This is a genomic window from Pseudomonas sp. rhizo66 (genome assembly GCF_031931925.1).
Lineage (GTDB): Bacteria > Pseudomonadota > Gammaproteobacteria > Pseudomonadales > Pseudomonadaceae > Aquipseudomonas.
Genome location: NZ_JAUJWZ010000001.1, coordinates 173,015 through 230,685, shown reverse-complemented (window position 1 = coordinate 230,685; position 57,671 = coordinate 173,015). Strand labels below are relative to the sequence as shown.

Genomic DNA, 57,671 nt, shown 5'->3' with positions numbered 1-57,671 from the left:
ACGACGTTCGTTCTATCGTCAAATACGTTTTCGGCACCGACTCGGACGAAGCCATCAACTACGTGAGCAAGAACCTGCTGGCCATGCGCAAGGATCTCGGAGTATTGGGGCAGCACCACATGTCTTTCCGCCAACGTGGAACCGATACCCTCGCTGCATTAAAAACCACAACCTATAAACACTGGAAAGCCAGTGTCGACGCGGGTACACACCTGGATGACGGCGCAACGAAATTCCTTGCGATCTATCCTGACAACCTGGATGAGTGGTACCAGGTGGCCAAGTACGACGATGCCCGGATTGGCGATGTTCTTGTCCACGAAATGTCGCATGGCGCGCCAGGCACACTTGATTTCTACTACGGAGAAGTTTTGGCCGGTATTACCCCGGCAGAATACGATGCGGCAGGCCTGATGGAATTCGCTCGAAATGCTCGCAAGGCGCACCCGAAGAATCTGGCCAACCCTCACCACACTTTTGCGAATCTCAAAGACTTCGAAGAATTTGAGGCGACCCTCGGCAACTGGCCGAAACTCGTGCAGGACCATCCGGCATTGATCAATGCCGAATCCTATTCAGTGGCGGTCTCGCTGATCGATCAGTACCGCACCCATCCGGACATCTTTGTGTCTAACCTGGCCACCCTCCGGCATGCCATAGACGGTACCGACGCGGGGAAATTTCTGAAGGGGCCGCTCTTGCTGAATCTGACACACCCACCGGTCTGAAGGCGGTTTGCGCAGGATGCCAAGCGGCGGTATTGAGGGATATTTTTGACAATCGGGCGCATACCCCACCCCTGTGGTTTAATTGCGCCCTTTTTTTACCCCCTCGTTCGCCGTGAAGGAAAGTTGTCCATGATTCAAGCCGCCGCTACCAAAGTCCTGGTCATCGGTTACGTCTGGCCAGAGCCGCGCTCCTCAGCGGCGAGCGGGCACGTCATGCAGATCCTCGAAACATTCCTGCAGCAAGGCTGGGACATCACCTTCAGCAGTCCGGCCGGGCCTGGCGAGCACAAAGCAGATCTGGCCGCACTGGGCATCCGCGAAGTCGCCATCGAACTCAACAACAGCAGTTTTGATCACTTCATCAGTGAACTGGCACCGGACATTGTGTTGTTCGACCAGTTCATGATGGAGGAACAGTTCGGCTGGCGAGTTGAAAAACACTGCCCTCAGGCACTGCGCGTGCTGGAGACTTCCGACCTGCAAAGTCTGCGGCATGCGCGTCACCAGCGGCTCAAGTCTCGCCTCAAGGTCAATCCGGACCAGAATGATTTCAGTGATGTATTTGCTCCGGCACTGCGCGACGAGTTCGCGTTGATGGCCGAGACCGATCTGGCCAAACGCGAAATCGCCGCGCTGTATCGCTGTGATCTGAACCTGATGATCTCCGAAGTGGAAATTGAACTGCTGATCGAGCAGTTCGGCCTGCCCCGGCAATTGCTGCACTGGTGTCCGTTGATGATCGACCCGCCTGCGGCCACACCTGCAATATTTGCAGAACGGGCACACTTCCTGAGCATCGGCAACTTCCGCCATGCGCCCAACTGGGATGCCGTGCTGTGGATGAAGAGCACGATCTGGCCGCTGATTCGCCAACAGTTGCCCCAAGCCCAATTGCACATCTACGGCGCTTATACGCCGCCCAAAGCCACGGCGCTGCATAACGCCAGCGAAGGTTTCCACATCATGAACTGGGCCGAAGATGCCTTGCAGGTCATGTCTGCCGCACGGGTTTGTCTGGCGCCCCTGCGCTTTGGTGCCGGGATCAAGGGCAAACTGGTCGACGCCATGCTCTGTGGCACTCCCAGCGTCACGACTCCGGTGGGCGCCGAGGGCATGCAGGGCGATCATGCCTGGCCCGGCACCGTCACGAGCAGCGCTGTTGAGTTGGCCAACAGTGCCGTGGCGTTATACAAGGACGAGAAGCTTTGGCAGGAGGCCAGTCACGCGGGATACACGCTGCTCAATGAACGCTATTCGCAATCCGTACACGGTTTGGCGCTGATCGAAAAACTGCGTTATTGCCAACAGAACTTGCATGACCTGAGAGCCAGCAACTTCACAGGAAGTATGCTTCGCCATCACTCGCATAAAAGCACGCAATACATGTCGCAATGGATCGAAGCAAAAAACCGCCATATCGGACAAGACAAAGACTCTTGATAAAACCAACAACAGCATGCAGACAACAACACCAAACAAACCGCATCAATTTCCAGATTGCCTATAACTAACATCCCCCTTATAAAAACCTGCAAGCGCTACTTATATAAACCCTTTCGGTAGCGCCCTTCCCTAAAACAAGTTAATGCAGGTTTAAACAATGGACATTCAATACAGTAATCATCAATGGATGACTGCGACCCCCGCTATCGACAGCCTGTCGCTTTTCGAACTGACACTGCCCGGCACACACAACGCCGGCAGCGACTGGCAAGCCTCTTACCCCTTTTTCGGCCCGCCGCGCCATTGGCTGGCGTGTCAGCACAATACGTTCTACCACCAGCTCCAGCACGGCTCCAGAGTACTTGACATACGTTTGACCTACGAGCCAAAAGCCGAAGGTCTTGGAAAGTTCCCAATGCATCACAATGGTCACCGCAACTCCAGGACGCTGGGACATCTGGTGACCGACATCAATGACTTTCTCGCCAGAAACCCCAACGAGTTCATTATCGTGGACTTTCATGAGCTGACCGGCGACAACTTCGATTACAAGTTCTTCAACGACATGATCATTCATCTATTGGGTCATCGACTGATTCCACGAAACAACCGAACGCTTAATCTGGAACAACTAAAGCGTATCAGCCCTGTTCAGCGAGTCTTGGTCGCAGCACGCTCTCACCAGCAACTTCACAGCGGTATATTTATCGATTCGATCAAGCACGAGTGGTCGGGCAACGGAATTACCAGTGCGAGTGAGTTACAGCAATTCATTGGCAATTTAATGAAGAACTCGTTCAACGTCTGGGCTCCTTGGTCGCTGTCTGCCACCAGTTACAGCGCGGTCGGTGGCCCGGTAGATATTCATGCCGAGCTCGACGCCTGGTTTGATCCAGCCAAAAGTGACTGGGCGCGGAAGTGCAATATCATCAATGTCGATTTCATCGAAGAGTCGCGAATCGTTGAGTTTTGCCGCACAGCCAACCTGCTCAAGGTGCGTCAGCCTAACGCCTGACCGGCACGTTTTCAGGCACTGGCACACAAGAACCGGAAGAGGCATGATCGGCCGGGAGAACAACAAAAAAGTGCCCCGCCATGACCCGAACCGCCCGCGTGACCGACCCTTCGTACGAGTTGATGGATGACCACAACGGCCTGTCCATCATCTATCGCCAGCACGGTTTTCCATGCCCGCTGGTGCGCTGGCACTTTCACAAGGAATACGAACTGCACCTGATCGTTGCCAGTTCCGGCAAGGTGTTCATTGGCGACTACATCGGCAACTTTTATCCCGAAACCCTGTTCCTCACCGGCCCCAACCTGCCGCATAACTGGATCAGTCAAGTCGCCGAGGACGAGGTCGTGGAAAAGCGCGACATGCTGGTCAACTTCACCGACGAGTTGTTCGAGAGTGGCCACCAGGTGTTTGCCGAATTGAAAACCCTGGCGCCCTTGCTGGAGCGCGCGCAGTACGGCATCGAGTTTCGCTGCAAGCGCACCATTCGCCAGGCCATGACGCTGATGCAGCGTATCGCCGACAGCAAGGGCATCACCCGCCTCGGGCACTTCTTCATCCTGATGGAGTTGCTCGCGGCGAGCGATGATTTCCAATTGCTGTCCGGTGCGACCACGCCGCAACTGGCCGATGAACACAATATCGACCGCACGAACCGCGCGGTCGATTACATCTTCAGCCACTACGCCCGCGACATTTCGCTGGAGGAAGTGGCCGAGCATCTGGGCATGACGCCGACCTATTTCAGCCGCGTGTTCAAACAGGCCACCGGGCGCAATTTCATCGAGTTCGTCAATCGGCTGCGTATCAGTAAATCCTGCGAGTTGCTGGCCGACGGTGATAAACCGGTGACCGAGGTGTGTTTTGAATCGGGCTTCAACAATATTTCCAATTTCAATCGACGCTTTCAGCAGCTCAAGGGGATGACGCCGTCGCACTATCGCCGACTCGCGGTGCAGCGCCTGACTGAACAGAACCACCACTGACACTCCGGACTAATGTGGGAGCTGGCTTGCCAGCGATGGGGCCCTCACTGCCGACATCTTCATTGACTGCCCCACCGCTATCGCTGGCAATCCAGCTCCCACAGGTTTGCGCATTTGCTGTTTAAACCAATACGCTATCGAAAGCCACACCGCTCTGAAAACCCCTTCCTTGCGTTTTCTCCGCCAAACCCCAGTGCAAAAAAGTATCGATCAAAGTGCTAGGGATGATTTGTCAGCCCTGCGATTGAAGGCTGTAATCAGCGCACATTCTTCCTGCACAGGAAGACACAAAAACAATAACTGTCCTTCTGTAACCCGCCGGGTGCAGAAAAGGAGTGCACGATGCAACCCACTGCAAAAGCTCTGCTTGCCCTCACCTGCATGACCCTCAGCAGCGTCAGCCTTGGCGCCCAGACCCTGACCATCGCCACCGTCAACAACAGCGACATGATCCGCATGCAAAAGCTCTCGAAAACCTTCGAGACCGAGCATCCGGACATCAAGCTCAATTGGGTCGTGCTCGAAGAAAACGTCCTGCGCCAACGCCTGACCACCGACATCGCCACTCAGGGCGGTCAGTTCGACGTGTTGACCATCGGCATGTACGAAGCGGCACTGTGGGGCGCCAAAGGCTGGCTGGAACCGATGAAGGATCTACCGGCCAGTTACGCCCTCGACGACGTATTCCCGTCGGTGCGTGAAGGCCTGTCGGTCAAGGGTTCGCTGTACGCCCTGCCGTTCTACGCGGAAAGCTCGATCACCTATTACCGCACCGACCTGTTCAAGGATGCGGGCCTGAGCATGCCCGAGCGTCCGACCTGGGAACAGATTGCCGGTTTCGCCGAAAAACTCACGAATAAGGATAAGGAACAGTACGGCATCTGCCTGCGCGGCAAGGCCGGCTGGGGTGAGAACATGGCGCTGATCACCACGGTTGCCAACGCCTACGGCGCGCGCTGGTTCGATGAGAAATGGCAGCCGGAATTCACCGGGCCGGAATGGAAAAACGCACTGAATTTCTATGTCGACACCATGAAGAAATCCGGCCCGCCGGGCGCTTCCAGCAACGGTTTCAACGAAAACCTCGCACTGTTCAACAGCGGCAAATGCGCGATCTGGGTCGATGCCAGCGTCGCCGGCTCGTTCGTCACCGACAAGACCCAGAGCAAAGTCGCCGATCACGTCGGCTTCACCTTCGCCCCGCATCAAGTCACCGATAAAGGTTCGGCCTGGCTGTATTCATGGGCGCTGGCGATCCCGACCAGCTCCAAAGCCAAAGACGCCGCGAAACAATTCAGCGCCTGGGCGACCTCCAAAGAATACGGCGAGCTGGTGGCCAAAACCGACGGCATCGCCAACGTACCGCCCGGCACCCGCGCTTCGACCTACAGCGACGCTTACATGAGCGCCGCACCGTTCGCCAAGGTCACGCTGGAATCGCTGAAAGCGGCTGACCCAAGCAAGCCAACGCTGAAACCAGTGCCGTACATCGGCATACAACTGGTGACCATTCCTGAGTTCCAGGCGGTGGGCACCCAGGTCGGCAAGCTGTTCTCGGCGGCGCTGATCGGCCAGACCACGGTGGATCAAGCCCTGACTGCAGCTCAGCAAACCACTGAACGCGAGATGAAGCGCGCCGGTTATCCCAAGTAATCGCCACTAAACCTGTGGGAGCTGGCTTGCCAGCGATGAGGTCGGCACATTCAACATTGCTGTCGGCTGAACTGTCGCTATCGCTGGCAAGCCAGCTCCCACAGGGTCCGCGCCGATGTCAGGAATGTTGTCTTTCCTGAACATGTTTCTGCACCCAATTGGTTGTGATCACCATGAATACTTCAACTGCCAAAGCCCACCTCGACCTGTCGCAACCTGCGCGCAAGGTCCGCGTACGCAATCCCGGCTGGTTTCTGGTCAGCCCTTCGGTGGCCCTGTTGCTGCTGTGGATGATCGTGCCGCTGGGCATGACCATCTACTTCTCGATGATCCGCTACAACCTGCTCTACCCCGGTGAAAACCAGTTCGTGGGGCTTGAGAACTTCACCTATTTCCTGACCGATTCGGGCTTCATGCCCGGCGCCACCAACACGCTGTTGCTGGTCGGTAGCGTGCTGTTGATCAGCGTGGTCTTCGGCGTGCTGATCAGTGCCTTGCTGGAGGCCAGTGAGTTCCTCGGTCGCGGCATCGTCCGGGTCATGCTGATTTCGCCGTTTTTCATCATGCCCACCGTCGGGGCGCTGATCTGGAAGAACCTGATTTTCCATCCGGTCTCGGGGATCCTCGCCTACATCTGGAAGCTGTTCGGGGCGCAACCGGTGGACTGGCTGGCGCACTACCCGCTGCTGTCGATCATCATCATTGTCTCGTGGCAATGGCTGCCCTTCGCCATTCTGATTCTGATGACCGCCATGCAGTCCCTCGATCAAGAACAGAAAGAAGCCGCGCGCCTCGACGGTGCCGGGCCGATCGCGATCTTCTGGCACCTGACCCTGCCGCACCTGGCGCGGCCGATTGCCGTGGTGGTGATGATCGAAACGATCTTCCTGCTGTCGGTGTTCGCCGAGATTTTCACCACCACCAACGGCGGCCCCGGCTACGCCTCGACCAACCTCGCCTACCTGATCTACAACCAGGCGCTGGTGCAGTTCGACGTCGGCATGGCTTCGGCGGGCGGCCTGATTGCCGTGGTCATCGCCAATATCGCCGCGATCATTCTGGTGCGGATGATCGGCAAAAACCTGACTGACAAAGCCTGAGGCCTGCCATGACTCTCCAACAATCCCGCCGGCTGCAAAGCCTGCTGCTCGGCACCTTGGCCTGGGCCATCGCGATCGTGATTTTCTTCCCGATCTTCTGGATGGTGATGACCAGTTTCAAAACCGAAATCGACGCCTTCGCCACACCTCCGCAGTTTATCTTCACGCCGACGCTGGAGAACTACCTGCACATCAATGAGCGCAGCGACTACTTCAGCTTCGCCTGGAACTCCGTGGTGATCTCGTTCAGCGCCACGGCCCTGTGCCTGTTGATCGCGGTGCCAGCGGCGTACTCGATGGCGTTCTACGAAACCCAGCGCACCAAAGGCACGCTCCTGTGGATGCTCTCGACCAAGATGCTGCCGCCGGTGGGCGTGCTGATGCCGATCTACCTGCTGGCGAAGAGCTTCGGCCTGCTCGACACGCGCATCGCGCTGATCGTGATCTACACGCTGATCAACCTGCCGATTGTGGTCTGGATGGTTTACACCTACTTCAAGGACATCCCCAAAGACATCCTCGAAGCCGCCCGCCTCGACGGCGCCACGCTGTGGCAGGAAATGGTCCGCGTGCTGCTGCCGATCGCCAAGGGTGGCCTCGCCTCGACCGTGCTGCTGTCGCTGATCCTGTGCTGGAACGAGGCCTTCTGGTCGCTGAACCTGACCTCCTCAAAAGCCGCGCCGCTGACCGCGCTGATTGCCTCGTATTCAAGCCCGGAAGGCTTGTTCTGGGCCAAGTTATCGGCGGTCTCGACGCTGGCCTGTGCGCCGATCCTGATCTTCGGCTGGATCAGCCAGAAGCAATTGGTGCGCGGCCTCTCGTTCGGCGCCGTGAAATGAAGATTGAAAAGCAAAAGATCGCAGCCTTCGGCAGCTCCTACTCGGAATGTCGTATCGGCATAACTCTCCTGTAGGAGCTGCCGCAGGCTGCGATCTTTTGATCTTAAAAAAACAACAATGCGGAGGCCCATCCTCATGGCCAACCTGAAAATCAAGAATCTGCAAAAAGGCTTCGAAGGTTTTTCCATCATCAAAGGCATCGACCTGGAAGTGAACGACAAAGAATTCGTGGTCTTCGTTGGCCCTTCGGGCTGCGGCAAATCCACCCTGCTGCGGCTGATCGCCGGTCTGGAAGAGGTCAGCGACGGCACCATCGAACTCGATGGCCGCGACATCACCGAAGTCAGCCCGGCCAAGCGCGATCTGGCGATGGTGTTCCAGACCTACGCGCTGTACCCGCACATGACCGTGAAAAAGAACATGTCCTTCGCCCTCGATCTGGCCGGCGTGCCGAAAGCCGAAGTCGAGAAGAAAGTCGGCGAAGCGGCGCGCATTCTTGAACTCGGGCCGATGCTTGAGCGCAAACCGAAACAGCTCTCCGGTGGTCAGCGCCAGCGCGTGGCGATTGGTCGCGCCATCGTGCGCAATCCGAAGATTTTTCTGTTCGACGAACCACTGTCCAACCTCGACGCCGCGCTGCGCGTGCAGATGCGTCTGGAACTGCTGCGCCTGCACAAAGACCTGCAAGCGACGATGATCTACGTGACCCACGATCAGGTCGAAGCGATGACCATGGCCGACAAAGTCGTGGTGCTCAATGGCGGCAAAATCGAACAGGTCGGCTCGCCACTGGATCTGTATCACAACCCGGCGAACCTCTTCGTCGCCGGGTTCCTTGGCACGCCGAAAATGGGCTTCCTCAAAGGCAAGATCGCCCGCGTCGACGGCCAGAGCTGCGAAGTATCGCTGGACGCCGGCACGCGCATCACCCTGCCCTTCAACGCCGCCAATCTGAGTCTCGGCAGCGCCGTGACCCTGGGCATTCGTCCGGAACATCTGGAGCTGGCGCAACCGGGCGATTGCACGCTGCAAGTCACCGCCGACGTCAGCGAACGCCTGGGCAGCGATACCTTCTGCCACGTCAAAACCAGTGCCGGCGAAGCCCTGACCATGCGCGCGCGCGGTGATCTGGCCAGCCGTTACGGCGAACAACTGAATCTGCACCTCGACCCGGCGCACTGCCATTTATTCGATGCCGAAGGTGTCGCGTTGACCCGTCCGCTGCGCGCTGCGGCCTGATTTCGAGAATTCCCGATGAAACTCAACCAACAGAACCTCCATCGTCTGGCCGCTGAAGTACAACTGCCGACCTATAGCCTCAGCGACACGCGCCAAGGCATCGCCCACATTGGCGTCGGCGGTTTCCATCGCGCGCATCAGGCGTATTACACCGATGCCTTGATGAACACCGGCGAAGCGCTCGACTGGGCGATTTGCGGTGTCGGCCTGCGCGCCGAAGACCGCCGCGCCCGCGACGACCTCAAGGAGCAGGATTACCTGTTCACCCTGTTCGAACTCGGCGACAGCGACGACACCGAAGTCCGCGTCATCGGCGCGATTCGCGACATGTTGCTGGCCGAGGACAGCGCTCAGGCCTTGATCGACAAACTTGCCGACCCGCAGATCCGCATCGTCTCGCTGACCATCACCGAGGGCGGTTATTGCATCGATGACAGCAACGGCGAATTCATGGCCCACCTGCCGCAGATCCAGCATGACCTGGCCCATCCCGAGGCACCGAAAACCGTGTTCGGCTTCTTGTGTGCCGCCCTGGAAAAACGCCGTGCGGCGGGCATTCCGGCGTTTACCGTGATGTCTTGCGATAACCTGCCGCACAATGGCGCCGTGACGCGCAAGGCGCTGCTGGCGTTTGCCACATTGCGCGATAGCAATCTGTGCAGCTGGATCGACGCCAACGTCAGTTTCCCCAACGCCATGGTGGATCGCATCACACCGATGACCAGCACTGCCCATCGCCTGCAACTGGCCGACAAACACGGCATCGACGATGCCTGGCCGGTGGTCTGCGAGCCATTCGTGCAATGGGTGCTGGAGGACAAATTTGTTAACGGCCGTCCGGCCTGGGAAAAGGTCGGCGTGCAGTTCACCGACGATGTTTCGCCCTATGAAGAAATGAAGATCAAACTGCTCAACGGCAGCCACCTGGCGCTGACGTATCTGGGCTTTTTGAAGGGTTATCGGTTTGTTCACGAAACCATGAACGACCCGCTGTTCGTGCGTTACATGCGCGCTTATATGGATCTGGACGTGACCCCGCAGTTGGCGCCGGTGCCGGGCATCGACCTGACGGATTACAAAAACACGCTGGTGGCGCGCTTCTCCAATCAGGCGATTGCCGATCAACTGGAGCGGGTCTGCTCAGACGGCTCGTCGAAGTTTCCCAAGTTCACCATTCCGACGATCAACCGGTTGATTGCCGATGGGCAGGAAACCAAGCGCGCGGCGTTGGTGGTGGCGGCCTGGGCGTTGTATTTGAAAGGTGTGGACGAGAATGGTGATACCTATTCGATCCCCGATCCGCGTGCAGCGTTTTGTCAGGCATTGGTGGCAGACGATGCTTTAATGACCCAGCGGTTGTTGGCGGTCGAGGAGATTTTCGGCACGGCGATCCCGCGTTCGGCGGAGTTTGTCGCGGCGTTTGAGTGGTGCTGCAACAGCTTGCGTGAAGAGGGTGTGACGCGGACTTTGCAGCGGATTCTGGATTGAAAAGCCCCTCACCCTAGCCCTCTCCCGGAGGGAGAGGGAACTGACCGAGTGTTTTGTACAAGTTACATCGACCTGAAAGTCCGGAGTCGAACTCAGGTTTTGAACAGCCCGGATTGAGAGAACTGGAGTCAAACTCAGGTTTTGAATAGCCCGGATTGAGAGAACTGGAGTCAAACTCAGGTTTTGAACAGCCCCCGATCGGCTCCCTTTCCCCCTCGCCCCCTTGGGGGAGAGGGCTGGGGTGAGGGGGTAAGCTCTTGATCTTCACCACACCCGAGTGGTTCACACATGACAACACAACAACTGTTCCTCGGCATCGACTGCGGCACCCAAGGCACCAAAGCCATCATCCTCGACGCCGCCAGCGGTCAAGTTCTTGGCCAAGGCGCCGCCGCCCACACAATGATCAGCGGCGCCAACGGCCGCCGCGAACAAGACACCCAGCAATGGCTGGAAGCCTTCGCCCTCGCCACCCGCCGCGCATTGCTGGCGGCGAATGTCGACGGTCAGTCGATCCTCGCCATCGGCGTCTCCGGCCAGCAACACGGCCTGGTCCTGCTCGATGATCAAGGTGAAGTCCTGCGCCCGGCCAAGCTCTGGTGCGACACCGAGACCAGCGCCGAAAACGACCGCCTGCTGGTTCATCTGGGCGGCGAAAAAGGCTCGCTGGAACGCCTCGGCGTGGTCATCGCGCCGGGCTACACCGTGTCGAAACTGCTCTGGACCAAAGAACAACACCCCGTGGTGTTCTCGCGCATCGCACGCATCCTGCTGCCGCACGACTATCTGAATTTCTGGCTCACCGGCCGCGCCTGCAGCGAATACGGCGACGCCTCGGGCACTGGCTATTTCAACGTGCGCACCCGCCAGTGGGACTTGCAACTGCTGCGCGACATCGACGCCAGCGGGCGCCTGCAAGCGGCACTGCCTGAGTTGATCGATGCGCACCAAGCCGTCGGCACCATCCTTCCGGCCATCGCCAAACACCTCGGCATCAACCCCGACGCGCTGGTATCGAGCGGCGGCGGCGACAACATGATGGGCGCCATCGGCACCGGCAATATTCAGCCCGGCGCGATCACCATGAGCCTCGGCTCTTCCGGCACTGTTTACGCCTATTCCGAAGTACCAAAAGTCAGCCCGGACGCCTCGGTCGCGACGTTCTGCTCGTCGAGTGGCGGCTGGCTGCCGCTGATCTGCACCATGAACCTGACCAACGCCACCGGCGCGATTCGCGAACTGTTCGACCTCAATCTGCAGCAGTTCAACGACCTCGTCGCCCAAGCCTCCATCGGCGCCGACGGCGTGAGTATGTTGCCGTTCCTCAATGGCGAACGGGTGCCCGCCCTGCCCCACGCCACCGGCAGTCTGCACGGTTTGACGCTGGACAACCTGACCCAGGCCAATCTGTGCCGCGCCGCCGTCGAAGGCACGACCTTCGGGCTGCGTTACGGACTGGATTTGCTCCGCCAGAATGGTTTACAAAGCCGCAGCATTTGCCTGATCGGCGGCGGTTCGAAAAGCGCGGTGTGGCGGCAGATCGTCGCCGACATCATGAACACCCCGGTGATCTGCACCGAACAAAGCGAAGCCGCCGCCCTCGGCGCAGCGATTCAGGCGGCGTGGTGCAAATCCTGGTCGAACGGCCACGAAGACACCCTCGCCGACCTGTGTCAGCGCTGCGTGAAACTCGATTCAAGCAGTGAAACCCTGCCGATCGCCGCCAACGTCGCGGCGTTCCAGCAGGCCTATGAACGCTATCAACAGCATGTCGCAACCCTATAAAGAGCAAACAACTATGTATTTGGTGTGTGGCGAAGCCCTGTTTGATTTTTTCAGTGAAGACGACGCCAGCGGTCTGGCCTCGAAAGTGAATTTCAAGGCGATTGCCGGCGGCTCGCCGTTCAACGTCGCCGTGGGTTTGCGCCGCCTGGGCGTGGACTCGGCCTTGTTTGGGGGAATTTCCACCGACTACCTCGGCCGCCGCTTGCAGCGAGTGCTGCAGGAGGAAGGTGTGCGCCCGGACTATCTGGTGGATTTCGCCGCACCGACCACGCTGGCCATGGTTGCTGTCGGTGCCAATGGCTCGCCGCACTACAGCTTTCGTGGTGAAGGCTGCGCGGACCGGCAGTTGAGTCTGGCGCATCTGCCGGCGCTGGGACCGGATGTTCGCGGCTTGCACATCGGCTCGTTCTCGCTGGTGGTGCAGCCGATCGCCGATACCTTGCTCGCACTGGTGCAGCGTGAAAGCGGCAAACGCCTGATCACCCTCGACCCGAACGTACGCCTCAACCCTGAGCCGAACATCGACCTGTGGCGCGAACGCATCGCGACGCTGGTGCCACTGGCCGATCTGATCAAGGTCAGCGACGAAGACCTGAGCCTGCTTTACCCCGAACAGGACCCGCAACGCGTAATCGAAGGCTGGCTCGAACACCGCTGCCAGATCGTCTTCCTCACCCGGGGCGGCGACGGTGCCAGCGTGTTCAGCCGCCGCCATGGCAGCTGGTCGGTACCGGCGGCCTCGGTGAAGATCGCCGACACCGTTGGCGCGGGCGATACCTTCCAGGCCGCGCTGATCACCTGGCTGACCGAGCACGGTCTGGATTCAGTCGAAGGCGTTCAGCAACTCGCTCGCGAGCAGATCGACGCCATGCTCAAGTTCGCCGTGCAAGCCGCCGCGCTGACCTGCAGCAAGACCGGTCCGGATCTGCCCTATCGTCACCAATTGAGCTGAGCGCGTAGACTGTCGGCCTTTTTGCGCACGACGGGATAACGGCTTTTGAATTACAGGCAGACGCTTGGACTACTGACACTGGCAACGCTACTGAGCGGGTGCGGCACCTCGCCGCCCCGCTCGCCGGAAGACATCTGCGAAATCTTCCGCGAAAAAAGCGACTGGTACGACGCTGCGCAAGTCACGCAAAAACGCTGGGGCGTGCCGATTCAAGTGCCCTTCGCGATCATGTATCAGGAATCCGGCTACCGCTACGACGCCAAGACCCCGCGCAAATACTTGCTCTGGGTGATCCCGTGGGGCCGCGTCTCGACCGCCTCGGGTTATGCGCAAGCCAAAGATGAAGTCTGGGCCGACTACCAGAAAAGCACCGGCCGCAACTGGGCCGACCGCGAAGACTTCGACGACGCCATCGACTTTGTCGGCTGGTACATGGACAAGACCACCTCGATCAACGGCGTCTACAAGTACGACGCCTATAACCAGTACCTCAACTACCACGAAGGCTGGGGCGGGTTCCGCAACAAGACCTACGCGAGCAAAGCCTGGCTGATGCCAACGGCGCGCAAAGTGCAGAACCGCTCGGATGTGTATGCGCGGCAATATGCCGGGTGCAAAGAGGATCTGAATCGGGGGTTCTGGAGCCGGTTCTGGCATTGGTTGTAGTCGTTCCGGGATCCCGTGCAGGAGCTGCCGAAGGCTGCGATCTTTTGATTCTGATCTTGATGCAAGCTCCAAAGATCGCAGCCTTCGGTACCTCCTGCATCGACGACATTGGTGGCTCTCTATACGAAAAAAACTCCCCTGCCTAGCTGTCAACTCTGACAGCTAGGCAGGGGAGTTTTTTGTTTGTCTACTGGATGCAGGAGAGTGCTGGCGCTCCTTCATTACTCATGGAAGAAAATCTTATGAACGCGTTCGTGAAACCACTTATCGCCGTCGCCTCATTGCTACCCATGTTCACCTTGATAAACAACGTACAGGCCAGCCAACCGGTACCTGTTGGTCCTGACACAGGAGAGTGCCGGGCGTCTGGCGTGTTGGAAACAACCCGAGCTTTGGGCTTTTGCGTCGAAAACGGAGTGAAAAAGGCCTGGTTCAGAAATGCAAATCCGACCAAGCTGATTAACCTCAAACCTTTGCAGGCCAATCGGTCCTGCGACAGTAGCTTTCTGACACAGAACATCATGACAGGAACCTGTGATCAGCTTCTGGGACCTGTCTTGGGCAAGGTACCAGTGTTCTGGCCCGTTGCCTTCCCCAACGAGGAGCCCAAACGTCTGCAACCCTTGCCGCTTGATACCGGAGCAGAACTACGCGCCGCGACGCTCTTTGGCAATGTGGCGGGCCAAAGTATTACCCTTTTGGGTAACACCGCCGTGGTGTGGCCCTTTGAAAAAAGAGGTGAACCGGTCCAGGTCTCAGTCCGAAATGACAATTGTCGGGTCGCCGCTATTATTGATTCCAATGTCGATAGCTCCACGCTCGTGGCACTCAATTGTCCACACCTGTTGGGAAACCCGAAGGCCACAATCGCCACGTTCAACGGCACAAAGTACGTCATGAAAGCGCTGAAACTCCCCCCAGCGGCGACGTATTGCGAAGTGGTGGGCATCAATAGCCAGAGTCAGGCTGCAGGCACTTGCCATTACGCCAACAACTTTACCGCTGCAACCTACTGGTCAGGACCTGATGCAGAGGCGAAAACACTGGTGTCCACCCAAAACTATCCGGTGGAAGTCGTACATTTCAATAACAACGGCTCCGCCATCGTTAAAGTCCTCCCAGCACAGAACCAAGAAATCCCGGCCTTCTGGCGCACTTCAACAGACGATGCAGACCCGCTGCCAACGCCGCAAAACTTCAATAACTGCCGTGTTGACGCCTTGGCCGTGAGTGTTGATACAGCACTCATGACTTGCGCCTCCGAGCACCTCTCCATACCCAATACTGTCTTTACCTGGAGCCCGAATGGTGGCTTGAACAGTATTCAACCTGCCGCGGGCACTGACGAATACGTGGGAGAAGCGATATCAAGCTCGGCACTGGAAGCGGTCGGCTCGTTTCAGGCAGGCTCGAAAATCAGAGCCTTCATAAGCACACTGCCCTGACCTGATAATGGGCCAGGGCAGCATCGCCCCTCGCCCTTTTACAAGACCGAAAAGCTATAACTCACAATCAACCGGGTCTCATCCACATCCCGGGCAAACTTCTCGTAGTTGGTGCGATACGTTGCATTGCGCAAACGCAGACTCACATCCTTGAACGTGCCCGTCTGAATCACATACTTCAACTCGCTGTCGCGTTCCCACTCCTTGCCTTCCTGATCACTGCCCAACACCTTGATGTGATCACCGTTCACATAACGGGTCAGGAAGCTCAAGCCATTAATGCCAATGGCTTTGAAGTCATAGTCATAACGCAACTGCCAGGAACGTTCCTGCGCGGCGGCGAAGTCGTTGACCTGCACGTAGTTGACCAGGTACGGGTTGCTGCCATCGAGGTACGGCATCGAGTTGTCGCCGTTCATGCGCTGCCAACCGGCGCTGACCGTGTGACCGCTGTGCGCGTAAGAGAGCATGCCGCTCAACGCACGGTTATCGATGGAACCGGCCTTGGCATCGCCGCTGTCGGCACTTTTCAGCACACGCAGATCCGCTTTAAGCACACCGCCCCCTAACGGTTGATTAGCCAACAGCCCGACAAAGTGCTGACGATAAATGTCTTCCAGTTCGGCGTAGTGATACTGCGCGGTCAGGCGATCATTGATCTTGTAATCGAAGCCGTACATGTCGAAATGGTCGGCGGTGGTGTTGCACGCATAACGCTTGTTCTTGCAGTGCACGCGGATGTCTTGCGAATCGGTGGAATCGCGCGCGGTGTACTTGTCCAGGCGCGCGGCCATGAAGGTCAGGTCTTTGACCTCTTTAGAGGTGAGCATGACGCCGTTGAACATCGTCGGCAGCAAACGGCCGTCGTTGTATTTCAGCAGCGGCAGATCCGGCAGCAGTGCGCCGTACTTCAGCACCGTGTCCGAGACCTTGACCTTGGCGGTCAGGCCCATTTTCGCGTACTGACCTTTCGAGCCGCGCGGGTCGTTGCCGCTCGAGGGCAGCAAGCCGCTGTTGCTGCGGTCCGGGCTGGAATCGAGTTGCAAGCCGAGCATGCCCAGCGCATCAATACCAAAACCCACGGTACCTTCGGTGTAGCCCGATTGCAGATTGAGAATAAAGCCCTGTGCCGACTCTTCACGCTTGGACGCGCCCTGAGCGTTCGAGGTGCTCCCATCACGGAAATCGCGGTTGAAGTACACCGTGCGCGATTCGATTTTCGCCGTGGCGTCTTCAAAAAATCCGCTGGCCTGAACCTGTGCGGTAAAACCTGCGCACAGCACAAAGGCTCCGAAGCCAAACGACTGGCGCGGGGTGATGAGGGGAAATGGGGGACGCATGAAAAACTCCAACAATGCAGCGTTTGCGCAAGCGCGCAACAAGCCAGAAAATAGCTCCCGTCCCAGGTCGGAATGAGCCGGGAGGAAGTGGACACGCAAGGGTGAACGGCAATGATGGCAGATGGCTTTGACGTGCTACAGGCGACTTTAGTCTGTATCTGACTGATGATTCTTCAACCCGGGGTCGTGGGAAAAGTCGCCGGCAATGAGTGCCAATTCGTGACAAACGGCCGATTTCATTGGACGAAACACCTCACCTAAGGGTTTTCCCTATACCGCAAACCTGCCAGACCTACGGCTTTTGCGCCTTGAACGAGGCTGCTTAATCCTCCATCATCCGTCTCCTGCTTATTCAATGGACGGAATTCAAGGCATGCTGGACGCCAACGCAACCCACATTACCCTCACGCTTGAAGGCGCCAACGCCGACCTGCAAGTCCTCAGCTTCACCGGTCGCGAAGCCCTCAACGAACCGTTCCGTTTCGACCTCGAACTCGTCTGCGCCCGCCCCGACCTCAAACTCGAAGAGCTGCTGCACAAACCCGGCGTCCTGACCTTCGGCCCGACCGGCGAAGGCAAGATCCACGGCTTGGTGTATCGCATCGAGCAAGGCGACTCCGGCAAGACTCTGACCCGTTACAGCCTCAGCCTGGTGCCGCAACTGGCCTACCTGCGGCACAACCACGATCAGCAGATTTTCCAGCAACTGACCGTGCCGAAGATCATCGCTCAGGTCCTTGAAGATCGCGGCATTCTCGCCGACGCCTACAGCTTCCAGCTCGGTGCCGAGTACCCGCAGCGCGAATACTGCGTGCAGTACGACGAATCCGACCTGCATTTCATCCAGCGGCTGTGCGAAGAGGAAGGCATTCACTTCCACTTCCAGCACAGCAGCAGCGGCCACAAACTGGTGTTCGGCGACGACCAGACCGTGTTCCGCAAACTCAAAGCCGTGAGCTACCAGCAAGACTCCGGCATGGCCGCCGAAAAACCGGTGATCAAACGCTTCAACCTGCGCCTGGAAACCCGCACCACCCGCGTCAGCCGCCGCGATTACGACTTCGAAAAACCGAAAATCCTCCCCGAAGGCGCGGTCAAAACCGAGTTCGCCCCGGACCTCGAAGACTACGACTACCCCGGCCGCTTCACCACCCGCGAGCGCGGCAAATTCCTCTCCACCCGCGCCCTCGAGCGTCATCGCAGCGACTACAAACTCGCCGAAGGCAAAGGTGACGAACCGACCCTCACCAGCGGCCATTTCCTCACCCTCGCCGAACACCCGCGCGCCGAATGGAACGACCTGTGGCTGCTGCTGGAAGTCTTCCACGAAGGCAAACAACCGCAAGTGCTCGGCGAAAACGTCACCAGTGACGTCACCGACAACAAAAGCGATTTCCACCAGGGCTACCGCAACAGCTTCCTCGCCACCCCATGGGACGCGCACTACCGCCCTGCCCTTGAACACCCGAAACCAAAAGTCCTCGGCAGCCAGACCGCCGTCGTCACCGGCCCCGCAGGCGAAGAGATCCATTGCGACCAGTACGGCCGCATCAAGGTGCAATTCCACTGGGACCGCGACGGTCAGTCCAACGACAAAACCACCTGCTGGATGCGCGTCGCCAGCGGCTGGGCCGGTGCGGCGTACGGCGGCATCGCCATCCCGCGCATCGGCATGGAAGTCCTCGTCACCTTCCTCGAAGGCGACCCCGATCAGCCACTGGTCACCGGTTGCCTGTACCACAAGGAAAACGTCGTCCCTTACGACCTGCCGGCCAATAAAACCCGCAGCACCTTCAAAACCCTGAGTTCACCGGGCGGCAAGGGCTACAACGAATTCCGCATCGAAGACAAGAAAGGCGTTGAACAGATCTACATCCACGCCCAGCGCGATTGGGATGAGAACATTGAGCACGACCAGAAGATTCGCGTCGGCAACGAACGGCATGACACCGTTGAAGCCAATACGCTGAGTGAGTTCAAGGTTGAAGAGCACCGGATTACGCATCTGGATCGCATCAGCGAGATGCGGGCGGATGATCACCTGACCGTGGGTGTGACGCAGCATTTGAAGGTGGGGACTGCGCAGTTTGTCGAGGCTGGGTCAGAAATCCATTACTACGCCGGCCAGAAGGTTGTGGTCGAAGGCGCAATGGAGCTCACGGCCAAGGCTGGCGGGAGTTTCGTCAAGGTCGATGCGGGTGGCGTGACCATCAGCGGTGCCGAAGTGAAGGTCAACACTGGCGGCTCGCCTGGGGTTGGGACGCCTGCGGCACCATTGCTGCCGGGACCGATGAAAGTGGCGGATGCGGACAAGGCTGGTAAAGCACCACTCCCCGCCCGTCTGAATGAGTCTGGCATCACACCGTTGTGCGGAAAACAGAGTAACGGCGCTTGCAGCCGTAAGGATTGCACATGCATGTAAAAGCGCTGAGCGCTCTGCTCGCAGAGCCTCGCTACAACTTCTCGGACCTGCCGGCTGCGAGCGAATCGCTCTGCTTCATCATTGACCAGGGACTCCAGCCAGAAGCCTTGAGTCAACTCTACCGAGTAGGCGAACCGGTGGTTTCCCAAGGGCTGTTTTTCGGCACTGACTTCGCAGAGATTCCTGATGGCCCGTTGTGGCTGGTGGCTCCTCGGGGCAGCAAAGTGGCAAACGTAGCGGCAAAACTTTGTGAGGAACGCTTTTCGGGAATTGCAATCTCAACACCTGATCCTGAACAAGCATTGGCTCATGCGCGCTGGTTGCTCAGAGCCAATGACGGTTCCGGTGGGCAGAGCTTGTTGAGCTTTCACAAACCGAGTCTGTGGGCAGCGCTGACTTATACAGCTGGGAAAACCTTCGACCAGTTGCTTGGTTGCTGGAACGCCGTCTACTGCCCTGCGCCGATACATTTCGGTCAGCAGCGCGGTCCATGGTTGGCCTGGAAAGCCAACGAGGAATCGACGTGGCTTGGTGACAAAGCGGCGTTCAACCTTCCCGAGGCAGCCGCGCAAGTTCAAGCGCGCCTGGGATGGGTTTATTGGATTGATGAGGAATACGCAGCGTTTGAAGAACCAGACGATGAGCGCCTGAACGATATCGCTGACAACCTCGACCTGCTGCTCAAAAGCAATATTTATGACGGTGATCACCTGCTCAAGCTTGGCCACGCCGTGAACGGTCCGCTATTTGAGACACAGCCTGAGATCATGGCGATCCTGCAATCTAAGGACGAGTCGTTTATCAAAGTAGATCGGCTCCTGGAATCAGCCGCCGTCGCCCAACGTTAGGGCGACGCGACAACAGAACGGAATCACCATGGAAATCACGAATCACGCCGTCATGCCCGGCGAAACCCTGGGCCAGATCGCTTCGCGCTACAACAGCAGCGTGGCGCAACTTCGCCAGCTCAACCCCTTCATCACAAATGCGGATAACGTCAAAGTCGGCTGGAACCTGAGCGTGCCAAAAAGCGCTCAAGCGACCGCCGCGCCTGCCGCTCAATCGCCCGCAGCGCCTCAAGCGCCTGCGCAGGCAACCCCGGAAGCCGCCACTCAGTGTTCCGCTGAGGATCTGGTTGAACTGGATCCGGTCAAGGACGCTCCTGATCAGAGTTCAAAGAACTTCAAACCCCACGCACCTCCGTGTTCTAAAAAGTTTGCCAGCGCGATTTATGCCACTGAGGAGCAAGAGTTCTGGCTGCTCCCTGAGCGGGCAAAGTCTGCCATCAAAGAATCGATGTTCGCGCTGGATAAAATGATTGCCCCCAGCAAACCACGTGATGCACGCCTAAATGGGCTGCAGGAATCGGGTTTGCTGGAATACTTCCTTGAACCCAAGTTGAGCAACTTCCTCACGGGCGCGAAGCGTACACGTATGGAAGAATTTGAAGCGATGGGGGATGAGATCGAAATCGATCCCGCCACCGCCAAAAAGAGGCAAAACGAAGCTAACGGAAACAAACCGGCAGCAGCTCCTGCACAGTCTCCACAAGAGGACACCGCGCAATCGCGCATGGACCGTCTAACGGCAGACCTGGCTACTGACCAGGACGTCCACAAAGCCTATGCCGACTTTTACAAGCGGAGGGCCGAATGGCATGCGCTGAAAAAAGAAGCAGTAGCGGCTGCGAAGTTGGAAGGCTACACCTACGAAAGCGGCTCGCTTTACTCCAAAGAGGCGATTGAAGCGCGCGCACGGGTGCAAGCCTATCTGGAAGCCCGCAAGAAACTCCTCGGCAACAAAGACTTCAAGCAAGTCCCGCTGGAAGACGTTGCGAAAGCCTTGGCGGAAAAGAAAAAAAGCTACGAAAACATCTGCAGCGGCATGAATGACTGCACCGCCGATCTGGTCGGGTATGTCTTGACGCTCTACAAAAACGCCGAGGCGCTTGATTACCATGCTTACACTGAATCCATTATCAAAGCGTCTGAATATGGCATTGCACTTCCAGAATTCGCGCTGATCAGTGACGGCCTTCCTTCCGGCATTGAGCAGTTCAAACTGTATCTGGATACCGAGAAAGAGCAGGCGGAAGTTACAGCGCAGCTTCAGGAAAAATACAAACGCTGGATCGAGGCAACAGGCCAGAATGCCCAAGCGCCGGCGGGCCTGGTTGATGTGGAACGGACCAAATGGGATAGCCTGCAAAAGATCAAAGACGACCTTCAAGCAAAAGCCCAAAGCAATGTCAGCAACAGCAAGCCTGCGCGTTATCTGATTTGGGACCCGGAAGAGTTCCAGCCAAAACCGGTCGACCGCATGGTGAAACCGGGCTTTCCGCTGCGTGAAGTCAGTCTTTCGGATGCCAAAGGCACGCCTTTGGGCTGGTTCAGCATGGCGAACCTGAAAGACGCAAAAAAGATCATGAAAGAGGATTTCGAAAAAGCAGCCGGCGCGATAAAAAAGGTAGGTAAAAGTTTGCCTGCGGACGCTACCGAAGGCTCCGATAAAAACAGTGAAATCAACTCGTTCCGCCAATGGCTTCTAGATCAGGGCGCCATCAAGTTCAGCGATCAGGTCGGCGACTGTTTCGATGAAAAAGGCTGGTTCAAAGCCAAAGACTTTTATGCTTACTTGAAAAAGCAAGGCTATGAGGTCACTGAACTGGAAGACGACGCGACCCTTACCAACTGGGGCGAACACCTTCAGCAACTGGTTTTCAAGAAAAGTGTGCGCGGCAAAGTAAGACTGTTTGATGCCAGCCCTCAGGCGCAATTGGTCCGCTGCCTGACACCGCCCCAGCCAAGCATTCACGGTGAAGTAAAGCTCGAAGGCCCGAAAATGTCCGCCGCCGAGGGCTTCCAGATATCGGGCGAGATGGGCTTGAGCCTGGACCTGGCCCGTGGCGAAGTTCAGTTGATGAAAGTCGACATGCCTGCCAAAACCAGTGCTCAAGAAATCACGCTTGATTACTTGCTGGACGGCAGCCCGCAAAAAATGAATTTCGGCCGCTTCTCCTTCCACTTTGGTGTGAAGGCATGGGGTTACGCCGGCGCATCGTTGCTGTTAGCCGGCAGCGTCGAGTTGAGCCCGATCTTCGGTAACGTCAAGTATGGGGCGTCACTGAGCCCGGTAAAACGCGCACAGCGTGAAGATGCTTCGGCAAAAGAAGAACGCTCCGATCACGCCGCCGCCAAGCAAGCCAAAGCCGACAGCGGTGACGACAGCCCTACTCCCGATCTTGAACACAAGTCGAAATCCGGCACCTACGCCGATTCCAAGAGCACAGATCAACTGCGAGGCGGACGCTTCGCCAAAGTGCAAGTCGAAAACGGCGCAAAAGCCAGTTTCAACGTGTTTGGAGGCTTGCAAGCCGCCATCGAACTCACTGGAGTACTGAACTGGGCACCGCCAAAAGAACGCGTCGCCCTGCGCACCGCGCCAACGATGGGCATTGGCAGCGCTAAAGACGCGAAAAGCGCGAATCCATGGCTGACACTGGCCAAGCTGAGCGGCTCCGTTGGGGTGGCGTTAGGTGCGGGCTTTCAGGGAACGGCGCAGGTGTCTCTGGATAAGGGGCGGTTTATTTTGAACTTGAAAGCGGCGGTAGTGCTGGGTCCTGGTGCTAACGGTAGCTTTAAATTCGAAGTTGGTTATGAGGCAGTAGTTGACCTCATCAACCTGTATCGCAAAGAGTTGCATAAGACTAAAGGCCGTAAAGTCGAGTGGATGGAGCCTGAGGCGGGTGAATATGCATCTGCGCTAAACGCATTGGGCGCTGCCGGGTTGAGTGTGACGATGGCGTATATGCTGCGTTGGGATGTTGTGATGAATCTTTATCAGGCTTTGACTCGTAGTGGCAAGGGTGGTCCGATTGCACACACGATCATGAATTACAGAAACCAAAGTGAACTCGAAGAGTGGATCGTTAATGCAATCCCTAGCGCACTGGGTCCACTACTCAGAACGCTTATAAGCCAACCTGAAGCATTTAAAATTACGGTAGCCTCCTCTGAGGACAATGGAATATCTGATAAGGGACGCGTATATAGCCAACCCCAAGCTCACGTTCTTCAGCAAAAAGCTATAGAAAGAATTTCACGCTGGATAGTCGACAACGCAAAGAAAACCAACACTATTGACAAAGCCCAAAGTCAATTTGAACTCGCCTGCATGTCCATGAATGAATTTGGTATAAAAGAGCAGGCGGGAGAACAAGAGTACTGCAAAAACCGGACAATACTGGATAGCTTTATGGCTGAGAGTGTACTTGGCCTATTTGATGATACGGGTGTTGAAGCGCGCGAAAACTACAAATCCCATGTAAAGTTACTTGGCGCAAACCTGGTCGAATACTGCAAAACAAATTACATCCCTGAACCAAACTACTCCCCTAGCGGAGCGACTCCCTATTTGAAAGGCTACCAATGAACAGAATTGCAAAAATAAAGCTAAATCAAATCGCTCTACTGTTTAGCTTGAGCTTAACCTCAATATTACCGTGCAGCGTTAATTTTGCCAGTGCATCTTCGGTCACGCTGAATAGTGAACAACGCGGAATTGTTCTTTATAATCAGATGAAAATAGACGCTGCCATTCCGCAATTAAAGGAAGAAGCGAAAAAAGGCGAAATTGAATCGCAATATTATCTTGCCGAGTCTCTTCGAAAGAAAAATGGATATATGACTCCAGAGGCACAATTATGGTACGAGTCGGCAGCAGAGAAAAAAAACGTATACGCAATGATTCAGTTGGGCAGAGCAAAAAACGATCTTTGCGCAATAATGGAAAACTGCCCACCGGCTAAAAAAACTCAAGCCGAGTGGTTCGTGGAAGCCAAGAAGATCACTTTGCCGAAGGCAAATGACGGCGATCCAGAATCTCTGTATTTAATGTATGAAATCACCTTGGATCATAAGTGGTTAGAGAAATCTGCAAATGCAGGATATCCACTCGCGCAATATTGGATGGCTGTAAGTGAAAGACAAGGTGAAGGTTACTTCTTCATTCCTGGAGGACGCGATGCATCAGTAAGAAGATGGCTACTACTCTCTTCCGAGGGTGGCAATCCAAAAGCAATGATGGAATATCTAGAAACACTGTATGCAAAAGGAGAAATGGAGAGCACTCGGCATTGGCTTGAAGTGGCCGCAGCAACTGGCGAACAATCAGCTCTGAGCAACTATGGAGCGTACATTTCACATACTCCTGACAAAGTTGGCTACCCACTGGACTTAGTTAAAGGCTACGCTATTTTTTCTTTGTTAAAGGAACTCGGCGACAGCGGTGGAGTGCAAGATTATGTTGATCGTAAAATTGAAAAAATTGCTGAAAAAATGACACCACAACAAATTGAACAGTCAAAAATCGTTGCGCAAGAGTGGAAAGCCACCCATCCACCGATTTCTTTTTTCCCCGAAAAACTTAGCGACTGACTCCGATTTCTTGGTATTTCTTTAGGGAGGTGCGGCCCGCCGAATATTAATCGAAGACTAACCGCCGCCCTTTCTTTCGCGGAGAAGAAACAACCACCCATGAGTTCGATAAAGACACCAATGAAACTGATGACTGCAGCGTTAACGTTGTTAACTATAATAGCAACTGAGTCATCTGCTCTTACGCACGAACAGTTTCAGGCAAAAATCCAGGGCATTGAACTCTACAATCAATACAAAGCCATTTCTGCGATCGATTTTTTGAAAACCGCCGCTGACGGCGGAGATGATGAGGCGCTTTACTATCTGGGCGAAGCGTTAAGAAAAAATAACCGCCACATGACTCCGGAAGCTAAAAAAGCATACGAAAGCTCCGCAAAAAAGGGGAATATCTACTCTATGATTCGCCTTGGGAGAATTGAAGACGACTTGTGTTCAACCATGAATAACTGTCCACCAGGTGAAGACTCTCCTAGCAGTTGGGTAATTAAAGCTAAAAGCCTTGCAATTCAACGAGCAACGCAGGGAGATAGCGAATCAATGTATCTGTTATATGAAATGACAGGCAACGATGACTGGTTGGAGAAATCAGCAGAGAACGGATTCGCACTTGCGCAGTTCCGTTTGGCGACGAAGTACCAAGAAGGAAGTGGTTCATTTTTACTACCCTCGAGACGCAACCAAGCTATCGAACGATGGATGAAGGCGTCTGCTGAAAATGGATATCCACTTGCAATGATGGGGTTAGCCGCAATCATGATCGAAAAAAATGATTTAGCCTCGTTCAGAAACTGGAACGAAAAAGCAGCTGACTCGAGCTACGTAGAAGGTGTATTTGGATATGCATCCTACATAGGCGAAGAAAACTCAAAATACGGTTTCGCATTCGACCCAATAAAATCATATGCTTTACTTTCAAACCTGCTGGCACTTAATGGTGGAGGCAATGTAGTACGAGACGTCAATGACACATTACCTGGCATAGAAAAAAACATGTCAAAAGAGCAAATAGAAAAAGCAAAAGAGCTCGTAAAAACGTGGAAGGCCAACCACCCGCCTCTCTCGTTTTACCCTGACAAGCTAGGTTATTAACAGCAGTGCGAGCATTTAGAATTATTTTAGCAATGCTGATTGCCGCTCTTTCTGCAAACAGCTCAGCACATTCGCAAACAAATGAATCAACCCTGGGAGTGGTGTTATACAACCAGCTAAAGTTAGGCTTGGCGATTCCCGAGCTAAAAAAGGAGGCCGATTCGGGAAATCTTGATTCCCAGTACTACCTTGCCGAGGCACTTCGAAAGCGAAGCCGGTACATGACTGCTGAAGCGCAGCAATGGTACGAAGCTGCTGCAAAGCAAGGGAACTACTACGCAATGATTCAGTTAGGGCGTAGTGGTGATGATCTATGTAAAAGGATGAACAACTGCCCAAACCCTATTAAAGCTCCAGTCGATTGGCTTCGTAATGCACGTGATCTAGCGCAGCCTAGGGCTGAACACGGTGACGCTGAGGCGATGTATGTTATGTATGAAATAACGTTAGATCGTAGCTGGTTGGAAAAATCAGCGCTTGCTGGAAATGCAACAGCGCAATATTGGATGGCTATTGGCGATAGACAAGGCGAAGGTTTCTTCCTTCCGGGCAGGCGCAACGCATCCGTCGGTAATTGGTTGAAAGCATCGGCCGAAGGTGGAAATCCCCGCGCAATGATGGAGTATGCGGCCTATCTACATGAAAATAGTGGTGATCTTGAAACCGCTCGCCATTGGATTAGAACCGCCGCCGAACGCGGATATGAGAGCGGCGTCACCAGTTACGGCGCGTACTTAGCACATGCTCCTGAAAGGTTCGGATTCGAATTTGATGTGGTAAAAGGATATGCGATAACCTCACTTCTGAAGGAACTAGACGAAGGTGGAGGGATGCAATCTTATGTAGATGAAGTACTTCCAGAGATTGCAGAGAAAATGACTCCAGCACAACTTGTGCGCGCCGAGAAATTTGCTTCAGAATGGAAAGCGGCACATCCTCCACTTTCCTTTTTCCCGGAAAAACTAGGCAGGCAATAGTAGTGTCTAAATTTTCTATGCGGCCTTTATTAATTGTTATATTTTTTTGGGTAGATCTAAGCCTAGCGGCAGAGAGCGAACCCGAAAAAGCTTCAGGACTGGTCTTATACAATCAACTTAGAATAAACGCAGCGACTCAACAACTCCAAATTGAAAGCAACGATGGAAATTCCGACTCTCAATACTACTTAGCAGAAATCATTCGAAAAAAAGTCGCTACATGGCGCCAGAAGCGCAACATTGGTATGAAAAGGCAGCAGAAAAAGACAATATTTATGCAATTATTCAACTGGGCCGACACAAAAATGACTTTTGTCAGAAGATTGGCAACTGCCCTCCATTCAAGAAAACCCAAGCGGAATGGTTTGCACAAGCTAAAGGATTAGTTCTACCAAAGGCGCAGGAAGGCGATCCCGAGTCCTTGTATCTAATGTATGAAATCACTCTGAATCGTGAGTGGTTAGAGAAATCCGCAACCGCGGGATACCCGCTCGCGCAGTACTGGATGGCGGTCAGCGAGCGTCAGGGTGAAGGCTTTTTCTTGATCCGAGGAAAACGTGATGCGTCTGTAAAAAAATGGCTTTTGCTCTCGTCGGAGGGTGGATATCCGAAAGCTATGATGGATTATCTACAAATTTTATTCGAAGAAGGGGATATGGAGGGCCTTCGTCATTGGCTTAAAATTGCAGCAGAAACCGGTGACCAGGCAGCAATAAGTAATTACGGCGCTTACATAGCACATACACCGGACAAAATTGGTTACCCGTTAGACTTAGTTAAAGGCTACGCTCTATTTACATTGCTTAAAGAACTTGATGACAGCGGTGGAATCGGAAGATATGTTGAGCGAAAATGTGAAGAAATTCGTGAAAAAATGACACAAACTCAAATTGAAGAGTCAGAAAAAGCTGCTAAAGATTGGAAAGCCACTCACCCGCCGCTTTCGTTCTTCCCCGACAAACTGAGTAACTGATTCGATTTTCTCGTGTTTTCAGGGTGTCGCACTTCGGATTTCATCGTGGTGGGCTGCCACCCTTTAACATCCCGGACGAAGCAACCACCTTCCGTAATCTCGGCAGAAACACCAATGAAACTGATGACCACTGCGATGATGTTGTTAGCCCTAGGGTCAACTCAGTCATTCGCGCTTACGCATGAACAATCTCGGGCAAAAATAAAGGGCATCGAGCTATACAATCAATACAAAGCCATTTCTGCGATTGATTTTTTGAAGATCGCCGCTGATGGTGGCGATGATGAGGCACTCTATTACCTAGGCGAATCAATAAGAAAAAATAACAGATACATGACTCAGGAAGCACAAAAAGCTTACGAGGAGTCAGCAAAAAAAGGCAATATTTATTCTATGATCCGGCTCGGAAGAGAGGACCAAGACTTATGCGTAACCATGAAGAATTGTTCCCCCTCTGAGCAATCGCCTGAAGGCTGGATGAATGAAGCTAAGAAGCTTGCAACTGATCAGGCATCTCATGGAAATGCTGAGTCTATGTACTTGTTATGGGAAATAACAGGGAACGATGAATGGTTAGAAAAATCTGCAGAAAAAGGTTTCGCATTGGCGCAATTTCGTTTAGCGACTAAATATCAAGAAGGTGGCGGAGTATTCCTACTGCCCTCCAGAAGATCAGATGAAATCGAAAAGTGGATGAAAGCGTCTGCAGAGAATGGCTATCCTCCAGCTATGATGGGATTTGCCGCTGCCAGGATTGAAAAAGCCGACTTTTCATCGTTTAGAACTTGGAATGAAAAAGCTGCAGATTCAGGCTACGTATCAGCGGTTTTTGGTTATGCGTCTTATATAGGCGAAGTTGAACCAAAATACGGATTCACCTCAGACCCAGTGACGTCATATGCGCTACTATCAAATCTACTAGAGCTTGATGGTGGTGGAAACGTAATAAACAATGTCAACGATGTTTTGCCAGAAGTGGAAAAAAACCTGTCAACAGAGCAGATAGGGAAAGCAAAAGAGCTCGCAAAAACGTGGAAGGCCAACCACCCGCCTCTCTCGTTCTTCCCTGATAAGCTAGGATATTAACGCCAGTGAGGCTATTCAGGCAAATGACATCAAGGAAATAGCATGGATATAAAAAAGCTTATCGCCCAGGCAGCGTCGAAGTACGGCAACACTTCGAACGTCGTATTGAAAGCCAGCGAGAGCACCGGACAACCTCCATGCGAACTATTTATCACCGATGAACATACAGAGAATTACTTAACGTTACAGATGGCAGGAGATGCAGATAGAGGAGGTATAACAGGTATAGCGGCAGGCGTAGGATCTCTCGCAAGTATTGCATTGGCATTTATGATGATCATAAAAGGCCGTTGGGATCTTGTAGGCCTTTGTATTTTCCTTGCCGCGACCATGTTCCTTATTCCGTTTTATTTTGAAACGCGAAAACCACTGCCTTTACCTGTATTATTTAATCGCAGAACAAAAGAAGTTTATTTTGATCAAAATGGTGATTTGTATCATACGCCATGGGACAACATTCAAGCTATCGCGTGTGAATTTCAAATGACAAGCATTTATACGGGCGGTATAAATAACGCTTCTCTCGAAATACTAGTAAAACGTCTAGGCGACCCTGAAAATGCTCTTATGGTTAGTTTGGGCTCCCCAATGGGCAAGACACTTGATATGCAAAAAGGGTTTTGGGAATACATTCGCAGCTACATGAATAATGGCCCATGGCTTGATGAAAATGGCAACCACGCAGAATCCGATGAATTCATAAAGAAAACGCTTTCGAGCAATATTAGACCGTCAGACTTTTTGGGATACTGGAAAAAAACGATCACAGATAAAAAAGTCAAATCCGGACACTCTAACTACTTAACTGCATCTGACGCTTTTATGTTTATTGGACATTTAATTTTTTTTCCAACCAATGCCATACAAGACTTCACATACAATTATGCACAGAGAAAAACACGAAACTTATGGCCAGAAATAGTTACAGAACGCTTACATCAAGACGGCCCCACACTTAGACTCATAGACTTAGAACGCGAGCGCGGTTTTTCTGTTTGACTTATGATCACGAAACCGAAAGGTAATAGCTTACTACTCCTTACTTGAAGGCACGCACTACCGCCCATCGAAGTCAAGGAAATGGCATGGCTTTAAGAACGGCAATGAAAAAATTATGGCGAAATATGGTGATGCTCCTACCGCAGTTCTTAGTGACGACGAGTCTACGGGGGAGCACCCTCTTGAGCTTTTTATAACTGATGAACACACAGAACACTATCTTTCACTAAAAGTTGGCAGTGATCGAAACCGCGGCTTGCTTAGCGGACTTCTCGGGGGAGTTTCAGCTCTGATTGCACTCATCATTGGCGTTTGGATGGCTTTACTGGGCAAGTGGGACGGAGTGGGCTGGATGTTACTTTTCGGGATACCGTTGTTCATTGTTCCAATCATCATCGAAACAAGACGCTCTTTACCGCTTCCCATAATTTTCAATCGACGAACACAGGAAGTCTATTTCGACAACGAAGGAGAGCTCTATCATACTCCTTGGAAGGGAATAGAGGCTGTAGCTTGCGAGTTCGACATGGCTGGCCTTTATTCTGGGAGCATCCGAAACGCCTCGCTTGAAGTATTAATGAAGCGCCTGGGAGAACCTGAAAACGAAATTATGGTGAGCATTGGTACGCCGGCGGGAAAGTCTTTAGAAATGCAGAAAGGATTTTGGGAATACATTCGCTCTTATATGAACAACGGCCCATGGTTCGACCACACTGGAGCTCATAGCGAATCGGATGACTTTGTAAAAAGCCAGTTAGACCTAAACTTAAAACAATCTGAATACTTAGGTGCATGGAGAAAAATCATTCGTGAAAAAAAAGAAGCTGGAGATGGAAGCAATTACTTAACTGGCACTGATCTTTTAATGCTACTAAACAATATAGTCTTCTATCCATCAAACAAGATTCAAGACTTTATTTATGAAAGAGCAAAGCGTCGTTCGCGTAACCGTTGGCCCACTGTCGTGACTGAACGACTGGAAGCGGATGGTCCAACGACAAGATTGATTGATTTGGAACGCGAGCGTGGTCTCGCTGTTTGATTAAATGTTGGAGATCCTCAGCTTGGTAGCGGCATGTGCAGCCTCCTCATAAGCTTACTATATCCAAGTTAAAGCAACCCTCTTGATTCTAATCCAGGAAAAATTGAAGTGTGACTCATCGGTTCGCGATCGGTAAAGTCCTCTCCAGGCATAAAGCCGGAATGTAACCTATTACCTTGGAATTTTAGTCATTTGATAGATATTGCTGCGGACGCACGTCGAAAACGAATATGGCGACGAAGACGAATAGCCCTAGCTGTACTGGTATTGCTGCTTAGCTACGCCACCCCCCAAATCCTCGCACTGTTCCGCACGCCAGGTGCAATGGTGACTTCGGAAAACCATATGGAGCGACCGATTTTCAGTTTCTGGGTCAATGGATTTTGGGGTGGGAACCTTTTTGCCAACGGCGGCGGTGGGATTATGTGCTGCTCCAAATTTGAGGGAGACACAGCCAAAGTCACCTGGATATTGGACATGACCAAACAGCAGCAAATACAGGGCGCGGTAGAAGAGCACCATGAAGTTCAGCTTTTGCTTCCCCAGCGTGGCCCACACGATCAGTACCTGCATGTGCGCTTTGATCCGGGTAATAAAGTACGGCTCGGATGGAGTCCTGACTTGTTTAGCCCATTTGAACCCCGACCAACCAAAGCTGTTTCGGAAACCAGTGAGGCGCAGTAAGAATATGCGATTCAGTCAGACGCCCATGTCCAGTCGCTCGAAGATATTGATCTGCGCGACAGTGCTGCTAGCCGCTTTTGTGACTTCTCTTATTCATGACCGTGTTCGTACGCCCGGTGCTGCCCTTACATCCCACAACTACACTGATCGTCCCATCGGCAGCTATTGGGTAAATGGTCACTGGGGCGGTAACGGAGGCGTGACCTGCTGTTGGAGCATCGATGGCAACACCGCTAAAGTTGCGTGGATTCTGAGCATGTCTAAAGCTCAAGAGGATCAGGGGATGAAGATCGAAAGACACGAAGTGCAAGTGCACTTGCCTTCACGCAACCGTGGCGATGACACGTTGCATGTCTATTTTCTGCCGAACAATCGTATCGAGTTGGTGTGGGCATCGACGGTGCTGGATCCGCGTCCTCACTCAACGGAATCCTTACCGCGCTGAAACACGGGTCGTTTCTCACTCCGTCCCGTGGCTGCGTCATATCAATTTCTCATCAAACCGGCGCCTTCCAACTCAACATCTCCTGCTGCGCCACCTGCAGCAGATCATTGCCATCCTGCGTCAGCAGGTAAAGCGCATGGGTGATGTGTGGAATGTCTTGCACGTCGGCGTGCTTGAAGCACAGGCAATGCAGGGTTTCGAGCAGGTCGGCGGCGGCGCGGATTCGCTGGACGGCGGCTTCGAGGATGTCCTTCGGGTTGGCTTGGGTGTCGATGAGCAGTGTCGGGGTTTCGGTGACGTTGCTGCTGAGGGGGAGATAGCGGTTTTGAAGCGGTTTAATTATTGGCATTTTGATTACTCAACTGTATTAGAGGGTAACCGCCATAGCCGTGACCAAACGGTGGGAGGCGGCCGTGTACAGGCTTGGTCAACCGAGAACAGTTCAAAACTCAGCTCGCCCGAAGGCGTCCTGCACACAGCCGCCACTGCAATGCACTCCACGGATTAGGTAATCCGAGCGGTGCAAATGATGGCACATATGCAATGAACTTTTCTCAGGTGACCAAACCCGAACCACTGATTTTGCAGCGGCAACCGACAATAACCGCCCCGCTCCAACCGCCGAAAGCAGACAAGGCACCAGCCTTTGTAGGAATTCGCCAAACATCCCTAAGAAAACCACCCACTCCCTGACAGCCGGCGTTCAGCCCGGTTAACCATCCCTTAACGCCGTGGTCAAAAACTCTACTGAACCGCACGCCCTCAGCCATTTTGGCTGTTGCCCGGTGCGGCAGGTTCGGGTGAATCACGCCGAACGCTAGAACCGTCACTCGGGAGTCCTTCCATGAACATTCGTCCTTTATTGCTCACTGCCGCCCTCGTCTGCACCGCGTTTGCCGGGCTGGCCCAGGCCAATGACACCTCTGCCACGTCCAAAGCCGTACCGTATGAGTACGGCATGCCACTGCATGTGGCCAAAGTGGTGTCGTTGACCGAGCCACCAACGCAACTGTGCAAAGTGGTCACGGCCGACATGAAGTACATCGACAACGCTGGTAGACCTGAGGAAATCAGCTACCGGAAATTGTCTGACGCGTGCAACTTCCAGAACTGACAGAAACGTCTGATTTGCGGGTTGGCGGTAGGCGTGGGGAGTTTCGGCGGTTATGCTCGGAGCCCTCCTCACTGCCGCAAGGATTGGCCATGCAGTTGTCGTTTCGCACGTTGTCGGGCTTCACATGTTCGTTGTGTTTTTTGCTGGCGCTGGCCTGGGGCGTTTTCCCGGAGAGGCTGTTGGCGATCTGGAGTATCGAGTATTCCGACGCTGCAGGATTTGTCGCGCGGCGCAGTGCGGTGCTGTTTGCGGCGTTGGGGGTGATGTTTTATCTGGTGCGCAATGCACCGCCGTCGCTGGGGCGCAATGCGCTGAGCAACGGGTTTATCGTCGGATGTTTTGGTTTGGCAGTGCTGGGCTTTGCGGAATGGCTCAACGGTCATGCCGGCCCCGGGATTTTGCTCGCGGTGCTGGTCGAGTTCGCGCTGGGCCTTGGTTTTGTGCAGGCCCGGCGCGTGACGGTCGAACTGGGTGAAACGGTGCGTTAGACGACTCTGGAGCGTGGGCTGTAGTGATGTTGCACAGTTTGCTGGTTCAGATCCGATCGCAGCCCGGCGATCAGTTCGTTGATTTCACGACAGCCATTGAGGTGACTGGCGTCGATGCCACTGACCAGCAGATCGACCTGATCGGTCTGGTGATCGCCGAAAACCTTGACGGTCATCGACAAGTCCGGCGACAGCGTGCACTGGCAGCGTTTCGGCAAAAAACTGCTTTCAATGATGTTGCGTAGTTCCAAGGCAGACAGAAACATGGCGAAACCCTCTCCTTACTGTGAGATGCCAATCAAGTATTCACGCTGACCGTTGCTGACCCTGCACGGGTGTGTCCCCGCTGTTTCCCTGGTGCGACAAGCGGTGGTACTGCGAAATGCCCATTGGAGTGTAGGCGCCCAAGTCCGGTGCGCCGCACTGAAAGGACGCATAAAGCGTGCCTTTCATCGGCTGGTTTTCACCCTCATAAAATCAAGCACTTGGCGGCGGTGCCAGTATTTGGCTATTTGCAAATTGCAAGAATCGCCCCTGCCAGCACTGCAATTTGCAACTCGACGCTGGTTTGCAATCACGGCCCATGACGGTAAGAATGCCCGTCATCTACCCTACACCCGCACGGAGGCTTCCATGGGTTCTTTACGCGTCTACGCGACCACCGGTTTGTTCATCGCCAGCCTGTCCACCCTCGCCCACGCCGCCAAGCTTGAAGACGTCGCGCCGTACCCGAAGGCTGAAGCAGGGTTCACCCGCCAAGTCATTCACTTGCCCAAGCAAGAGCAGGAAGAGAACTTTCAGGTGGAAATTCTCGCCGGCAAAACTCTTGAAGTGGACTGCAACCGCCAGCGCTTGGGCGGCGTTCTCGATGAGAAGAATCTTGAAGGCTGGGGTTATCCGTTCTATCGCCTGGAAAAAGTCATCGGGCCGATGAGCACGATGATGGCCTGCCCGCCCGGCAGCCAGAAGAAACGCGCCTTCGTGCCTGTCGTCGGTGACGGCTTCATGCTGCGTTACAACAGCAAGTTGCCGGTCGTGGTGTATGCGCCGTCGGACGTCGAGGTGCGTTACCGCATCTGGTCGGCCTCGGACAAAGTCGGTACAGCCCTGCAGGAATAACCCGAACAAGGAGTGCGTCGTTTGATTACCTGCCACGTCCGATATGTCATTGATCCCTACCAATTGCCTGAGTTCGAGGCCTACGCCAAGGCCTGGCTCGGCATCGTCGAGCGCTTGGGCGGCACCCATCACGGCTATTTTTTGCCGTCCGAAGGCGCGAGCAATATCGCTTATTGCCTGTTCAGTTTTCCGTCGCTGGCGGATTACGAAAGCTATCGGCACATCGCCATGACCGACCCGGAAAGCACGGCACTGGTTGCCAGTCTGGTCGAGAAGAAGTTCATCGTCAGCTACGAGCGCAGCTTTCTGCGCCCTTTGCTGCCGTAAGCCCCTTCACGCCGAGACGCCGCACACCGCGGCGCGCTCGGCGACATGGCGCAGGCTGTCGAAGTTGATATTGGCGCCCGAGTCGATCGCCACGAATGTCTGCTCGCGCACCCCGGTTCGCGCTACGTATTGCTTGATCCCGGCCACGGCCAGGGCGCCGGAGGGTTCGGTGATCGAGCGGGTATCGTCGTAGATATTCTTGATCGCTGCGCAGAGGTCGTCGTTGCTGACGGTGATCACCTCGTCGACGCAAAAACGGCAGACCTCAAATCCGAACGCGCCGACCTGCGCTACCGCCACGCCATCGGCAAAGGTGCCGACATTGGGCAGCACGACGCGCTGATCGGCTTCGAGCGCAGCCTTCAGGCACGCTGAGTGTTCGGATTCGACGCCGATGATCCGCACCTCCGGGCGCAGATATTTGACGTACGCCGCGATGCCCGCGATCAGACCACCACCGCCTACCGGCACAAAGATCGCATCCAGCGAACCTTGATGCTGACGAAGGATTTCCATCGCCACGGTGCCCTGCCCGGCGATCACCTCCGGGTCATCGAACGGCGACACGAATGTGCGTCCGCTCTGTTCTGCCAGTTGCAGCGCATGGGCCAGTGCGAACGGGAAACTCTCGCCATGCAACAGCGCTTCAGCGCCACGACTGCGCACACCCAGCACTTTCAGTTCCGGCGTCGTCGCTGGCATGACGATGGTCGCTGCGATGCCCAGCTCGCGCGCTGCCAGCGCCACGCCTTGCGCGTGATTGCCAGCCGATGCCGTGATTACCCCCCGCGCCTTTTGCTCATCACTGAGTTGCACCAGTTTGTTGTAGGCGCCACGGATCTTGAAGGAGAACGTTGGTTGCAGGTCTTCACGCTTGAGCAGAATCCGGTTGCCCAGCGCCTCCGACAGCGCCGGCGCCGCTTGCAAAGGCGTGCGCACCGCGAGGTCGTACACCGGCGCGGCGAGGATCTTTTTCACGTAATGCTCAAGCAGGGTTTGCTGATCGTATGTGTAACTCATGAACATCTCCTTGGCAGAATTCACACGGTCCCTGTAGGAGCTGCCGAAGGCTGCGATCTTTTGATTTTGTTTTAGAAAAATCAAAGTCAAAAGATCGCAGCCTTCGGCAGCTCCTACATGAGCCACATTTCAAAAACCCCGGAGACAGAAAGTAAAAACCCGCCTCTAGGGCGGGTTGGGTGCTGCAGTCGTGAGCTAGCCCGCCAAATGAGGAATGGCGGTAATAATAATTGGCTGGCAGCGCAATACGGTGGAAGTCATGGGCTGGAAATTAGCCTGTGCGCAACGGGCAAGTCAATGACAAATATTTAGCGTCGACGTTAGTCTGGCGACGCTCTCATCACACCAGGGAAGGCTGCTCGCGATAGCGGAGGTCAGCCAAAGATGAGGTGACTGACACTCCGCTATCGCGAGCAGGCTCACTCCTACACTGGAATGTCGTGGGATTCAGCCCTTTTTTACGGCGAAAAACGCGGCGGTTTCGTAAGGCACCGTCACCACATCCCTGCCGCGCAGTTCAGGCTCTGCGGCGATCAACGCACGAATCTGCTCATCGACCTTCGCCCGCTGCGCTTCCGGATGCGCGGCGATGAAACTGGTGGAGCGCACCCGATTGAAAATCACGTCTTCCGGTGAGCCGGTGTGTCCATGGTGAAACCGCTCGACCTGCAGTGGCGCAAATGCCGGGTGCGGAAACGCTGTGCGCCAAGCACCGGTGTAAAAGCGCGGCGTGTCACCTTCCAGTGCGTTTACGATGGCATCCAGTTTCGGCACCCAACTGACTTTGGTGTCACGCAGGTTCCAGATCAACCCTAACTTGCCACCGGGCTTGAGCACCCGGGCGATTTCGCTCAGCGCCTCGGCGCTGGCGAACCAGTGAAACGCCTGCGCGCAAATCACCACATCCACTGAGGCGTCCGGCAACGGCAGATCGGTCGCGGTGCCGCTTACGGCCAGCACATCGGGCCAGGCGTCAGACAGCTTTTCGAGCATCTGCGCCACCGGTTCAACGGCGATCACTTGCGCGCCGGTCGCCACCAGACGCCCGGTGAACTTGCCGGTGCCGGCGCCCAGATCGATCACGGTTTTATGCCTGTCCAGCCCCAGCGTCGCGCTTAACCATTGACTGACCTGCGGCGGATAGTCCGGCCGCCCTTTCACATAGGTGTCGGCAGCCGTTTTGTAACCGGCAGCGGCTGAGTGATGGACGTGATCGGTCATGGCAACGCTCCTTACGGCAAAACATCGGATCGACGGCAGACGCTCCCGAGCATAGCGCTTGAATTTACGCTTACCTTGAACAGTCACTGACAATGCAATGAATAAAAATTCACCCTGTGGTGTTCAAAGTGAAACATAACCTTCTGTGGAGCCTTGCCCATGACTATCCGTTCCGTTATGTTCGCCGCCCCGTTGCTGCTGGTCGCGGCGATGTCCAGCCAATTGGCCCTGGCCAATGGTGACGAAGAAGACCCCGTCCAGAAACCCGAATGCCCGAAAGGCCAGGTCTGGGACAGCAAAACCCAGAAGTGTGTGCTGCAAACCAGTCGCTTGCTGCCGGACGCTGACCGTACTGGTTACGCCTATCGCCTCGCCAAGGCCGGTCGCTACGAAGAAGCACTGGCGCTGCTCGACACGCTGAAGCAGCCGAACACCGCCAAGGCCCTCAACTATCGCGGTTACGCCACGCGCAAGCTGGGGCGCACCGACGAAGGCATCGGTTATTACCTGCAATCGGTGAAACTCGATCCGCAGTACGCGCAAGTGCGCGAATACCTCGGCGAGGCCTATGTGATCAAGGGCCGCGTCGACCTGGCGCAGGAACAGTTGCAGCAGATCCAATCGATTTGCGGCACCTCTTGCGAGGAATACCAGGACCTGGCTGAGGCCATCAACGATTCATCGAAAACCTGAGCACTTATAAGGGCCGCCATCATCTTCAACGATCAGGCATTCAGAGCAGAACTCGGACAGCACCTGGCGCGACTGTGGCGCTACGGTCTGTTGCTGTCGCGCAATCGGCACGTGGCCGAGGATCTGGTGCAAGCCACCTGTGTGCGAGCGCTGGAGCGCGCCAGTCAGTACATCGCCGGCACGCGCATGGATCGCTGGTTGCTGAGTATTCTGCATTCGATCTGGCTCAACGAAGTGCGCGCTCGGCGCGTGCGTCAAGGCGCGGGTCAGGTCGATGCCGATGGTCAACTGGCGTTCGATGGTGAATACGCGGCGCAAACGCACGTGATGGCGGCGCAAGTGATTCGCCGCGTCGACGCCTTGCCGGAAACCCAGCGCGAAACGGTTTATCTGGCCTATGTCGAAGGCTTGTCCTATCGCGAAGTCGCTGAAATCCTGCAAGTACCGATCGGCACCGTCATGAGCCGTCTGGCCACCGCCCGCCTCAAACTCGCCGAATACCCGCCACTGCAGGCAGTGCCGAAACCCACCGAAGGAGACCGCTCATGAACACACCTTCGGATGAGCAACTGGTCGCCTACCTGGATGGCGAACTCGACGGCGACGATCGCCAACAACTCGACAATGCCATTGCCGAAGACTCGTTGCTCAGTCTGCGCGTGCAATGGCTCAGCCGCAGCAATCTGCCGTACAAGAACGCCTATGACGAGCTCGCGCAACAGGCACCGCTCGATCGTCTGCAAGCGCGGCTGGATGCCATTCCTTCGCCAGAAAAGCCTGGGCTGAGTCGCCGCTGGTTTATCGGTGGCGCTGCCGCTGCGCTGTTGGCCGGTGGCGTTTTGGCCGACCGGTTATTCCTTGGCTGGCACGCCGCGCAATCGAACAACTGGCGCGCACTGGTGGGCGATTACATGGCGCTGTATGTGCCGCAGACGCTTGATCATCTGCCCACCGACGAAGCTGCCCAACGGGCGCAACTGCGCACGATCGATGCGCGTCTGGGCCTGAACCTTGCACCAGCCACTTTGAAGCTGCCTGATGCCGAATTCAAACGGGCGCAGATGCTTGAGTACGACGGCGTACCGATTGCGCAGATCGTTTATCTGGATGCGAAACATGGGCCACTGGCGCTGTGTGTCACGCGCTCAAACAGCGGCAGTCAGCCGTTGGCCCATGAACGTCGGCGTGAGATGAACGTGGTGTATTGGACTGAACGGCAGCATTCATGGATGTTGATCGGACACGACGCCCCGGTTGCGCTGGAAGACAAGGCAAAACTGTTAAAAAGTCGCTTAAGTACCGGATAGATCCTGCACTATGCTGAGCGAGTGTTTTTCCAGGGACGACTCCACAATGCCTGATTCATCTCGTTCTGCCTTACTGGTGATCGACGTTCAAAACGACTTCACCCCCGGCGGCCAATTAGCGGTACCGGAAGGTGACCTGATTGTGCCGCTGATCAACCGGCTTTCCCGCCAGTTCACCCAGGTTGTCGTCGCACAGGACTGGCACCCGGCCGGTCACGCCTCATTCGCGTCCAGCCATCCCGGTCACCAGCCCTACGATGTCATTCAGTTGGCTTACGGCGAGCAGACACTCTGGCCCGACCATTGTGTGCAATCGACAGCGGGGGCCGAGTTTCACCGGGAACTTGACCTGCCTCATGCCCAACTGATCATACGCAAGGGCTGTAACCCTGATATCGACAGCTATTCAGCCTTTCTGGAAGCCGATCGCCGCACCACCACGGGGCTGGCCGGCTACTTGAGAGAGCGCGGGATCGATACGGTTTACATGGTGGGGCTGGCACTGGATTTCTGCGTGATGTTTTCGGCGCTGGATGCGCGGGCAGCGGGGTTCAATGCCTACGTGGTGCTGGATGCGTGCCGGGCGATCGATCTGAATGGCTCACTGGCGGCAGCGATTGAGCGGATGCAAAGTGCCGGGGTCGGGTTGATTCAATCCACAGAGCTGGTCTGAACAACCACTGCCCCCTGTAGGAGCGAGCCTGCTCGCGAAGGCGCCAGGCCAGTCAACGCATACTTGGCTGACAGATCGCCTTCGCGAGCAGGCTCGCTCCCACAGGTATATTTTCAGCGTCATGAAGCTCAGGCGTTAGTGGGTAACCACAACCGGAACCGTGCCCCGCCCAACGGCGAGGACTCCACGGTCAACGTGCCACCCTGCGCTTCCAGTGCGCGGCGACTGATCGCCAGGCCCAGGCCAAAACCGCCAGTGGCGCGATCACGGCTGCGGTCGAGTCGATAGAACGGCTCGAAAATCCGCTCACGCTCGTCATCGGGGATACCGATGCCGTCATCATCGACCCAGATCTCACAGCCCTCGGCATTGACCTGCACGCCTATCTGAATGCGCTTTTCGCAATAGCGCATGGCGTTGCGCAGCAGATTCTGGATCGCCCGCGCGGTCAGGCGCGGATCGAGGGAAAAGCGTTCCAGTTGACCGTGCAGCAGCACGTCGATGACGATCTCCGGCGACTCCAGCTCATCATCGACACTGCCCAGAATGCTGTCGATGAACTCATCCAGCGACACCTCGACCTGCTCCGGCAGTTGCGCCGGGTTCTGCAAACGGCTGTAGGAAAGCAACTCCAGCACCAGTTCATCCAGCTCACGAATATGCGCGACCAGTCCCAGCAGGCGCTCGCGGCTGGCGGCCGGCAAGTCATCGGACAGGGCCAGGGCTAGGCCGAAATCCAGGCGCGTCAACGGTGTGCGCAGTTCATGGGACACGGCGTTGAGCAGGTCACGTTGCTGATTGAGCAGGTTTTCGATATCGCCGGCCATGGTGTCGAAGACGTTGGCGAGGCTGCCGATGTTGGAACTCGGGGCGATTTTCGTGCGCTCGCTCAGGTGGCCTTTACCGAAGCGTTCGGCGGTGCCCTTGAGGCGTTCCAGATCACGCCAATGCGGGCGCAGCCACATCAACAGGCAGGCCAGCAACGTCGCACCGATCAGCACGTTGATGCTCCAGTACAACAGATCGACGTCCATCGGATCCGGCGGCACGACCATTTGCACGGCAGTGGTGTCATCCAGCGGCGTCACCGCCAGCGTGCGCCAGCCCCAATCGCCAATGCGCACAACGTTTTCACCGCGACGCAGGCGTTCCTGCTCGATGGCGGTGAACTTGGCATCGTCGATCCGCGCGAGAACGATGTGCAACGGCTGGAAATCCTTGTCCATCGTTGCCGCCAGCGCTGGCCACTGCTCATGCGGCACCGCATGAAACTGGCGGGTAATCAGCGATTGCAGGCCGCGCGAATAGTCGAGGTTGTAAGTGACAAAGCGATCGCGGAAGGCCATGACCACCAGATCCGGCACCAGATAGATCGCCGCGCTGTAGGAGACGATCGTCACCAGATACAGGCGAAACAGGATGCGAAACATCAGTTCAGCATTCCCACTCGGAGCGGCTGAACAGATAGCCCTTGCCCCACACGGTCTTGATCTTGCGCGCCTCGCCTGCGTGGTCGTCGAACTTGCGGCGCAGCTTGGAAATCGCCACGTCCACCGAGCGGTCGGTGCCGTTGAATTCGATACCGCGCAGGCGTTGCAGGATCTGGTCGCGGCTCAACACTTCGCCGGCATGACGAGCCAGCACTACGAGCAAGTTGTACTCACCGCTGGACAACTCGACCGGCTGATCGCGCCAGGTGACGGTGCGCTCGGACAGGTCGATGCACAGATTGCCCATGAGAATGCGGTCATTGGCGGTCAGCGGTTCGCCAAGGCTACTGCGGCGCAACAAGGTGCGCACCCGCGCCAGCAACACGCGTGGTTCGCAAGGTTTGGTGACGTAATCGTCGGCGCCCATTTCCAGGCCCAAAACCTGATCGTGGCTGTCGTCGCGGGCCGTCAGCATCAGGATCGGCAGCGTCGCCGAATCGGCGCGCAGCAAACGGCAGACTTGCAGGCCGTCGAGGCCGGGCAGCATCAGGTCGAGGATCACCAGATCCGGCGGATTGATTCGCGCCCGCTCGCGCACATGGTCGCCACGGCCGATCACGCTGACGGAATAACCGTTGCGTTCCAGGTAGCTGGAAATCAGTTCGGCGAGGGCGGTGTCGTCTTCGACCAGGAGGATGTTGGGCATGGGGTGATCCAGAAAGTGCTGTGGCGAACGATGAGGCACATTCGCGAGCAGGCTCGCTCCCACACTTGGAATGCGATCCCATGTGGAAGCGAGCCTGCTCGCGAAAGCTATCTATCTGTCGCAATAAATTTCAAGACCTGAAGGATATACGCCCTCGCCCATCCCTGAGCAAAACCCTTACACAATTTCACACAGCGCCTACAAAGCTTCACCGCTAATCTCGGCGTCTGCCCGTAGGATGCGGGCATCAATATTGGGGGTTGTACATGTCGAAGAAACTGCTGGCCGGGCTCGGCCTGATCGCGATGGCGCTGACGCTGAGCGCCTGTGATTCATCCTCGAAGGCTGAGGAACAGGCGCCACCGGCCACGGTGCGCATCGAGACGATCGAAGCGCATCCCCTGACGCTCAGCAGCGAACTCAGCGGCCGCATCGCCGCGCCACGAATCGCCGAAGTGCGGGCACGGGTGGCCGGTGTGGTCTTGCAGCGCACCTTCCGCGAAGGCAGCGACGTGAAAAAGGGCGACGTGCTGTTCCGCATCGATCCTGCACCGTTCAAGGCTGACCTCGACAGCGCTGAAGCCGCGCTGCGCAAGGCAGAAGCCAATGCCTTTCAAGCAAAACTGCAAGAGCAGCGCTACGCCCAGTTGATCGACGACAAAGCCATCAGCGCTCAGGACTACGACAATGCCCGCGCCAATGCCCGGCAAACCGCCGCTGACGTTGCGGCCAACAAGGCTGCCGTCGAACGGGCAAAACTGAACCTCGGTTACGCCACCGTCACCGCACCGATTTCCGGTCGCGTCGGCCGTGCGCTGGTCACCGAAGGCGCACTGGTCGGGCAGAACGAAACCACACCGTTGGCACTGATTCAGCAGCTCAACCCGATTCACGCCGACCTCACCCAATCGACCCGTGAACTCAACGAATTGCGCCGTGCGTTCCGCTCCGGGCAGTTGCAGGAAGTCGGCCAGGATCAGGTCAAAGCCACGCTGATTCAGGATGACGGCAGCCTGTATCCGCTGCCGGGCAAATTGTTGTTCAGCGACATCACCGTCGACCCGGGCACCGGCCAGATCATCCTGCGCAGCGAGTTCCCCAACCCGGATCTGGATTTGCTGCCGGGCAGCTTCATTCGTGTGCGTCTGGAGCAGGCGACCATTCAGAACGGCATTACCGTGCCGCAGCGTGCCGTGCAGCGTGACAGCGCCGGCATTGCTCAGGTACTGACCGTCGATGAGCAAATGCGCGTCGCCGAACAACCGGTGCAACTGGGCGCGGTGCAGAACAATCGCTGGATCGTCACCGGCGGCCTCAAGCCCGGCGACCGCATCGTCATCGAAGGCCTGCAACACGCCCGCCCCGGCGAAACCGTGCAGATCGACGACACCCCTCTTCCACTTGCCCAGACCTCTGGTCAGTAAGCAGGACGCTTTTCTATGCCGCAGTTCTTTATCGACCGCCCGGTGTTTGCCTGGGTCGTCGCGCTGTTCATCCTGTTGGCCGGTGCGCTGGCCATCCCGCAGTTGCCGGTGGCGCAATACCCCGACGTCGCCCCGCCGCAGATCGAGATCTACGCCGTGTACCCGGGCGCCTCGGCGCAGACAATCGACGAAAGCGTGGTCAGCCTGATCGAGGAAGAGCTAAACGGCGCCGATCACTTGCTGTACTTCGAATCGCAAAGCAGTCTCGGCAGCGCGACGATCAAAGCCACGTTCCAGCCGGGCACCAACCCGGAGCTGGCGCAGGTCGACGTGCAAAACCGCCTCAAGGTGGTCGAATCGCGCCTTCCGCAAGCGGTCAATCAGCAGGGCTTGCAGGTCGAAAAAGTCTCGTCCGGTTTTCTCTTGCTAATCACCCTGACCTCCAGCGACGGCAAGCTCGATGACGTGGCGCTCAGCGATTATCTGGCGCGTAACGTGATGAACGAGATCAAGCGTCTGGACGGGGTCGGCAAGGCGCAGTTGTATGGTGCCGAACGGGCCATGCGCATCTGGATCGATCCGCAGAAGCTGATCGCGTTCAACCTGACACCGGCTGACGTCAATGAAGCCATCGTGGCGCAGAACGCCCAGGTTTCAGCGGGTAGCATCGGTGATCTGCCGTCACCTTCGACGCAGGAAATCACCGCGACCATTCTGGTGAAAGGCCAATTGGCGACACCGCAGGAATTCGCCGACATCGTGCTCAAGGCCAATCGCGATGGCTCCACGGTGCGCATCGGTGACGTCGCGCGGGTCGAGATCGGCAGTCAGGAATACCAGTTCGGTACGCGCCTCAATGGCAAACCGTCGACCGCTGTCGGCGTGCAGTTGTCGCCGGGCGCCAACGCACTGAACACCGCGACGTTGGTGCGGGCGAAGATGGATGAGCTGTCGCGCTACTTCCCGGCGGGCGTGGAATACAAGATCCCGTACGACACCTCGCCGTTCGTCAAAGTCTCGATCACCAAAGTGATTTACACCTTGGGCGAAGCGATGCTGCTGGTGTTCGCGGTGATGTTCCTGTTTCTGCAGAACGTGCGTTACACGCTGATCCCGACGCTGGTGGTGCCGGTGGCGCTGATGGGCACGTTCGCGACCATGCTGGCATTGGGTTTCTCGATCAACGTGCTGACCATGTTCGGCATGGTGCTGGCCATCGGCATTCTGGTGGACGATGCCATTGTTGTAGTGGAGAACGTCGAACGGATCATGGCCACCGAGGGCTTGTCGCCCAAGGAAGCCACACGCAAGGCCATGACGCAGATCACCGGCGCGATCATCGGCATCACCCTGGTGCTGGTCGCCGTGTTTATTCCGATGGCGTTCATGCAGGGCTCGGTCGGAGTGATCTACCAGCAGTTCTCGCTGTCGATGGCGACGTCGATTCTGTTCTCGGCGTTCCTCGCCCTGACCCTGACGCCGGCATTGTGCGCGACTCTGCTCAAACCGATTGCCAAGGGCGAGCATCACGAGAAGTCCGGGTTCTTCGGCTGGTTCAACCGCCGCTTCGAGCACCTGACCGATCGTTATCAGGGCTGGGTCGGCTATGCGCTGAAACGCAGCGGCCGTTACCTGCTGATTTACGCTGTGCTGCTGGTTGGGCTGGGCCTGTGCTTTGCGCGTCTGCCCTCCTCGTTCCTGCCGGTGGAAGATCAGGGCTACACCATCACGGATATTCAACTGCCGCCCGGCGCCACCAAGAATCGTACGGTGGCGGTGGCCGAGCAACTTGAAGCGCATAACGCCGGCGAGCCGGGGATCAGTGACACCGTGGTGATTCTCGGTTTCAGCTTCTCCGGTAGCGGCCAGAACGCAGCCTTGGCGTTCTCGACGCTGAAGGACTGGTCGCAGCGCAGCGGTGATGATGCCGCCAGCTCGATTGCCGATCGCGCCAACATCGCGCTAAGTGAAATCAAGGACGCCATGGCGTTCTCGGTGCTGCCACCGCCCGTGGATGGTCTCGGCACGTCGAGCGGTTTCGAGTTCCGCTTGCAGGATCGCGGCGGCCTCGGCCACGCGACCTTGATGCAGGCGCGCAGCGAACTGCTCGCGGCTGCCGAGAAAAGCCCGGTATTGATGAATGTGCGCGAAAGCGCGCTGGCCGAAGCGCCGCAGGTGCAACTGGTGGTCGACCGCAAGCAGGCCAATGCCCTCGGCGTCTCGTTCGCCGACATTGGTAATGTGCTGTCCACTGCCGTCGGCTCCAGCTACATCAACGACTTCCCCAATCAAGGGCGCATGCAACGCGTTGTCGTGCAAGCCGAAGGCGATCAACGCAGCCAGGTGGCCGATCTGCTGAAAATGCATGTGCGCAACAACACCGGGCATATGGTGCCGCTGTCGGCATTTGTGCAGGCCAACTGGATTCAAGGCCCGGCGCAATTAACCCGTTACAACGGCTATCCGGCGATTGCGATTTCCGGCGAACCGTCGCCGGGGCACAGTACCGGTGAGGCCATGGCGGAAATCGAACGTCTGGTGGCGCAGGGGCCGAAAGGCCTGGGTCAGGAATGGACCGGGTTGTCGTTGCAGGAACGCTTGTCTGGCAATCAGGCGCCGATCCTCCTCGGTCTGTCGTTGCTGGTGGTGTTCCTGTGTCTGGCGGCGCTGTACGAGAGCTGGTCGATTCCGACTTCGGTGTTGCTGGTGGTGCCCCTGGGCGTCCTCGGCGCGGTGCTGGCTGTGACATTGCGCGGCATGCCCAATGATGTGTTCTTCAAGGTTGGCCTGATCACCATCATCGGTCTGTCGGCGAAGAACGCGATCCTGATCATCGAGTTCGCCAAGAGCCTGTATGACGAAGGTCACGACCTGATCGATGCGACGTTGCAGGCAGCGCGTTTGCGTCTGCGACCGATCGTGATGACTTCGCTGGCGTTCATTCTCGGCGTGGTGCCGTTGGCCATTGCCACTGGCGCCAGTTCCGCAAGCCAACAGGCGATCGGCACCGGGGTGATCGGCGGGATGATTACCGCGACACTGGCGGTGATCTTCGTGCCCGTCTTCTTCGTCGTCGTCATGAAGCTCGTACAACGCTTCACCAAACCCCACTGATTTTAATTGTGGGAGCGAGCCTGCTCGCGAAAGCGTCGGTACATTCAACGTCGATGTTGACTGACCGGACGCCTTCGCGAGCAGGCTCGCTCCCACAGGGATTCTGCAAACATCCAGCGCTGTGGTCACACCTGCCATCGCTGGGCTAAGGTGTCTGAACCACCCTGGCCCATCGAGTCCCCATGCGCTTCCTCGCCCGCACCCACCCTCGCCTGTCTGCCGCCGCCCTGTTCGGCCTCGCCACCGGCCTGTTGGTCCCCGCCGATTCCATCGCCAGCAAAATCCTCATCGGCTGGAACGCCGGTGTCTGGACTTATCTGATCCTGATGTTCTGGCTGACCGCGCGCGCCAAAGCCCCGGACGTCAAACGCATCGCTGAAGTCGAAGACGAAAATGCCGGGCTGGTGCTGTTCGTGGTGTGCATCGCCGCGCTGGCGAGCCTGGCGACCATCACCTTCGAGCTTGCCGGCAGCAAGGACCTGGAAACCACGCGCAAACTGCTGCACTACGGTTTTACCGCACTGACCGTGATCGGTTCATGGCTGCTGATCGGGGTGATTTTCTGCGTGCACTACGCCAGGTTGTATTACACCTGGGATGGCAAGGAGCCGGCGTTACGCTTCGCCGAGGGGCTGACGACCCCTAACTATTGGGACTTCTTGTACTTCTCCTTCACCATCGGCGTCGCCGTGCAGACGGCAGATGTCGGTGTTGCCACGCGCGATATCCGCAAAATCGTATTGGCACAATCGTTGATCGGATTCGTGTTCAACACCGCGATTCTGGGCTTTTCGATCAATATCGCTGCCGGTTTGTTCGGCTGACGGCATTCCGCCCGTCGGCAACAAGTCGAAGGCAAGTGATCATTCACTTGACGAAATATTTGTTTTTGGTGTTTCCTGAAACCGGTTTCAGCACTGTTCGCAGACGCTGAACCTATAAATCCAATAATAAGGTTTCAGACCGTGAACGACTTCTCCGCCGCCCAGCGCAGCCGCGTGACCATGCTTGATGTCGCCGAACGCGCTGGGGTATCCAAAGCCAGCGTCTCGCGCTTCATCGGCGATGATCGCGCCCTGCTCTCCGATGCCATTGCGCTGCGCATCGAGCAGGCCATCAGCGAACTCGGCTATCGTCCCAATCAAATGGCCCGAGGCCTGAAACGTGGGCGTACACGCCTGATCGGCATGCTGGTGGCCGATATCCGTAACCCTTATTCGATTGCCGTCATGCACGGGGTGGAGACCGCTTGCCGTGCCCACGGCTACAGCCTGGTGGTGTGCAACACCGATCGCGATGACGAGCAGGAACGCCAGCACCTGGCGCTGTTGCGTTCGTACAACATCGAAGGGCTGATCGTGAACACGCTGGGTCATCACCGTGACGAATTGCACGAGCTGCGCCGCGAGATGCCGCTGGTGCTGGTGGATCGCAAGGTCGAAGGGCTGGACAGCGACATGGTCGGACTGAACAACCCACAAGCGGTGGAGATGGCGCTCACGCATCTGGAGCAGCGCGGTTATCGGGATCTGGTGCTGGTCACTGAACCGTATGACGGCACCAGTTCGCGGATCGAGCGGGTCAGCAGTTTTCAGGCACAGATTGCTCAGCGCTCGGTCCTGACTGGGGCGGTACTGGAAACCGGCGACGATCTGAGCGCGCAACTTCAAACCTTTCTGAACACCCCCGGTAATGGCCCGAAAGCGCTGTTTTGCGCCAATGGTGTGGCGGCGTTGGCGGCCACGTCGGTATTGCGAGTATTGGGTGTTCGGTTGTTCGAGGATGTCGGGCTGATAGCCCTGGATGATCTGGATTGGTATCCGTTGGTGGGCAGCGGGATTACCGCGCTGGCTCAGCCGACGGCAGAGATTGGCGCGCGGGCGTTTGAGTGTTTGCTCAAGCGCTTGCGTGGGGATGACGACGAGGCGCGGGTGGTGGATTTTGCGCCGGTGCTGGTGGAGCGTGGGTCGACCCGTGAAGTAGGCGGTGTCTGATCTGACGCTATCGCTGGCAAGCCAGCTCCCACAGGTTCAGAGGTGTACCAAGCCTTTGTGTACGACCCGAACACTGTGGAAGCTGGCTTGCCAGCGATGAGACCCGAAAGGACAACACAGAAGCACCTGATATTTTTTTGAACAAAAATGAAACCGGTTTCAGAGGTCAATAACAATGAATAAACCCGCCGTTTCCATCAGCCTGTCCAGCTACGGCGCCGAGCTTGTACGCCAGCGCGGGCAGGATGCTTTCATCGAGGTTCTGGCTGCGGCCGGGGCCAATCGCATTGAGTGGCGCGAGGAGCTGCTGACGCGTGAAGACCCTGCGCAACTGGCGCAGGCCACGCAGGCGCTAGGCCTGCAAAGCATCTATTCCTCCCCTACCGAACTGTGGCTGGCCGGTCAGGCGCAGCCCAATCCCGAGTTGATCACCGCACTGCAACAAGCCGAAGCGTTCGGCTCGAAATGGCTGAAAGTCTCCCTCGGCTACTTCACCGACACTAACGATCTGCAAGCCCTGGCCGAACGCCTGAAGCACACTTCAGTGCAACTGCTGGTGGAAAACGACCAGACCCTGCACGGCGGACGCATCGAACCGTTTCAGCGCTTCTTCGCGGCCGTCGAGCAGCACAACCTGCCGATCAGAATGACCTTCGACATCGGCAACTGGCAGTGGCAGGACCAATCCGCCGCCAGCGCCGCCCGCCTGCTCGGCCGGCATGTCGGTTACGTGCACTGCAAAGCCGTGGCCCGGCGCGCCGACGGCAAACTGGTCGCGGTGCCGCCGGCCGTCAGTGACCTGCATCTGTGGGAACAACTGCTGCGGCACATGGCCCAAGGCGTTATGCGCGCCGCCGAATATCCATTGCAGGGCGAGGACCTGGTGCAGCTGACCACCGAGCACGTCGCCGCCCTCGCCCGCCTCGGCCAATCGCGTCTGGAGCCAGATCATGTCTGAGATCGATATTCTCTCGTTCGGCGAAACCATGGCGATGCTGGTCGCCGAGCAGACCGGTGATCTGGCGGCAGTCGAACACTTTCACAAGCGCATCGCCGGGGCCGACAGCAATGTTGCGATCGGGCTGTCGCGCCTGGGTTTCAACGTCGCGTGGCTGAGCCGCGTCGGTAATGATTCGCTCGGGCGTTTTGTGGTCGAAACCTTGATCAAGGAAGGTCTGGATTGCAGCCACGTCGATGTCGATAAACAGCACCCGACCGGTTTCCAGTTCAAATCCCGCAACGATGACGGTAGCGACCCGCAGGTCGAGTATTTCCGGCGCGGTTCGGCGGCCAGTCATCTGTCGTCCCAGTCGATCACGGCCAGTCTGTTGAGCGCCCGCCATCTGCATGCGACTGGCATTCCTCCGGCGCTCTCGGCGTCGGCGCGGGAGATGTCCTTTGAGCTGATGACACGCATGCGCAATGCCGGGCGCAGCGTGTCGTTCGACCCCAATCTGCGTCCGAGCCTGTGGGCCAGCGAGGGCGAAATGATCCGCGAGATCAACCGTCTCGCCGCCCTCGCCCATTGGGTGCTGCCGGGGTTGAGTGAAGGTCGTTTGCTCACCGGTTTCGAAGACCCGGCGGACATTGCTGCGTTTTATCTTGATCAAGGTGCCGAAGCGGTGGCGATCAAGCTTGGCCCGCAAGGCGCTTATTACCGAACGCAGCTGGATCAGGGTTTTGTTGCCGGCGTGCCGGTGACCAATGTCGTCGATACGGTCGGTGCCGGTGACGGCTTTGCAGTGGGGATGATCAGTGCCCTGCTCGAACATCAGAGTTTTGCCGAGGCAGTGCAGCGTGCGAACTGGATTGGCAGTCGCGCGGTGCAGAGTCGGGGGGATATGGAAGGCCTTCCGACCCGGGCTGAACTCTTCAGCGAATTTGAGGCCGCCATCGCTGGCAAGCCAGCTCCCACAAGGGTTGATGTTGGCAATGCAATCTTTGACATACCCGAGATCCCTGTGGGAGCTGGCTTGCCAGCGATGAGGCCCTGACAGGCAACCGATTCATTGAACCTGCTGCGACAAAAACAACAAGCTCAGGAGCAAGACCCATGAAAACCGCAACCCTCGCCACCCGCCGTTGGTGGTACATCATGCCCATCGTGTTCATCACCTACAGCCTGGCGTATCTGGATCGCGCCAACTACGGCTTTGCCGCTGCCTCGGGTATGGCCGAAGACCTGATGATCACCCCGGGCCTGTCATCGCTGCTCGGCGCGCTGTTCTTCCTCGGGTACTTTTTCTTCCAGGTGCCGGGTGCGGTCTACGCGCAAAAACACAGCGTGAAGAAACTGATTTTCGTCAGCCTGATTCTCTGGGGCGGCCTCGCCACGTTGACCGGCGTGGTCTCCAACGCCTATTGGCTGATCGTCATCCGCTTCATGCTCGGCGTGGTCGAAGCCGCTGTAATGCCGGCGATGCTGGTGTATCTGTGCCATTGGTTTACCCGTGCCGAACGCTCGCGGGCCAACACTTTTCTGATCCTCGGCAACCCGGTGACGATGCTGTGGATGTCGGTGGTTTCGGGTTATCTGGTGCAGCATTTCAGCTGGCGCTGGATGTTCATCATCGAGGGCCTGCCGGCGGTGCTCTGGGCGTTTATCTGGTGGCGTCTGGCCGATGATCGTCCGGCGCAGGCCAAATGGCTCAATGAGCAGGAAAAGCAGGATCTGGAAAGCGCACTGGCGGCCGAACAGGTCGGCATCAAAGCGGTGAAGAACTACGCCGAGGCGTTCCGTTCGCCGAAGGTGATCATTCTCGCGCTGCAGTTTTTCTGCTGGAGCATCGGCGTTTACGGATTCGTACTGTGGCTGCCGTCGATCCTCAAGGCCGGCGCGCAAATGGACATGATCGAGGCCGGCTGGCTGTCGGCGCTGCCGTATCTGGCGGCGGTGATTGGCATGCTTGTGGTGTCGTGGGGTTCGGACAAGTTGCAGAAGCGCAAACGCTTCGTCTGGCCGCCACTGCTGATCGCATCGATCGCGTTTTACGGCTCCTACGCGCTGGGCGCAGAGCACTTCTGGTGGTCGTACACGCTGCTGGTGATTGCCGGCGCGTGCATGTACGCACCTTACGGGCCGTTCTTTGCCATCGTCCCGGAGATTCTCCCGGCCAACGTTGCCGGCGGCGCGATGGCGCTGATCAACAGCATGGGCGCACTTGGTTCGTTCGGCGGCTCGTATCTGGTCGGTTACCTGAACAGCTCCACCGGTTCGCCCGGTGCTTCGTACCTGTTGATGAGCGGCGCGTTGCTGCTGTCGGTGGTGCTGACAATTTTTCTCAAGCCCGGCGCCAGTGATCGCGTCGTCGCCAAAGCCGTCGCCACGCGTGCCGTGCCGGCGCATTCCTGAAGAGACTTTTGCCATGAAAAAACAGGTCGTGTTGTACAAGAAACTTTCACCCGCGTTGATGGCTCGTCTGCAAGAGCAGTGTGAGGTGACGCTGATCAACAGCCTCGACGCCGACGGCCTCATGCAACTGCGCGATGCCCTGCCCCGCGCCCACGGTTTACTCGGCGCCAGCCTGAAACTCGACGCAGCCTTGCTCGATCTCGCGCCGCAACTCGAAGCCATCGCCAGCGTCTCGGTCGGCGTCGATAACTACGACATCGATTACCTGAGTCAGCGCAAGATCCTCCTGAGCAACACCCCGGACGTGCTCACCGAAACCACCGCTGACACCGGTTTTGCGCTGATCCTCGCTGCCGCCCGGCGTGTAGTGGAACTGGCGAACATGGTGCGCAGCGGCCAATGGAACCGCAACATCGGCCCGGTGCATTTCGGCACCGATGTGCATGGCAAGACGCTGGGGATTATCGGCATGGGCCGTATCGGCGAAGCGCTGGCGCAGCGTGGGCATTTCGGATTCGGCATGCCGGTGATCTATCACAGCCAGTCGCGCAAACCGGCGGTCGAGGCGCGATTCGATGCGCAATACCGCAGCCTGGAAGATCTGCTCAAGCAGGCCGACTTCATTTGCCTGACCTTGCCGCTGACGGCGCAGACCGAAGGCTTGATCGGCGCCGAGCAGTTCGCGCTGATGCGCCCGGAAAGCATTTTCATCAACATCTCGCGGGGCAAGGTGGTCGATGAAGCGGCGATGATCGAGGCGCTGCGTCATCAACGGATTCGTGCGGCGGGGCTGGATGTGTTTGAGCGTGAGCCGTTGAATCATGATTCGCCGCTGTTGCAACTGAACAATGTGGTGGCGACACCGCACATGGGCTCGGCGACGCATGAGACGCGCGAGGCGATGGCGCGCTGTGCGGTGGAGAATCTGTTGGCGGCGCTGAAGGGAGAGAAACCGGCGAATCTGGTGAATCCATCGGCCTGGCAGGGCTGAAATTTTCATTGCCTGTTCTGGCCCCTTCGCTGGCAAGCCAGCTCCCACAGGGTTCTCGCGCGGACACAAATATCATGTCCACCTCAAATCACTGTGGGAGCTGGCTTGCCAGCGATGGGGCCAGTGCATGCAACACAAAACCATCAGGCACTACGCACCTGTAAAAGCTGCGCCGCACACAAGGCAATCCGCGCACAGGCATCCGCGAGTTTCACCCGATCGACCACCAAACCAATACGGATATGCCCCGCCGCACTCGGCCCGAATGCCTCACCGGCCAGCACCGACACGCCGTAACCCTCCAGCAACTGCTCGGCAAACGCCTGGGCATCCAGCCCCGTTTGGCGCACATCGACCATCACGAACATGCCGCCATCAGGACGAATCGGATAAAGCCCCGGACAATCGTGCAGACGCTCGCAGACCAGATCCCGGCGCAGGCGATACTCCTCGCGCATCTGCGTCACTTCCGGCAAATCGGTCTCCAGCGCAATCTGCGCGGCTTTCTGCACAAAATCCGGCAACCCGAACAACATGCTCAGCGACAAATTGACCAAATGCTCGGCCAGCGACTTCGGCCCGATCATCCAGCCGATGCGCCACCCGGTCATGGCGTGGGATTTCGACAGGCTGTTGATGGTTGCCGTGCGTTCGGCCATGCCCGGCAAACTCGCCGGGCTGACGTGCTGACCTTCGTAAAGCAGTTCGCTGTAGACCTCGTCGCTGATCAGCCACAAGTCATGGCGGATGCACAGCGCCGCCAGTTCTTGCCAGATCAGCAGTGACAGGCTCGCGCCGCTGGGGTTGTTCGGACTGTTGAGCAGCATGGCGCGGGTTTTCGGGGTGATGCGCGCGGCGACGTCGAGCGGGTCGACGCGAAAGCCGTTTTCCGGACGCACCGGCACGGGCACCACCGTTGCGCCGCACGCGCCAAACACGCCTTCGTAGGTGACGTACATGGGTTCGGCGACGATCACTTCATCGCCCGGATCAAGCAGACATTGCGCCACCGAATACACCGCGCATTGCGCGCCGGGCATGATGATCACGTGGTCGGCATCCACCGCTTGCCCGCTGCGCCGCCGATGGCGTTCGGCAATCAACTTGCGCAGCGCCAAACGGCCACGCACTTCGGAGTAATGGGTATCGCCAGCGAGCAAGCTGTCGATCGCGCCGTGGACAATCGGCAAAGGTGTATCGAAATCCGGGTCGCCAACGCTCAGCAGCAAGATATCGACACCCTCGGCGCGCAACTCCAGCGCTCGGTCGTGAATCTGCCAGGCCGCTGCTCCCTCCCCGGCGATTCGTTGGGTCAAGGCTGAATAGCGCATGTACGTCTCCTGATTGCGCGGTGTCCAGCCTTCACCGTATCTCAAATCACGAAACGCGCCACCATGGCATTCAAATCCACCGCCAGACGCGACAGTTCGTGAGTCGCGGCGCTGGTCTGGTTGGCCCCGGCAGCCGATTGCGTGGCCAGATCGCGGATGTTGACCAGGTTGCGGTCGACCTCGCGCGAGACTTGCGCCTGTTCTTCCGAAGCGCTCGCGATCACCAGGTTGCGTTCGTTGATCTGATGGATCGACTGGGTGATCTGCTCCAGCGCCACGCCGGCCGCGCGGGCCATTTCCAGGGTGGTCTGGGTGCGCTGATTGCTTTGCTGCATCGACGACACCGCTTCGCCGGTGCCGTTCTGGATACCGGCGACCATTTTCTCAATCTCTTGGGTCGATTGCGCGGTGCGATGGGCCAATGCCCGAACCTCGTCCGCGACCACGGCAAAACCACGCCCGGCCTCACCGGCGCGTGCGGCTTCGATTGCGGCGTTGAGCGCCAGCAGGTTGGTCTGTTCGGCGATGGCGCGGATCACATCGAGCACTTTGCCGATATCACGGCCCTGCGCGGCCAGGCCTTCGATCATGTGCGCGGTGTTCTGCACGTCATGGGTCATGGTCTGGATCGCGTCGACGGTTTTCACCACTTGATCGCGACCTTCGCGGGCGGCGTGGGTCGATTGATTCGAGGCCTCGGAGGTCGACACGGCGTTGCGCGCGACCTCTTCGACCGCGGCGGTCATCTCGTTGACCGCGGTGGCGGCTTGCTCGATTTCATTGTTCTGCTGCTGCAGGCCCCGGGAGGCTTCTTCGGTTACCGCACTAAGTTCTTCGGCAGCGGCGCCCAGTTGCGTGGCGGAGCCGGCGATCTGTTCGATGGTTTTGCGCAGGTTGCTCTGCATGGTGGCCAGTGCCTGCAGCAACTGCGTCGCTTCATCCTTGCCGTCGATTTCGATGGTTTTGCTCAGGTTGCCGTCGGCAATGGTTTGCGCAGCCAGTACGGCACGGTTCAGAGGGGTGACAATGCTGCGGGTCAGCAGCCAGGCCAGTAGCACGGTGGCCAGCGCTGCGATCACGGCAACGATGATGATCCCGGTCACGGCACTGTCGTAGTGTTCACCCGCCTTGGTGGCCGCCGTTTTCGCATCGGTCGTGTTGATTGCAATCAGCTTGTTGAGCTGCTCGCCCATCTGGTCGGTACCCTCCTTGATCCGCGTATTGATCAGGGTGCGCATCTCGTCGAGTTTGTCCTGACGCGACAGCTCAATCATCTGACTCTGCGCTTGCAGGTAGTTGTCCAGGGTGGTTGAGAAGGTCTGGTAGATTGCACGTTCTTCAGGGCCTGCCGGCAGCGCGGCATAGCTGGCCTGAGCCTTGCGCGCCTTGTCGACCAGCACGGCAATGCGCGTTTGCGCCTCTTGCAGGCTGGCCGGCTCGCGATTGACCAGTACACGGAACGACAGGATGCGCATGCGCAGGACGTTTTCCGTTACCGCACTGAGGTGAGTGACGCTGGGCAATTGCGTCGAGTCCATGTCGATCGAAGCCTGACGGATGATCGACATGCGATTGACGGCGAACACACCGAGCACGATCACCAGCAAGGCGATAAAGGCAAAACCGAGAAAGGCACGGGGCGCGATATTCAGGTTACGCAGGGACATAGTTGAGCTCTCGAAAGATAGAAACTACGAGCGTCCATGCGTCATCACTGGCCCGAGGGGGCGGGCTCAGTCCGGCGTCACTGTTTTTTAGGAAGTTTGGTGCGCGCCTGTTAGTTGTATCGGCCAGGCTTTAGGAAGATTGGGGGTCAAGAGCAACTATTTTTCCGGGTGTTACAACAATGAAACACTGGAGGATCGCTTTGTGTAGGAGCTGCCGAAGGCTGCGATCTTTTGATTTGAGCTTTTAAAAGAAAAATCAAAAGATCGCAGCCTTCGGCAGCTCCTACAGGGGTAGATCCCGATCTGGCTCAGCGCTTGGCGGCGAGCTGCCAGACGCGGGCGATGTCCGTGGCGCGTTCACGCAGCAGGCGCGGTGCTTCGGCGCAGGCCTGTTCCAACGTCATCGGCCCGCTAGTCACGGCGAATGCCGCATCGATGCCGTGTTCGTAGAGTTCTTGGTAACCCTCGCCCAAAGTACCGGCAATGACAACCACTGGCACATCATGCCGTTTGGCAATCCGCGCAACACCGAATGGGGTCTTGCCGCGCAAGGTCTGCGCATCGAATCGCCCTTCTCCGGTGATAACCAGATCGGCACCTTTGACCGCTTCGGCGAGGCCGACCAGTTCGGCGACCACTTCCACCCCGGCCTGGAATTGCGCGCCGAGAAAGGCCTTGGCTGCGAACCCCAAACCACCCGCTGCACCGCTGCCCGGTTCGTCTCGAACGTCTTTACCCAAGGCTTGCGCACACAGTTCGGCGAAGTGCGCCAACGCCTGATCGAGTTGCTGCACCTGCGCCGGCGACGCGCCTTTCTGCGGGCCGAAAATCGCTGAAGCACCGTGCGGGCCGCACAGCGGATTGTTCACGTCCGCAGCAATATCGAAACGCACCTGCGCCAGACGCGGGTCGAGTTCGCTCAGGTCCAAGCGTGCCAATTGCGCCAGTGCCAAGCCACCGGGCACCAACGCTTGATGCTGTGCATCGAACAACTTCACGCCCAGCGCCTGCATCGCCCCGGCACCACCATCGTTGGTGGCACTGCCGCCAATCGCCAGAATCACCCGTTGCGCGCCGGCATCCAGTGCCGCGCGAATCAATTCACCGGTGCCGAAAGTGCTGCTGATGCAGGCATCGCGCTGCCCCGGCGGCACCAATTGCAAGCCGCTGGCTTCAGCCATTTCAATGATTGCGGTGTGGTTGTGCGGCAACCAGCCCCACGCGGCGTCGACGGCTGTGCCCAGCGGGCCACGCACACGGGTGCGGCGCAGTTCGCCTTCGCAGGCAGCCAGAATCGATTCGACCGTGCCTTCGCCGCCATCAGCCATCGGGCATTTGATCATCGTTGCCTGCGGCCAGACCTGAGCCAGGCCGAGGGCGATGGCTTCGGCGACACCTTGGGCACTCAGGCTGTCCTTGAACGAGTCGGGGGCGATGACGATTTTCATGGGAATTCTCCGTTTGCAATGCCCCTCATGCTGCCAGTCGGCCTGCGCCTTGACGCCTGTCCGCTGCACAAGTGGCGGGGGCGTTTATTGTTCATTTTCACAAAGACAGGGAAAGTGGCGGTGAATGTTCGGCCGCCATCGCTGGCAAGCCAGCTCCCACAGGGATTGTCGGTAAACACAAATGTTGTGAACACCATCAACCTTTGTGGGAGCTGGCTTGCCAGCGATGGCGGCCTCAAAAACACCTCATGCCGAAATGTCAGTCTGGGGCAGCAGCTGCACCCCCAGATACAGCGCCAGCATCCCATCAAGCCGCAACGGATCAACCCCACTCAACTCGGCAATCCGCTCCATCCGATACCGCAAACTGTTGCGATGAATCCCCAGCGCATCGGCACACGCCTGACTCTGGCCATCG

The 57,671-nt window shown here is 56.9% G+C and carries 51 protein-coding genes and 1 pseudogene (2 of these 52 running past the window's edge); 41 read left to right on the top strand and 11 right to left on the bottom strand.

All coding sequences use genetic code 11. From position 1 onward, the window contains the following. From QZR14_RS00955 to QZR14_RS00895, 13 genes are all read left to right on the top strand, one after another. Positions 1–728, top strand: the final stretch of a protein-coding gene (locus QZR14_RS00955; RefSeq protein WP_311995632.1) for a hypothetical protein. Its footprint begins 3,097 nt before the window's first position; 728 of the gene's 3,825 nt are visible here — the last part of the coding sequence; its start codon lies off the left edge, out of view; it ends in the stop codon at positions 726–728. Between the two features lie 129 nt (positions 729–857). Next, a complete protein-coding gene (locus tag QZR14_RS00950; protein ID WP_311995631.1) occupies positions 858–2,168 on the top strand; it encodes a glycosyltransferase in 1,311 nt (436 codons plus the stop codon). A 160-nt stretch (positions 2,169–2,328) separates the two neighbouring features. Next, positions 2,329–3,186 carry a phospholipase gene (locus QZR14_RS00945; protein ID WP_311995630.1) on the top strand — a complete coding sequence of 286 codons (858 nt, stop codon included), beginning with the start codon at positions 2,329–2,331 and terminating at the stop codon, positions 3,184–3,186. Between the two features lie 80 nt (positions 3,187–3,266). After that, entirely contained in the window at positions 3,267–4,172 is a 906-nt protein-coding gene (locus QZR14_RS00940) for an AraC family transcriptional regulator (protein ID WP_077573033.1), read from the top strand. 342 nt (positions 4,173–4,514) lie between these two features. Continuing rightward, complete coding sequence (locus tag QZR14_RS00935) at positions 4,515–5,825, top strand: ABC transporter substrate-binding protein (protein WP_311995629.1); 1,311 nt, start codon at positions 4,515–4,517, stop codon at positions 5,823–5,825. Between the two features lie 173 nt (positions 5,826–5,998). Beyond that, entirely contained in the window at positions 5,999–6,925 is a 927-nt protein-coding gene (locus tag QZR14_RS00930; RefSeq protein WP_250605250.1) for a carbohydrate ABC transporter permease, read from the top strand. An 8-nt stretch (positions 6,926–6,933) separates the two neighbouring features. Continuing rightward, positions 6,934–7,764, top strand: a complete 831-nt coding sequence (locus QZR14_RS00925; RefSeq protein ID WP_034154211.1) for a carbohydrate ABC transporter permease — start codon at positions 6,934–6,936, stop codon at positions 7,762–7,764. Between the two features lie 135 nt (positions 7,765–7,899). Then, the gene (locus QZR14_RS00920; protein ID WP_311995628.1) at positions 7,900–9,003 is read left to right on the top strand and encodes an ABC transporter ATP-binding protein; all 1,104 of its coding nucleotides are present in this window, start codon (positions 7,900–7,902) and stop codon (positions 9,001–9,003) included. 15 nt (positions 9,004–9,018) lie between these two features. Then, positions 9,019–10,491, top strand: a complete 1,473-nt coding sequence (locus QZR14_RS00915; protein ID WP_311995627.1) for a mannitol dehydrogenase family protein — start codon at positions 9,019–9,021, stop codon at positions 10,489–10,491. 288 nt (positions 10,492–10,779) lie between these two features. Continuing rightward, on the top strand, positions 10,780–12,276 hold the full coding sequence (gene xylB / locus QZR14_RS00910) for a xylulokinase (RefSeq protein ID WP_311995626.1): 1,497 nt from the start codon (positions 10,780–10,782) through the stop codon (positions 12,274–12,276). A 13-nt stretch (positions 12,277–12,289) separates the two neighbouring features. Then, positions 12,290–13,228 (top strand): carbohydrate kinase family protein, encoded by a 939-nt coding sequence (locus tag QZR14_RS00905; protein ID WP_311995625.1) that lies wholly within the window; start codon positions 12,290–12,292, stop codon positions 13,226–13,228. Between the two features lie 45 nt (positions 13,229–13,273). Next, positions 13,274–13,894, top strand: a complete 621-nt coding sequence (locus QZR14_RS00900) for a transglycosylase SLT domain-containing protein (RefSeq protein ID WP_102901838.1) — start codon at positions 13,274–13,276, stop codon at positions 13,892–13,894. Between the two features lie 242 nt (positions 13,895–14,136). After that, positions 14,137–15,339 (top strand): hypothetical protein, encoded by a 1,203-nt coding sequence (locus QZR14_RS00895; protein ID WP_311995624.1) that lies wholly within the window; start codon positions 14,137–14,139, stop codon positions 15,337–15,339. Between the two features lie 38 nt (positions 15,340–15,377). Here the strand turns inward: QZR14_RS00895 and QZR14_RS00890 are convergent, their stop codons facing one another. Beyond that, a complete protein-coding gene (locus QZR14_RS00890) occupies positions 15,378–16,679 on the bottom strand; it encodes an OprD family porin (protein WP_311995623.1) in 1,302 nt (433 codons plus the stop codon). A 373-nt stretch (positions 16,680–17,052) separates the two neighbouring features. Here QZR14_RS00890 and QZR14_RS00885 point away from each other — a divergent pair, with 373 nt between their 5' ends. From QZR14_RS00885 to QZR14_RS00830, 12 genes are all read left to right on the top strand, one after another. Beyond that, positions 17,053–19,101, top strand: coding sequence for a type VI secretion system Vgr family protein (locus tag QZR14_RS00885; RefSeq protein ID WP_311995622.1), 2,049 nt, complete (start codon positions 17,053–17,055; stop codon positions 19,099–19,101). Then, on the top strand, positions 19,092–19,949 hold the full coding sequence (locus QZR14_RS00880; RefSeq protein ID WP_311995621.1) for a DUF4123 domain-containing protein: 858 nt from the start codon (positions 19,092–19,094) through the stop codon (positions 19,947–19,949). Before QZR14_RS00885 ends, QZR14_RS00880 begins: the two co-directional genes overlap by 10 nt. A 28-nt stretch (positions 19,950–19,977) precedes the next feature. Then, positions 19,978–23,532 carry a LysM peptidoglycan-binding domain-containing protein gene (locus tag QZR14_RS00875; RefSeq protein WP_311995620.1) on the top strand — a complete coding sequence of 1,185 codons (3,555 nt, stop codon included), beginning with the start codon at positions 19,978–19,980 and terminating at the stop codon, positions 23,530–23,532. Beyond that, a complete protein-coding gene (locus QZR14_RS00870) occupies positions 23,529–24,536 on the top strand; it encodes a tetratricopeptide repeat protein (protein ID WP_311995619.1) in 1,008 nt (335 codons plus the stop codon). Before QZR14_RS00875 ends, QZR14_RS00870 begins: the two co-directional genes overlap by 4 nt. Before the next feature lie 120 nt (positions 24,537–24,656). Further along, positions 24,657–25,628, top strand: coding sequence for a tetratricopeptide repeat protein (locus tag QZR14_RS00865; RefSeq protein ID WP_311995618.1), 972 nt, complete (start codon positions 24,657–24,659; stop codon positions 25,626–25,628). 32 nt (positions 25,629–25,660) lie between these two features. After that, positions 25,661–26,605, top strand: coding sequence for a tetratricopeptide repeat protein (locus tag QZR14_RS00860; protein ID WP_311995617.1), 945 nt, complete (start codon positions 25,661–25,663; stop codon positions 26,603–26,605). A gap of 220 nt (positions 26,606–26,825) precedes the next feature. After that, a complete protein-coding gene (locus QZR14_RS00855) occupies positions 26,826–27,578 on the top strand; it encodes a tetratricopeptide repeat protein (protein ID WP_311995616.1) in 753 nt (250 codons plus the stop codon). A 114-nt stretch (positions 27,579–27,692) separates the two neighbouring features. Then, entirely contained in the window at positions 27,693–28,664 is a 972-nt protein-coding gene (locus QZR14_RS00850) for a tetratricopeptide repeat protein (protein ID WP_311995615.1), read from the top strand. 42 nt (positions 28,665–28,706) lie between these two features. Beyond that, positions 28,707–29,663 (top strand): hypothetical protein, encoded by a 957-nt coding sequence (locus QZR14_RS00845; protein WP_311995614.1) that lies wholly within the window; start codon positions 28,707–28,709, stop codon positions 29,661–29,663. 115 nt (positions 29,664–29,778) lie between these two features. Beyond that, positions 29,779–30,705, top strand: a complete 927-nt coding sequence (locus tag QZR14_RS00840; RefSeq protein ID WP_311995613.1) for a hypothetical protein — start codon at positions 29,779–29,781, stop codon at positions 30,703–30,705. Between the two features lie 324 nt (positions 30,706–31,029). Then, positions 31,030–31,389: a DUF3304 domain-containing protein gene (locus QZR14_RS27970; protein WP_311995771.1), complete on the top strand. Its 360-nt coding sequence runs from the start codon at positions 31,030–31,032 to the stop codon at positions 31,387–31,389. Further along, complete coding sequence (locus QZR14_RS00830) at positions 31,277–31,834, top strand: DUF3304 domain-containing protein (RefSeq protein WP_311995612.1); 558 nt, start codon at positions 31,277–31,279, stop codon at positions 31,832–31,834. Before QZR14_RS27970 ends, QZR14_RS00830 begins: the two co-directional genes overlap by 113 nt. A gap of 52 nt (positions 31,835–31,886) precedes the next feature. On the opposite strand, the gene QZR14_RS00825 is transcribed toward QZR14_RS00830, so the two are convergent. Further along, entirely contained in the window at positions 31,887–32,183 is a 297-nt protein-coding gene (locus tag QZR14_RS00825; RefSeq protein ID WP_311995611.1) for a hypothetical protein, read from the bottom strand. Between the two features lie 495 nt (positions 32,184–32,678). Between QZR14_RS00825 and QZR14_RS00820 the strand changes: the two genes are divergently transcribed. Further along, the gene (locus QZR14_RS00820) at positions 32,679–32,948 is read left to right on the top strand and encodes a DUF2790 domain-containing protein (RefSeq protein ID WP_311995610.1); all 270 of its coding nucleotides are present in this window, start codon (positions 32,679–32,681) and stop codon (positions 32,946–32,948) included. 89 nt (positions 32,949–33,037) lie between these two features. Next, positions 33,038–33,436, top strand: a complete 399-nt coding sequence (locus QZR14_RS00815) for a hypothetical protein (RefSeq protein ID WP_026000451.1) — start codon at positions 33,038–33,040, stop codon at positions 33,434–33,436. Here the strand turns inward: QZR14_RS00815 and QZR14_RS00810 are convergent. Next, complete coding sequence (locus QZR14_RS00810) at positions 33,433–33,702, bottom strand: DUF1652 domain-containing protein (protein ID WP_007912157.1); 270 nt, start codon at positions 33,700–33,702, stop codon at positions 33,433–33,435. The genes QZR14_RS00815 and QZR14_RS00810 overlap by 4 nt on opposite strands. A 367-nt stretch (positions 33,703–34,069) precedes the next feature. Here QZR14_RS00810 and eco point away from each other — a divergent pair, with 367 nt between their 5' ends. Next, positions 34,070–34,555 carry a serine protease inhibitor ecotin gene (gene eco / locus QZR14_RS00805; protein ID WP_110719216.1) on the top strand — a complete coding sequence of 162 codons (486 nt, stop codon included), beginning with the start codon at positions 34,070–34,072 and terminating at the stop codon, positions 34,553–34,555. A 21-nt stretch (positions 34,556–34,576) separates the two neighbouring features. Beyond that, positions 34,577–34,882: an NIPSNAP family protein gene (locus tag QZR14_RS00800; protein ID WP_064362707.1), complete on the top strand. Its 306-nt coding sequence runs from the start codon at positions 34,577–34,579 to the stop codon at positions 34,880–34,882. 30 nt (positions 34,883–34,912) lie between these two features. Here the strand turns inward: QZR14_RS00800 and ilvA are convergent. Together ilvA and QZR14_RS00790 are read right to left on the bottom strand one after the other, a co-directional pair. Further along, positions 34,913–35,908, bottom strand: a pseudogene (gene ilvA, locus QZR14_RS00795) (threonine ammonia-lyase, biosynthetic); the annotation flags it as partial. Between the two features lie 441 nt (positions 35,909–36,349). Beyond that, positions 36,350–37,123: a methyltransferase domain-containing protein gene (locus QZR14_RS00790; RefSeq protein WP_311995609.1), complete on the bottom strand. Its 774-nt coding sequence runs from the start codon at positions 37,121–37,123 to the stop codon at positions 36,350–36,352. Positions 37,124–37,282: 159 nt separating this feature from the next. On the opposite strand from QZR14_RS00790, the gene QZR14_RS00785 reads away from it, so the two are divergent. The 4 genes from QZR14_RS00785 (at position 37,283) to pncA (ending at position 39,796) form a co-directional block, all read left to right on the top strand. Further along, entirely contained in the window at positions 37,283–37,816 is a 534-nt protein-coding gene (locus QZR14_RS00785) for a tetratricopeptide repeat protein (RefSeq protein WP_311995608.1), read from the top strand. Between the two features lie 63 nt (positions 37,817–37,879). After that, a complete protein-coding gene (locus tag QZR14_RS00780; RefSeq protein ID WP_442967368.1) occupies positions 37,880–38,365 on the top strand; it encodes a sigma-70 family RNA polymerase sigma factor in 486 nt (161 codons plus the stop codon). Beyond that, on the top strand, positions 38,362–39,123 hold the full coding sequence (locus QZR14_RS00775) for an anti-sigma factor family protein (protein WP_311995606.1): 762 nt from the start codon (positions 38,362–38,364) through the stop codon (positions 39,121–39,123). Before QZR14_RS00780 ends, QZR14_RS00775 begins: the two co-directional genes overlap by 4 nt. A gap of 46 nt (positions 39,124–39,169) precedes the next feature. Then, entirely contained in the window at positions 39,170–39,796 is a 627-nt protein-coding gene (gene pncA / locus QZR14_RS00770; RefSeq protein ID WP_311995605.1) for a bifunctional nicotinamidase/pyrazinamidase, read from the top strand. A gap of 128 nt (positions 39,797–39,924) precedes the next feature. Here pncA and QZR14_RS00765 read toward each other — a convergent pair whose 3' ends face one another. Both QZR14_RS00765 and QZR14_RS00760 read right to left on the bottom strand, forming a co-directional pair. Beyond that, a complete protein-coding gene (locus tag QZR14_RS00765; protein ID WP_311995604.1) occupies positions 39,925–41,226 on the bottom strand; it encodes an ATP-binding protein in 1,302 nt (433 codons plus the stop codon). Positions 41,227–41,230: 4 nt separating this feature from the next. Next, complete coding sequence (locus tag QZR14_RS00760) at positions 41,231–41,932, bottom strand: response regulator transcription factor (protein WP_267794907.1); 702 nt, start codon at positions 41,930–41,932, stop codon at positions 41,231–41,233. A 266-nt stretch (positions 41,933–42,198) separates the two neighbouring features. Between QZR14_RS00760 and QZR14_RS00755 the strand changes: the two genes are divergently transcribed. From QZR14_RS00755 to QZR14_RS00720, 8 genes are all read left to right on the top strand, one after another. After that, positions 42,199–43,356 (top strand): efflux RND transporter periplasmic adaptor subunit, encoded by a 1,158-nt coding sequence (locus QZR14_RS00755; RefSeq protein ID WP_250605276.1) that lies wholly within the window; start codon positions 42,199–42,201, stop codon positions 43,354–43,356. 15 nt (positions 43,357–43,371) lie between these two features. Then, positions 43,372–46,470 (top strand): efflux RND transporter permease subunit, encoded by a 3,099-nt coding sequence (locus QZR14_RS00750; protein ID WP_311995603.1) that lies wholly within the window; start codon positions 43,372–43,374, stop codon positions 46,468–46,470. A 182-nt stretch (positions 46,471–46,652) separates the two neighbouring features. Beyond that, positions 46,653–47,294, top strand: coding sequence for a DUF1345 domain-containing protein (locus tag QZR14_RS00745; protein ID WP_250605278.1), 642 nt, complete (start codon positions 46,653–46,655; stop codon positions 47,292–47,294). A gap of 141 nt (positions 47,295–47,435) precedes the next feature. Further along, positions 47,436–48,464 carry a LacI family DNA-binding transcriptional regulator gene (locus QZR14_RS00740; RefSeq protein ID WP_311995602.1) on the top strand — a complete coding sequence of 343 codons (1,029 nt, stop codon included), beginning with the start codon at positions 47,436–47,438 and terminating at the stop codon, positions 48,462–48,464. A 175-nt stretch (positions 48,465–48,639) separates the two neighbouring features. After that, positions 48,640–49,422, top strand: coding sequence for a sugar phosphate isomerase/epimerase family protein (locus QZR14_RS00735; protein WP_311995601.1), 783 nt, complete (start codon positions 48,640–48,642; stop codon positions 49,420–49,422). Further along, positions 49,415–50,458 carry a sugar kinase gene (locus QZR14_RS00730; RefSeq protein WP_250605280.1) on the top strand — a complete coding sequence of 348 codons (1,044 nt, stop codon included), beginning with the start codon at positions 49,415–49,417 and terminating at the stop codon, positions 50,456–50,458. The genes QZR14_RS00735 and QZR14_RS00730 overlap by 8 nt, the downstream gene beginning before the upstream one ends. Before the next feature lie 59 nt (positions 50,459–50,517). Continuing rightward, positions 50,518–51,816, top strand: a complete 1,299-nt coding sequence (locus tag QZR14_RS00725) for an MFS transporter (RefSeq protein ID WP_311995600.1) — start codon at positions 50,518–50,520, stop codon at positions 51,814–51,816. Positions 51,817–51,829: 13 nt separating this feature from the next. Beyond that, entirely contained in the window at positions 51,830–52,807 is a 978-nt protein-coding gene (locus QZR14_RS00720; protein WP_250605281.1) for a 2-hydroxyacid dehydrogenase, read from the top strand. Between the two features lie 143 nt (positions 52,808–52,950). Here QZR14_RS00720 and QZR14_RS00715 read toward each other — a convergent pair whose 3' ends face one another. From QZR14_RS00715 to QZR14_RS00700, 4 genes are all read right to left on the bottom strand, one after another. Next, positions 52,951–54,138, bottom strand: a complete 1,188-nt coding sequence (locus tag QZR14_RS00715; protein ID WP_311995599.1) for a pyridoxal phosphate-dependent aminotransferase — start codon at positions 54,136–54,138, stop codon at positions 52,951–52,953. Between the two features lie 41 nt (positions 54,139–54,179). Continuing rightward, the gene (locus QZR14_RS00710) at positions 54,180–55,805 is read right to left on the bottom strand and encodes a methyl-accepting chemotaxis protein (RefSeq protein WP_311995598.1); all 1,626 of its coding nucleotides are present in this window, start codon (positions 55,803–55,805) and stop codon (positions 54,180–54,182) included. Between the two features lie 308 nt (positions 55,806–56,113). Continuing rightward, on the bottom strand, positions 56,114–57,253 hold the full coding sequence (locus tag QZR14_RS00705; RefSeq protein WP_311995597.1) for a glycerate kinase: 1,140 nt from the start codon (positions 57,251–57,253) through the stop codon (positions 56,114–56,116). A 246-nt stretch (positions 57,254–57,499) separates the two neighbouring features. Then, on the bottom strand, positions 57,500–57,671 hold the final stretch of the coding sequence (locus QZR14_RS00700) for a sugar diacid recognition domain-containing protein (protein ID WP_311995596.1). Its footprint extends 950 nt past the window's final position; 172 of the gene's 1,122 nt are visible here — the last part of the coding sequence; the start codon falls outside the window, past its right edge; it ends in the stop codon at positions 57,500–57,502.

What these genes read in the sequence shown, in the direction of transcription:
- QZR14_RS00950 (WP_311995631.1), top strand. Translation starts at nt 858, where the DNA reads ATGATTCAAGCCGCCGCTACCAAAGTCCTGGTCATCGGTTACGTCTGG.
- QZR14_RS00945 (WP_311995630.1), top strand. Translation starts at nt 2,329, where the DNA reads ATGGACATTCAATACAGTAATCATCAATGGATGACTGCGACCCCCGCT.
- QZR14_RS00940 (WP_077573033.1), top strand. Translation starts at nt 3,267, where the DNA reads ATGACCCGAACCGCCCGCGTGACCGACCCTTCGTACGAGTTGATGGAT.
- QZR14_RS00935 (WP_311995629.1), top strand. Translation starts at nt 4,515, where the DNA reads ATGCAACCCACTGCAAAAGCTCTGCTTGCCCTCACCTGCATGACCCTC.
- QZR14_RS00930 (WP_250605250.1), top strand. Translation starts at nt 5,999, where the DNA reads ATGAATACTTCAACTGCCAAAGCCCACCTCGACCTGTCGCAACCTGCG.
- QZR14_RS00925 (WP_034154211.1), top strand. Translation starts at nt 6,934, where the DNA reads ATGACTCTCCAACAATCCCGCCGGCTGCAAAGCCTGCTGCTCGGCACC.
- QZR14_RS00920 (WP_311995628.1), top strand. Translation starts at nt 7,900, where the DNA reads ATGGCCAACCTGAAAATCAAGAATCTGCAAAAAGGCTTCGAAGGTTTT.
- QZR14_RS00915 (WP_311995627.1), top strand. Translation starts at nt 9,019, where the DNA reads ATGAAACTCAACCAACAGAACCTCCATCGTCTGGCCGCTGAAGTACAA.
- xylB (WP_311995626.1), top strand. Translation starts at nt 10,780, where the DNA reads ATGACAACACAACAACTGTTCCTCGGCATCGACTGCGGCACCCAAGGC.
- QZR14_RS00905 (WP_311995625.1), top strand. Translation starts at nt 12,290, where the DNA reads ATGTATTTGGTGTGTGGCGAAGCCCTGTTTGATTTTTTCAGTGAAGAC.
- QZR14_RS00895 (WP_311995624.1), top strand. Translation starts at nt 14,137, where the DNA reads ATGAACGCGTTCGTGAAACCACTTATCGCCGTCGCCTCATTGCTACCC.
- QZR14_RS00890 (WP_311995623.1), bottom strand. Translation starts at nt 16,679, where the DNA reads ATGCGTCCCCCATTTCCCCTCATCACCCCGCGCCAGTCGTTTGGCTTC.
- QZR14_RS00885 (WP_311995622.1), top strand. Translation starts at nt 17,053, where the DNA reads ATGCTGGACGCCAACGCAACCCACATTACCCTCACGCTTGAAGGCGCC.
- QZR14_RS00880 (WP_311995621.1), top strand. Translation starts at nt 19,092, where the DNA reads ATGCATGTAAAAGCGCTGAGCGCTCTGCTCGCAGAGCCTCGCTACAAC.
- QZR14_RS00875 (WP_311995620.1), top strand. Translation starts at nt 19,978, where the DNA reads ATGGAAATCACGAATCACGCCGTCATGCCCGGCGAAACCCTGGGCCAG.
- QZR14_RS00870 (WP_311995619.1), top strand. Translation starts at nt 23,529, where the DNA reads ATGAACAGAATTGCAAAAATAAAGCTAAATCAAATCGCTCTACTGTTT.
- QZR14_RS00865 (WP_311995618.1), top strand. Translation starts at nt 24,657, where the DNA reads ATGAAACTGATGACTGCAGCGTTAACGTTGTTAACTATAATAGCAACT.
- QZR14_RS00860 (WP_311995617.1), top strand. Translation starts at nt 25,661, where the DNA reads ATGCTGATTGCCGCTCTTTCTGCAAACAGCTCAGCACATTCGCAAACA.
- QZR14_RS00855 (WP_311995616.1), top strand. Translation starts at nt 26,826, where the DNA reads ATGGCGCCAGAAGCGCAACATTGGTATGAAAAGGCAGCAGAAAAAGAC.
- QZR14_RS00850 (WP_311995615.1), top strand. Translation starts at nt 27,693, where the DNA reads ATGAAACTGATGACCACTGCGATGATGTTGTTAGCCCTAGGGTCAACT.
- QZR14_RS00845 (WP_311995614.1), top strand. Translation starts at nt 28,707, where the DNA reads ATGGATATAAAAAAGCTTATCGCCCAGGCAGCGTCGAAGTACGGCAAC.
- QZR14_RS00840 (WP_311995613.1), top strand. Translation starts at nt 29,779, where the DNA reads ATGGCGAAATATGGTGATGCTCCTACCGCAGTTCTTAGTGACGACGAG.
- QZR14_RS27970 (WP_311995771.1), top strand. Translation starts at nt 31,030, where the DNA reads ATGGTGACTTCGGAAAACCATATGGAGCGACCGATTTTCAGTTTCTGG.
- QZR14_RS00830 (WP_311995612.1), top strand. Translation starts at nt 31,277, where the DNA reads ATGTGCGCTTTGATCCGGGTAATAAAGTACGGCTCGGATGGAGTCCTG.
- QZR14_RS00825 (WP_311995611.1), bottom strand. Translation starts at nt 32,183, where the DNA reads ATGCCAATAATTAAACCGCTTCAAAACCGCTATCTCCCCCTCAGCAGC.
- QZR14_RS00820 (WP_311995610.1), top strand. Translation starts at nt 32,679, where the DNA reads ATGAACATTCGTCCTTTATTGCTCACTGCCGCCCTCGTCTGCACCGCG.
- QZR14_RS00815 (WP_026000451.1), top strand. Translation starts at nt 33,038, where the DNA reads ATGCAGTTGTCGTTTCGCACGTTGTCGGGCTTCACATGTTCGTTGTGT.
- QZR14_RS00810 (WP_007912157.1), bottom strand. Translation starts at nt 33,702, where the DNA reads ATGTTTCTGTCTGCCTTGGAACTACGCAACATCATTGAAAGCAGTTTT.
- eco (WP_110719216.1), top strand. Translation starts at nt 34,070, where the DNA reads ATGGGTTCTTTACGCGTCTACGCGACCACCGGTTTGTTCATCGCCAGC.
- QZR14_RS00790 (WP_311995609.1), bottom strand. Translation starts at nt 37,123, where the DNA reads ATGACCGATCACGTCCATCACTCAGCCGCTGCCGGTTACAAAACGGCT.
- QZR14_RS00785 (WP_311995608.1), top strand. Translation starts at nt 37,283, where the DNA reads ATGACTATCCGTTCCGTTATGTTCGCCGCCCCGTTGCTGCTGGTCGCG.
- QZR14_RS00775 (WP_311995606.1), top strand. Translation starts at nt 38,362, where the DNA reads ATGAACACACCTTCGGATGAGCAACTGGTCGCCTACCTGGATGGCGAA.
- pncA (WP_311995605.1), top strand. Translation starts at nt 39,170, where the DNA reads ATGCCTGATTCATCTCGTTCTGCCTTACTGGTGATCGACGTTCAAAAC.
- QZR14_RS00765 (WP_311995604.1), bottom strand. Translation starts at nt 41,226, where the DNA reads ATGTTTCGCATCCTGTTTCGCCTGTATCTGGTGACGATCGTCTCCTAC.
- QZR14_RS00760 (WP_267794907.1), bottom strand. Translation starts at nt 41,932, where the DNA reads ATGCCCAACATCCTCCTGGTCGAAGACGACACCGCCCTCGCCGAACTG.
- QZR14_RS00755 (WP_250605276.1), top strand. Translation starts at nt 42,199, where the DNA reads ATGTCGAAGAAACTGCTGGCCGGGCTCGGCCTGATCGCGATGGCGCTG.
- QZR14_RS00750 (WP_311995603.1), top strand. Translation starts at nt 43,372, where the DNA reads ATGCCGCAGTTCTTTATCGACCGCCCGGTGTTTGCCTGGGTCGTCGCG.
- QZR14_RS00745 (WP_250605278.1), top strand. Translation starts at nt 46,653, where the DNA reads ATGCGCTTCCTCGCCCGCACCCACCCTCGCCTGTCTGCCGCCGCCCTG.
- QZR14_RS00735 (WP_311995601.1), top strand. Translation starts at nt 48,640, where the DNA reads ATGAATAAACCCGCCGTTTCCATCAGCCTGTCCAGCTACGGCGCCGAG.
- QZR14_RS00730 (WP_250605280.1), top strand. Translation starts at nt 49,415, where the DNA reads ATGTCTGAGATCGATATTCTCTCGTTCGGCGAAACCATGGCGATGCTG.
- QZR14_RS00725 (WP_311995600.1), top strand. Translation starts at nt 50,518, where the DNA reads ATGAAAACCGCAACCCTCGCCACCCGCCGTTGGTGGTACATCATGCCC.
- QZR14_RS00720 (WP_250605281.1), top strand. Translation starts at nt 51,830, where the DNA reads ATGAAAAAACAGGTCGTGTTGTACAAGAAACTTTCACCCGCGTTGATG.
- QZR14_RS00715 (WP_311995599.1), bottom strand. Translation starts at nt 54,138, where the DNA reads ATGCGCTATTCAGCCTTGACCCAACGAATCGCCGGGGAGGGAGCAGCG.
- QZR14_RS00710 (WP_311995598.1), bottom strand. Translation starts at nt 55,805, where the DNA reads ATGTCCCTGCGTAACCTGAATATCGCGCCCCGTGCCTTTCTCGGTTTT.
- QZR14_RS00705 (WP_311995597.1), bottom strand. Translation starts at nt 57,253, where the DNA reads ATGAAAATCGTCATCGCCCCCGACTCGTTCAAGGACAGCCTGAGTGCC.